The organism is Actinotignum timonense, from assembly GCF_030216305.1.
Classification (GTDB): domain Bacteria; phylum Actinomycetota; class Actinomycetes; order Actinomycetales; family Actinomycetaceae; genus Actinotignum; species Actinotignum timonense_A.
In genome coordinates, this window is record NZ_JASOKT010000001.1 from 1 (window position 1) to 57,382 (window position 57,382).

Genomic DNA, 57,382 nt, shown 5'->3' on the forward strand with positions numbered 1-57,382 from the left:
GTTGGCCACGTTCGGGAGGGATAACCGCTGAAAGCATCTAAGCGGGAAGCCTGCTTCGAGATTAGTTCTCGTTCCACGTTTGTGTGGGTGAGGTCCCCGGTTGATGATCGGGTTGATAGGCCAGGGATGTAAGGCTTGTGAGGGTTTTAGTTGACTGGTACTAATGGACCGATAGCCAAAACAACTTTTGACGGGTTGCTTTTGTTTGTTTTTGCGTGAGATTATGTGTGTTTGCGTTCACTGTGCGATGACTGGCCACCATGGTGGTTGGTGTTTGTTTGGTTGTGGCGGTGGTTATAGCGGCAAGGGTATACGCCCGGTCTCCTTTTCGAACCCGGTAGCTAAGGTTGTTTGCGCTGATGGTACTGCACTCGGTGGGGTGTGGGAGAGTAGGTCACTGCCGCCATGTTTCTTATGTGTGTGGGGTGTGTTTATGTCTTATCTGTTAGGGCATAGAACACACCCCACACCTTTTTAATCTCTGCGCGCCAAAATTTACTGCTCAGCGCGCGGCCGAGCTGGAGTCGGCCTAAAATAAGCACAGCATCGTGATTCTTTACAATCGAACTGCGAGGAATGAAATGTCTGACCACGAAGAATGGAGCGAAGAACGCTCCGAAGACGACCGTCCGAAAGGACAATGGAGGTCCGCACGGCAACGGCGCGAACCCTCGCAGCATGAATCCGGAGAAGGCGGTGAGGGACGCGCTTGGAGCGATCCCCGCGAAGCTTGGAATGACCGCCGCGGAGGCTCACGGCGTCGGGATAACCGTGAAGGAAACTGGAACCGTCATAACATCGACCGGCGTGGGGGCCGTGGCTATGGCCGCGACCGCGACTCGTGGGAATCACGGGAATCTCGCGATGAGCGCAACGGTGGAAACCGGCGTTCTTCGTGGAGTCGGCGTGGTGATTTCCAGGACGGCCGCGACGAACGAGGCCACAAGGGTGGATTCCATAATCGCCGCGACCGCGATGACCACCGCGGGTACCGGCGCGATTGGGACGATAGGGACTTAGGCGATTCACGCCAATCGCGCGGATCCTGGGATCGCGGCGGCGATGGCCGCTACGACCGTCAAGACCGGCGCGGAGGACGCGGTGGCCAGTGGCGCGATAACCGCCGAGGCCAGGACAAGCGATTCGGTGGCCGGCGCGATGATCGTTTCAATGAGCGCGCTGACCGCGAAGATCGTCGTCGTACCGAAGAACACGAGGTACGCGACAACAGCAGCTACGGGCGCCGCGACCACTATGATGACAAGCCGCGCTTTGATCGGGACGAACGCCGGCGTGACGACCATCGGCGTGATGATCGGCGTCGTGATGATCACCGTCGCGATAACTATCGCCGTGAGGACCGGCGGCGCGAAGAGGGTGGTGGATACCGTGAGAACGATAAGCGGCAGCGTGATGATCGGCGCAGCCGCGGCGGTATGAAGGATCCCTTCATTCCCGAAACGGTCAATGCGCAGGATCTCGCGGCGGAATCGCGGCGTAAGCTCAAGGTGCTCGCGCCGGCGGTTTCCGAAAACGTGGCGCGGCACCTCGTTTATGCCGGTTCGATGATGGACCAGAATCCTGAGCTCGCCTACGAACACGCGAAGGCGGCCTACCGGCATGCCGCGCGCATCGATATTGTGCGTGAGGCGCTCGGATTGACCTCCTACCTGACCGGGCGGTACTCCGAAGCTTTGCGTGAGCTGCGTACCTACCGGCGCATGACCGATGATTATTCGCATGTGGCCCTCGAGGCTGATTCGGAACGCGGGTTAGGCCGGCCCGAAAAGGCCCTCGCTTTTATCGCTGAGATTCCGCTCAAGCGGCTCAATACCGCCACCACGCTCGAATTGGCGCTAGTGACGTCCGGGGCTCGCGCGGATGCCGGTGATTCGGAGGCCGGCCTGGCTGTCCTCGAGAAAATCAAGGTCGAGAACCTCGATGAGGAATTGCGGGCCCGCGTCGAGCTCATCAAGGCGGATCGCCTCGAAGAACTCGGGCGCGCGGAAGAAGCCGAAGAGCTGCGCACCCGCTGGAACCCCGTCTACAACGCCGAAGGTGAAGTCGAACTTTTCACCGCGGAGCCAGAAGCGGAGCCAGAAGCGGAGCCAGAAACGGAGCCCGAAGTGGCGCCTGAATCCGAGGCTGAAGCTGAGGCTGAAGCTGAGGCCCGGCCTGCGGGGGAGGCCGCACCGGGAGTCGATGCGGATTTTGAGGCGACGTCGGAGCAGGAGTCCGTGCAGGAGTCGGAAGAAGAGTAATGGCGAGCCTGGTATCCCATTTCGACGGCGCAATTTTCGATCTGGACGGTGTGCTCTACCTTGGCATCGATCCGGCCCCGAACGCCGCCGATGCATACGCGCGCGCCATCGCGGCCGGAATGCGCCCACTCTTCCTCACCAATAACGCCTCGCGCACCCAGGAAGAAGTCGCCGCGCACCTCGCAACCGTCGGAATCTCAGCCCCGGCCTCCACGGTTCTCACCTCCGCGATGGCCAGCACCCGCTTGGCTGCCGCGCAGGTACCAGCCGGAGCAAAAGCCCTCGTCATCGGGGGTAATGGCCTGCATCGCGCGGTGAGTGAGACCGAGCTTGTCCCCGTCGCATCGGCCGACGATAACCCGGACGTGGTCATCATGGGTTTCTACCCGACCATTGACTGGGCGGCGCTCTCGGAAGTCGCTCTGGCCATTCGGCGCGGCGCGCTTTTTGTCGCCACAAACCTGGACGCCACCCTCCCCATGGAACGCGGATTTATGGTCGGCTGCGGCTCGCTCGTGGCGGCGGTCGTCAATGCCACCGGGGTGAGCCCATTGTCCGCGGGCAAACCCGATCCGGCGATTTTCGCCATCGGGATGGAGATGCTCGGTTCCACCCATCCCCTCGCCATCGGCGACCGCCTCAATACCGATATTCGCGGGGCGCGCGCCGCCGGCATTCCCAGCCTCCACGTGCTGACAGGCGTGAGCGCCGCGCGCGATATCATGCTCGCCGCCCCGGAAGAACGCCCCGATTACCTCGGCGATGACCTGCGCGTCCTCAACGAGGACTACCCAGATATTCACCGGGAAGGCGAACGCTGGGTGGCCGGCGGATCCTGGGCGCAGGTTGAAGAAGGGAACGACGGCGCAGCGGCCCGCCTGGTCACCTCCGATGGACGCGGGCCACACCTGGGTCTGGACACCTACCGGGCTGCGGTGCACGCGGTATGGGAGCTACGGGATCGCGGTATGGGGGAGAACCTTGTTCTCGAGGACATCACCGTGGAGCAGCGATGACGGATCAGGATAAAGCCGCAGCGCCCGGGCCGGCGGTTCCCGGGCCGACGGTTGCCCGGCCGGCGGTTCCCGCGCCGGGGGCTGCCGGGCCAGGTGCGCCCGGGCCGGCGGTACCGCTCCCGAGCGCACCGCTCAATATTGAGGCAGCCCTGGATCAGCTCACCGAGCTCGACCTGCCCGAACAGATTGAACAATTGGAGGCGATTCACGCCGAATTGGGCCGGCGCCTCTCCCGGGCGCGGGTTTAAACCAGAAAGGTGCTCGGCTATGGGGCGTTTACGGCGCGTTGACGCGGAACTTGTGCGGCGCGGACTCGCGCGCTCCCGCCAGGATGCCGCGGTGCTCATCCGCGAAGGCCAAGTATTCCTGGACGGGGCCGAAGTCACGAAACCCGCCCGCCAAATGGACCCGGCTCAGGCACTTCTTGTTAAAGAAGCCGCGCGGGATCGTTACGTATCCCGCGGAGCATATAAACTCCTCGGTGCTCTTGATTACCTCGGGGATGCCGGCCCGCGAGTGGAAGGCGTCCGGGCCCTGGATGCGGGTGCGTCCACGGGTGGATTCACCGATGTGCTGCTGCGGCGCGGCGCCGCCCACGTGGTGGCCGTGGATGTTGGCTACGGCCAGCTCGCCTGGAAACTCCGCGAAGACCCCCGCGTCACCGTGCTCGAACGCACGAATGTGCGCACTTTAGATCCCGCGGCGGTTGCCCCCGCGCCCGATCTGGTCGTGGGGGACCTCTCCTTTATTTCTTTGCGACTGCTAGTCGCACCCCTTGCCGCCGCGAGTTCGCCACGGGCCGATTTTTTGCTTATGGTCAAACCGCAATTTGAGGTGGGCCGGGAGAAGATCGGTGCGCACGGCGTGGTTCGTGATCCGGAGTACCACGTGGAGGCCGTATGCGACGTCGCCCTTTCCGCCCGCGCCGCCGGGCTAGCCATCCAAGCAGTCGCGCCCTCGCCCCTTCCCGGGCCGGCCGGTAACGTTGAATATTTCCTTTATATGAAGAAAAATGCCCCAGATCTGCTCGGAGAGAATCTCGAGGAAAGCGTGCGGGCGGCGGTGGCAGCGGGGCCGGCCGGGCAGGGACGGCCCGCGCGGTAGCGGGTAGGATACCTGAAGAGAGGGGAGGCATTCGATGGCACAACCAAAAGTCGCCCTGGTCGTCAATCGCACGTTACCACCGCAGATGGAACGTGCCGCTCACGATGCGATTGTCGCCCTGGAAGAACGCGGAATACGGGTGGATACCAGCGAAACGCTGGCGGGGGCCCGCGATGCGGATCTCATCCTCGTTATGGGCGGGGACGGCACGATTTTGCGCGGCGCGGAGCTGGGGCGCAGCACCGATGTGCCCATCCTCGGCATCAACTACGGGCATATGGGCTTCCTTTCCGAAGCGCAACCCGATGAACTACCCGCGGTGGTGGAACGTATCGCCGCGCGCGATTGGGTTATTTCCGAACGCATGACCATTGATGTGCATGTGCAACGCCCGGATGGCTCGTGCATCGTGCAGTGGGCCCTCAACGAAGTATCAGTAGAAAAAGCTTTTAACTCCCGCCTTATCGAAACGTCCATCGGGGTGGACGGCCGCGAAATTTCCGCTTTCAAAGCTGATGCGGTTCTCCTCTCCACACCCACCGGTTCCACCGCCTATAATTTTTCAGCCGGCGGCCCGGTGGTGTGGCCAAGCGTGGAAGCACTCCTGCTCACCCCGGTGGCAGCCCACGCGCTTTTCACCCGCCCGCTCGTGGTCAGCCCGTACTCCACCTTAGAAGTTCGGGTTTTGCGCGATGAGGCCATGGTGTCCTGCGATTCGCGGCGCCGGCTTGTTGCGCCCGAAGGAACTGTTATTACCGCGGTGCGGGGAGAGCGGCCCGTCAAGCTTGCCCGGCTAAATGAAACACCCTTCTCCGGGCGTCTGGTGGCCCGCTTCCACCTGCCGGTGCGCGGCTGGCGCGAGCGTGAGGTGCGCGAATGATCGACCAGGTACGCATCCGCAATCTCGGCGTGATCGCGGAAGCCGAACTCAATCTGGGGCGCGGGCTGACGGCCCTCACCGGGGAAACCGGGGCCGGAAAAACCATGGCGGTCACCTCCCTCACCCTGCTTTTAGGTGCGAAAGCTAATCCGGCCCGGGTGCGGGCCGGAGCAACCCAGGCGGAAGTGGAAGGAACCTTCCTCGTGGATGCTTCCTCCCCGCTCCTGGACCGTATCACCGAGGCCGGTGGCCGCTACGATGTTGAGGGCGATACCGCCGCCGTTATTATTGCCCGGCACATCCCCGCCAAAGGGCGCTCCCGCGCTTTTGTGGGGGGCCGTTCGGTGCCCACCGCGGTGCTCACCGATATCGCGGCGGAGCTTGTGACCGTGCACGGTCAATCCGATCAGATCCGTTTAGGTAACCCCAGCCAGCAGCGCGCCGCGGTTGATGAATTCGGGGGCGACACCATCACGCGGGCAAAAGCTACCTGGGAGCATGCCTGGAAAAACTACGGTGCAGCACGCGAGGCTCGCGATGTATTTCAGGCCGGGGCGCAGCGCGCCGCCCAGCAACGTTTGGCGTACCGCGCTTTGCTTGACAAAGTCGAGGCGGTCAATCCCCAGCCCGGAGAAGAAGAAGCCCTGCGGGCGCGCGCCCGGATTCTGGAAAACGCGGTGGAAATGTACGGGGCCTACTCGGCTGCCGCCGAAGCCCTCAGCGGGAATGATACCGAGGCCGGTGCCATATCCGCCCTGGGCGTGGCGTTGGCGCAACTCGAGCACGTCCTTGAACTAAGCGGTTCTGATATGCCGAACGCACAGCTCGAGGATCTCCGCGAGCGCCTGGAAAGCGCCGAAGCTGATATCACTGATATTCACGCGGATATTGCGGAACTGGCCCGCGGTACCCAAGCCCAACCCGATGAGCTCTCCACTATTTATTCGCGCCGCTCCGAGCTGGCGGGGTTACGCAAAAACTTAGGGATGAGCGGCGAAGAAATACTGCGGGCCGCGGCAGAAGCCCGCGCCGGCCTGGAACAGCTTGATGACCCGGCCGCCACCTTGGAACGCCTCGAAAAAGAACTCTCTCAGGCCCACGCCACTATGGAAGAGGCGGGTGCGGCCCTGCGGGAGGCCCGCACCGCCGCCGGAAACGAATTGGCCCGCGCGGTTGAAGCGGAACTTCCCGAGCTTTCCCTGCCCGATGCCCATTTCACCGTTCAGGTTGAAGCCGCGGAACCCGGCGCTAACGGTGCGGATTCCGTCACTTTTTTGCTGGCCGCCCACCGCGGCGCGCCCCTCGCCCCGCTTGCCTCCGGTGCTTCGGGCGGGGAACTTTCGCGTGTCATGCTCGCCCTGGAAGTGGGGCTGGCGGCTCGGCGCGCCCAGCAGGGTCACACGTTCCTTTTCGATGAGGTGGATGCCGGGATTGGCGGCCGTGCCGCCAGCGCCGTCGGGAAAAGACTGGCAAAACTGGCCGGAAGCGCCCAGGTTATTGTGGTCACGCACCTGGCCCAAGTCGCGGCCTGCGCCGAGCACCAACTCGTCGTCGTGAAACAACTAGAAGAAAGTGCCGCGCGCACCGAACTGCGTGACGTTAGCGGGCCGGAACGCGAAGCCGAACTGGCGCGCATGCTCTCGGGAAGCGATACCGATGTGGCACGCGCGCACGCAGCTGAGCTACTTAAGGCCGCGAATGTGGCACTATAAAGCTTGTGGCATCGAAGTTATGGCGAAAAAAGAAGGTCGTTGCGGAAGGAACCCTGGCCGGTCCGGCCCGGGTGGACGCGCGCACCAAGAATCTCACTCGTCGCCTCCAAGCCGGCGATGTAGCGATTATTAACCACACGGATCTGGATCGGGTCGCCGCGGAAAACCTGGTGGCCGCGCAACCCGTTGCCGTGCTCAATGCCGCGAAATCCATTTCGGGGCGCTACCCGAACCTCGGCCCCGCGATCCTGGAAGAAGCCGGTATTCCGCTTATCGATGACCTCGGCCCGGAAATTATGGATATATCCGAAGGCCAGTGGGTGGATATTGACGGGGCGCGCGTGGTGGCCGGCGGGCGCGTTATTGCCGAAGGTACTTTGCAAACCGCGCAGAGTATTGCCCGCGATAGCGAGGCGGCCCGCGCCGGCATGACCGTGCAGCTGCGTGCTTTCGCCGCGAATACCCTCGAATATCTCAACGAAGAACAGGGCCTCATCCTGGACGGGGTTGGTATCCCTGATATTCGCACGTCCATGGAGCACCGCCACGTGCTCGTGGTGGTGCGCGGCTACGATTACCGCGAAGACTTGCGCGCCCTGCGCCCCTATATTCGGGAGAACCGGCCCCTCATGATCGGGGTAGACGGCGGGGCGGATGCCCTCCTGGAACTGGGCTACACCCCGGGTATTATCGTCGGCGATATGGATTCGGTATCGGATAAAGCGCTGCGCTGCGGTGCCGAAGTGGTGGTGCATGCCTACCGGGATGGGCGCGCCCCCGGCAAGAAACGCGTGGAAGATCTGGGCGTGGATCACGTGGTCTTCCCGGCCACCGGCACCTCCGAAGATGTTGCTATGCTGCTGGCGGATTCCAAAGGTGCCAAGCTCATTGTGGCGGTGGGCACCCACAATACGATTCTGGAATTCCTCGATAAGGGCCGGGCGGGAATGGCATCGACCTTCCTCACCCGCTTGGTGGTGGGCGGCAAGCTCATTGACGCGAAGGGCGTCTCGCGCCTCTACCGCTCCTCGATTTCGAATTGGATGCTGGTTGCCCTCATTCTCGCGGGAGTTTTTGCGCTCTTCGCGGCCCTGGCCGTTACCGGTGCGGGCCAAACCTTCCTGTCCGTGCTCACCACTCGCCTCGGGGATCTTGCCGAGTGGTTCCGTAATCTCTTCTAGGAAAGTTAGCTGATGGTTGATTTTAGGTATCATCTCGTTTCCCTGGTCTCGGTGTTTTTGGCGCTGGCCATCGGAGTGATTCTCGGGGCGGGTCCGCTGCAAAATTCGATCGCGCACGGGTTGACCGGCCAGGTGGATTCCCTGCGCGAATCGCGCGATAAGATGCGCGTGGAGCTTGATCAACGCGGGGCGCAGCTCGATGCGGCGTCGACGGCGCTCCTCGGTGCCGGCGAACAACTCAATGCTGGAACGCTGACGAATCGGCGCGTTGCTATCGTGGCGGCGGCCGGGGCGGACGGTGCCGTTGTGGAGAAAACCCGGCAGAGTCTGAGCGCTGCCGGGGCGCGTATCACCGGGGAAATCACCCTGGCCCCGGCTTTTACCGACACCGAATACGCCACTTACCGTTCCACGCTTTCCGGTAACCTCGGTTCATACGTCAAGGATCTGCCCGCGGGCGGTTCCGCGGACGCGATTCTCGGTGCGGCCGTGGATACCGTGGTGCGTTCCGCGCCGGAAGATGCGGGGGCGACGACGCTCATCACGCTTCTCACCTCTCCGGAAAATAAGCTCATTGATGTGGCGGTTGCTCCGAGCGAAGCCGCCGAGGTGGTTGTTTTTATCACCGCTGATCCGGCGGAAGCCGCACCGGCGCCCGCAGAGAAGGAAACCACCTCTCCGCATATCACGGATACCTACCAGACGGCCTTCGCGGCCATGGCCGGGCGTGGCCCGGCGGTAGCGGTGGGCGCGGGGACTGATGGAAACTCCGTGCTGGGAGCCGTGCGCTCGGCCAAAGCCGGCTCCACGGTGGATTCGGCACAAACCGCGCTCGGCGATGTCAATATTCCCATGGCGGTGGCCGCTGAACTACATGAACGGCACGTGCACCTCGGGGTAGCACCGGGGGCAGATAGCGCAATTGGGGAACGCCAGAGCGCTTCCGGGCCCGCGCAGCCGGCCCCGGCCCCGCAGCCCGAACAGGCTCCCGCGCCGGCACCCGCACCCGCGGACGGCGGGCAAGCTCCCGAAGGTGGGCAGGCCCCGGCAGGGCAGTAACGGTACCATGGGTGCATGACCCTTTCTGCTTTCTGGAGGAACCAGGTGCGCCTGGGCGCTGCCGCCCCGGCCGGATACGCCGCCGCGCGCGCCGCTGAGAAACTGCTCTCCCGGCAGCCCGCGCCCTCCTGGCAACGTACCGCGAAAGACGGGCGGAGCGTGAGTTTGCGGGAAGGCCCGGTTGCGGTGGCGGGTATTACCGCGGGCTGCGCGGCGGGGGCACTGCTCTCCGGAGGCAGCTGCTCGGCCGGTCCGGTTATCGCGGCGCTCAGCGGCGGGCTGGCCGGATATATTGACGATTTTTACGAGGGTGCATTTTCGCGTACCTCCAAAGGACTGCGCGGCCACCTCGGGGCACTCTCCCGGGGCCACCTAACCTCAGGTGCGCTGAAAATAGTGATTATCGGGGCGGGTGCGGCCCTGGCCGCGCGCTTCCCGGGCGCTGCCAGCGTTTCTTGCACTAAAGCTTCGCGCGCCACGGCCTCTCGCGGCAACGTCTCTCACCGCACTTCCTCTCCGGCCCGGCAGCTCGCGCTCCACGCCGAACGCACCATTCTTATTGCCGCCACCGCGAATCTTATTAATCTCCTCGACCTCGCGCCGGGCCGGGCCTGGAAAGGCACCCTCGTCGCCGCGGCTCCCTTCTCCCTGGTCAGCTACCCGCCCGCGGGGCCCGTTGCCGCAGCTCTGATGGGCACCGGCGCAGCCTGCCTGCCCGAGGACCTCGCCGGCACGGTCATGCTCGGAGATACCGGGGCAAATGCACTGGGCGCAGCCCTGGGCTGGGCACTGGCCAGCCGCGGCCCGTGGGTGCGGCGCGGGGCGCTGGGCGCCGTCGTCGCCCTTAATATCGCAAGCGAAAAAATATCATTTTCGCGGGTTATCGCAATCCACCCGTGGCTGCGTGCCCTCGACCAGGCGGGCCGGGCATGAAAAAAGTTCTCGGAACGGCACTCGGAGCAGCCGGAACCATAGCGATTCTCACCCTGCTTTCGCGTGCCATGGGCTTCGTGCGCGCCTGGGTGCAAAACGGGGCGCTGGGGGACTCACTCGCCGGGGAAGCGTATTCAACGGCGAATACCGTCCCGAATGTACTTTTCGAAATCGCGGCCGGCGGGGCCCTGGCCGCCGCGGTTATCCCGCTGGTCTCCGGGTTCCTGGCGAAAGCCCTCGCCGCGGAAGTCTCCCGCACCGCATCCGCCCTGCTCACCTGGGTGCTCGCCATCGGAATTCCGGTGGCCGGACTAGTGACCCTGGGCGCCCACCCCATTATGGAGGTGCTCCTGGGGGCGGATTCGCCGGCGGCCAGCGTGGATTTCGCCGCCACGCTGCTGCGGATTTTCGCCTGGCAAATACCGCTCTACGGACTCTCGGTGGTGTGCACGGGGCTATTGCAGGCACATAAAAAATTCGTGCTTCCCGCCCTCGCCCCGCTGCTGTCCTCCGTCACGGTTATTATTACGTTCCTTATTTTCACGGAACTAGCCGCCGGTAACCAGCACGATCCGGCCCGCATATCCCGCACCGCCCTCTACGTGCTGGCCTGGGGCACCACGGCGGGAGTGGCGGTTTTTTCGCTGCCCCAGCTCATCCCGGTGCTGCGGCGCATGACGCTGCGGCCCACCTTCCGTTTCCCGCCCGGGGTGGGGCGGCGTGCGCTACGGCTGAGCGGGGCCGGGCTGGCCGGCCTGCTCGCCCAGCAGATTCAAATCATCGCGGTTATGCTTTTCGCCAATGCGCGTGGCGACGTGGGAACCTACCCGGTTTTCACGTTCGCGAACCAGCTCTATATGGTTCCTTACGCGGTGCTGGCCGTCCCCATTGCCACCGCGGTGTTCCCGCGCCTGGCCGAAGCTGCCGCGATTCCCGGACGGCCGGGCCTGGCCCGTATTACCGCCCGTTCCTCTCGACTCGTTTTCGATATTGGCTTGCTGTGCGTGGCACTGCTGGTGGCGGTGGCGGAACCCGCCCAGGCGCTGTTCGCGGTGGCGCGCCCGGTGGCCCATATGGATATTGCCATGCTGGCCATGGCCCCGGCCCTCCTCGGCTACGCCTTTATTTACCACGGTTCGCGGGTGCTTTACGCGGTGGAGGCGGCCCGCGCGGTCATTATCGTCAATTCGGCGGCGTGGTTCAGCGTTGTGATGGTGCTCATCGGCGCGGCCGGCCTGGGGGTGCGCGGGCGCACCGAGGTCCTCATCAGTATTGGTGCGGCGATGTCCGTGGGTATGACGATAGGCGGCATCGGCCATATCTTCGCGATCCGGCGCGCGGTGGGCCCCGGGGCGCTGCGCGGCGTGGGCTATTCCCTACGTATCGTGCTTCCGGCCGCGGTACTTGCGGGCGGAGCCGGATACGCCACCGGGCGCGGGATATTACGCTGGTGGGGCGAAGGTGCCCTGGGCGCGCTGGGAGCAACCGCCGCGGCCGGCGCACTCACCCTCGCCATCGGGGGAGTAGCGCTCTACCTGGTGGACCGGCGCGCGCTACGTTTGGCGCGTGACGCAGAGGCGCCGTCGACCCAAGAAATGCCGGCCATTGCCGTGGCCCTCGACGAAGCGAATGCATAACGGCCCGGCCGCAGCGCGCACGCACCCGCACGCATGGACGCACGCAACCGCCTGCACCCACCCGTCCCGCGAAGGAAAGGAAAGACAATGAACCTCGAGCTCAGCGATGAGTACCGCCCCGAGCATATGCGGCGCCTGGAGCGGCGCAGCATACTCGAATCGCCTTTTATTAACGTCTACGAAGACACGGTGGAACTACCCAGCGTGGGGGCGCGGATGGAGCGCTATTGGGTGGAGCACCGTGACGCGGTTGCGGTACTCGCGGTACGGAATAGCGGCGACGGCGCAGCTGAAGAAGTGCTCCTCATCCGCCAGTATCGGATCCCGGTCCGCTCGCTCCTGTGGGAAATTCCCGCCGGTATTCTTGATATTGAGGGTGAGGATCCCGCGGATGCCGCCCGGCGTGAACTACGCGAAGAAACGGATTATGAGGCCGGGAACCTGGAGTTCCTCACCAGCTTCTACACCTCGCCAGGTTTCACCAATGAACATATGACGGTGTATCTCACCCGCGATCCGGCTCCGGCCGCAAGCACCTTCGCCCGCGAGGATGAAGAGGCAGAAATCGAGGCGCGGTGGGTGCCGCTCGCCCGGGTGCGCGAGGCGATACTGGCTGGGCGGCTCGGCAATCCGCAGCTGGTGGCCGCGGTACTCGCCTACCTGGCGCGCAGCGCTTAGCCACGGGCGTAACCCGCGCGCACGGCGGGCAGGCACCGGCAAGCTTGCGCCTTTTTGCGTCCGGTTAGGCTGTCCAAACTAGATTACGCAACGCCCGTGTTGTTTAATTGGATGGCGAGGTCCTAGATATAGCAGGCCGGCACGTGATAAAGCAGCGGTGGGCAATGCGGGGGAGCCTCGGGCTACGGCCCAGGATTCCGAGCAGCGCTCCCGGATGCTTGGTGAAGGTGGAGAACAGTGGAAGGGGTGGTGATCCAGATGGCAGAGGAAGAAAGCGCAGGGATCCGCCCCCGGGAAGAAACAACCCGCGAAGGAATTCTGCGCCTCATTATGGAACGCGGGCCCATTAGTGCCGCGGAACTGGCCCAGCTGGCTATTCTCACTCCGGCCGGGGTGCGCCGGCATTTAGTGGCGCTCGAAGATGCCGGTGCGATCACCGAATGCGAAAAACCCGGGCAGCGCGAGGCACGAGCCGGGCGCCCGGCCCGCTATTACGTGGCGACCGATACCGGGCAGAACGCCGGGGCAACCTCGTATCACACCATGGCGAATGCCGCCCTTGATTTTCTGCGCGAAAATCTGGGGGAGGCCGGGGTGGAGGAATTTGCGCGGCGGCGGGAACGGTCCCTGGTGGCGCGTTACCGCGATGCGCTCGGGGATACCGAAAATCCCGCGGAGCGGTTGCGCCGCCTGGCGCGAGCCCTCACCCACGATGGCTACGCCGCGTCGGTTCGCGATGTTCCGGGCACGCAGGATGGGCCGCGCCAGATGATTCAGTTGTGCCAGGGACGCTGCCCCCTGCGCGACGTCGCCACACACCATCACTTTTTATGCGCGGCGGAAACCCGCGCTTTTCACGAACTACTCGGGGTTCCCGTGCAACGCCTGGCAACCATTGCATCCGGGAGCCACGTGTGCACGGTGACGCTGCACGCTGACAGCGTTTAAATCGGGAGGAAACACATGGCACAAACACGGCACGAGGCAGCAATTGCGGAGGCCGTGGCGCAGCAGGAACACGTGATCGCGAACCTGTCCGGCGCCTATGAATTTGGGTGGCACGATACCGATACCGCCGGGGCGCACGCGCGCCGCGGTCTGGATGAGGGCGTGGTGCGCGCGATTAGCGCGGCGAAAAAAGAACCGGAATGGATGCTCAAGCGGCGCCTGCGTGCCCTACGTCTCTTCGAGAAACGCCCCATGCCCACCTGGGGAGCCGATCTTTCCGGGATCAACTTCGATGACTTCAAATACTTCGTGCGGGCAACCGACCGCCAGGTCACCGATTGGAATGACCTCCCCCCGGAAATCAAAAACACCTACGACCGGCTCGGCATCCCGGAAGCGGAAAAAGAACGCCTGGTGGCCGGGGTGGCTGCACAGTACGAATCCGAGGTGGTGTACAACTCGATTCGTGCGGACCTGGAAGAACAGGGCGTTATTTTCGTCGATACTGATACCGCACTGCGCGAGCACGAGGACCTGGTGCGCGAATACTTCGGCACCGTAATCCCGGCCGGGGATAATAAATTCGCCTCCCTCAATACCGCGGTGTGGTCGGGTGGTTCCTTCATTTACGTGCCGAAGAATGTGCACGTGGATATCCCCTTGCAGGCGTACTTCCGTATCAATACCCAGGCGATGGGCCAGTTCGAACGCACCCTCATTATTTGTGATGAGGGCTCCTACGTGCATTACGTGGAAGGTTGCACCGCGCCGATCTACTCCGAGGATTCCCTCCACGCCGCTATCGTGGAAATCATCGTGAAGAAGAATGCCCACTGCCGCTACACCACCATCCAGAACTGGTCGAATAACGTGCTCAACCTCGTGACCCAGCGCGCGACCGTGGCCGAAGGCGCCACGATGGAATGGGTGGATGGTAATATTGGCTCGCGCCTGAATATGAAGTACCCGGCCTGTGTGCTCCTGGGCGAACACGCCCACGGGGAAGCGCTCTCCGCGGCCTTCTCCGGCCCGGGCCAGCATCAGGATACCGGCGCGAAAATGCAGCACCTGGCCCCGAATACCACCTCCTCGATTGTGTCGAAGTCAATTTCGCGCGGGGGTGGGCGCTCCTCCTACCGCGGCCTCGTGCAGGTCTCGGAAGATGCCCGCGGCTCGAAATCCAATGTGGTGTGCGACGCTCTGCTCGTGGACGATATCTCCCGCACCGATACCTACCCCTACGTGGATGTGCGTACGGACGACGTCGAAATGGGGCACGAAGCCACCGTGACGAAGGTGAGCGAAGAACAGCTCTTCTACCTCATGCAACGCGGCCTGTCCGAACAAGAAGCCATGGGGATGATCGTGCGCGGCTTCGTGGAGCCCATCGCCCGCGAACTGCCCATGGAATACGCACTTGAACTCAATCGTCTTATTGATCTGCAAATGGAAGGGAGTGTGGGCTAATGGTCAGTACTGATCATTCCCAGGCGGTGCTGGCAGACGAAGGATTCCATACCGCGCACGCCGACCGCTCGGACCGTTTCGCCTCCTTCAACCCGGAGGAGTTCCCGATTCCGCGCGGAACCGGGGAGGAAGAAGACTGGCGTTTCACGCCGATGGACCGGGTCGCCCCGTTCATTCATAACGTGGAGGGCGTGCGCGATGCCACCGTGACCGCCACCGTGGTAGGTGGGGCACGCGTGGAAGAAGTGGACCGCAGCGATCCGCGCCTGGGCACGGTGGGGAAACCCGATGACCGCGCGGCCGCCCTCGCCTGGTCAGCTTTCCAGCGTGCGCATATCGTGACTCTTGACGGAAGCGAGCACGCGGACGTCGTCGCCATTATTAACGGGGAAGGGAAACTGAGCGTTGCTCACACCCTCATCACCGCGGCCCCGGAGGCCAGCGGTACCGTGGTGCTCGAGCACACCGGCAGCGGCGACCTCACGGAAACCGTGGAAATTGAGGTGGGAGCGCACGCGGATCTCACCGTTGTGTCCGTGCAGGAACAAGAACGCTGCGCGTCCCAGCATTCCGCCCAGCGGATCCGGGTGGGTGAAGGCGCGAAATTCCGGCATATCGTGGTGACCATCGGCGGGGATCTCATCCGCATGACCACCGCGTGCGAGCTGGAAGGGGAGCATTCTGATACCGAACTGCTGGGCGCTTATATCACCGAAAGCCACCAGCATCACGAACACCGGATTTTCGTGGATCACGTGGCCCCGCATTGCAAATCGCGAGCCACCTACAAGGGTGCGCTCCAGGGCGATGAGGCGCATTCGGTGTGGATCGGGGATGTGCTGATTCGGGCTCAGGCCGCCCAGACCGATACGTATGAACTCAACCGCAACCTGGTGCTCACCGAAGGCGCCAAGGCCGATTCGGTGCCCAATCTGGAGATCCTCACCGGGGATATTGCCGGAGCCGGGCACGCCTCAGCCACCGGGCGCTTTGATGATGAGCAGCTCTTCTACCTCATGGCCCGCGGCATCCCCGCGGACGTGGCGCGCCGCCTGGTGGTGCGCGGTTTCTTCGCGGAATTGGTGGAACAGATCGAAGTGGATTCGGTGCGCACCAAGCTCATGGACGCTATCGAACGCGAACTCGATTTGGCCGATGCCGGAAGCGGGGAGGAGGCATGAGCTGGCAGCAGGTGTGCACCACCGCGGATCTCGAGCCGGAAAGCGCTCTGAGTGTGGAAGTCCGCGCTGCTAGCGGCGCCGTCGTACCCGTATGTATCGCACGCGACTGCCACGGAACCTGGCACGCCGTGGGCGATATCTGCACCCATGAAGACGTCAACCTCAGCGACGGCGAAGTTTTTGATACCACAATCGAATGCCCCAAACACGGGGCGGAATTCGACCTGTGTTCCGGGCGTGCCCTCACGCTCCCGGCGGTCACCCCCGTGCCCGTCTACCCCTTGACCTGCGATAATGACGGCCGCGTTTTTATTGACGTGGACACAACACCTGAGGAGAAGTAATGGCTACTCTCGATATTATTGATCTGCACGCCTCGGTCATCACCCCCGAAGGCCCCAAACCGATTCTGCACGGCGTCAATTTGCATATTGGCGATAATGAAATCCACGCGATTATGGGCCCGAATGGCTCGGGTAAATCGACCACGGCCTACGCGCTGGCCGGGCATCCCTCCTATGAGATCACCTCCGGGCAGGTGCTGCTCGACGGCGTGGATATTACCGATATGACCGCCGATGAACGCGCCCGCGAGGGGCTTTTCCTCGCCATGCAGTACCCGGTGGAAGTCCCCGGCGTTTCCGTCTCGAATTTCTTGCGCACCGCGAAAACCGCGATTGACGGGGAAGCTCCCAAGCTGCGCGAATGGTCCCAGGCGCTACGCAAAGTCACGGAAAAACTGCGGGTAGACGCCGATTTTATTAAGCGCGATCTCAATGTGGGCTTCTCCGGTGGCGAAAAGAAACGCACCGAAGTGCTCCAGATGGAATTGCTGGAACCCAAGATCGCCGTGCTGGATGAAACGGATTCCGGCCTGGACGTGGACGCGCTGCGTGTGGTCTCCGAAGGCATCGTGGACGTGCATGAACGCACCGGTAATTCGCTGCTGCTCATCACCCACTACAACCGGATTTTGCAGTACGTCAAACCCGATTACGTCCACGTTTTTGCCGGCGGCAAGATTGTGCGCACCGGCGGGCCGGATCTGGCCAGCGAACTGGAAGCCTCCGGGTACGACAGCTACATCGAAGCGGAGGCGAAGTAGGTGAACGCCGTGCGCCCGCTGGTGGCGCGGGAAGATTTCCCGATTCTGGCCCGGCCGATGCGCGGGGATCAGGCCCTCGTGTACCTAGATTCCGGGGCGACGGCGCAGCGCCCGCGCGCCGTTCTGGACGCGATGGTGGATTTTGATACGCGCTCCAACGGGGCGGTCAAGCGCGGGAGCCACCTGCTCGCGGAGGAATCCACCGTGGCCTACGAAGAGGCCCGCGCGAAAGTGGCGGCTTTCATCGGGGCGGCGCCCCAGGAAATTGTATGGACCAGCGGGAGCACCCAATCCCTCAACCTCCTCGCCTACGCGATCTCGAATGCTACGGCGGGGCGCGGCTGGGGGAACGCGGATCGTTTCCTGCTGCGCGCTGGTGACGATATCGTGGTCACCCGCGCCGAGCATCACGCGAATCTGCTGCCCTGGCAGGAATTGTGTGAGCGCACCGGGGCCCGCTTCACGTGGCTTGATCTGGATAGCGAGGGCCGGATTGACCCGGCCACCCTCGCGGTGATCGGGCGGCGCACCCGCATCGTTGCTTTTACCCATGTCTCGAATGTGACCGGGGCGGTTTCGCCGGTGGCGCAGATCGTGGAGGCGGCCCACGCGGTGGGTGCTTTTACGGTGCTCGATGCCTGCCAATCCGCGCCGCATCTGCCCGTGAACGTGCGGGAACTTGACGTAGATTTCGCGGCGTTTTCGGGCCATAAAATGTACGGGCCCACCGGGGTGGGGGTGCTGTACGGGCGTGAAGAACTCCTCGCGGACCTGCCGCCCTACCAATTCGGTGGTTCGATGATCGAACGGGTGACGATGGAAAAAACGCGTTACGCGCGCCCGCCGGCCCGTTTCGAGGCGGGAAGCCAGCCGGTTACCCAGATCGTGGGCCTCGCGCGGGCGGTGGATTACCTCAGTGCCATCGGCATGGAGAACGTGGCGCGCTACGAAGATGAGCTGACTGCCCAGCTGCTTGCCGGGCTCGGGCAGATCCCGGGGATCCGGGTGCTCGGCCCGCGCACAGGCGCCGGACGTACCGGGATCGCGGCTTTTACCGTGGACGGCGTGCACCCGCATGACGTGGGGCAATTCTTGGACGCGCGCGGTATTGCGGTGCGGGTGGGCCACCATTGCGCCCAGCCGATTCATGATTTCTTCGGGGTGCCGGCTTCGGTGCGCGCCTCCGTGGGGATCTATACAACGAGCTCGGATATTGACGCATTCCTTGATGCGTTGAGCCAGGTCCGCGGCTATTTCCGGGTGGAAGGATAAAAAGTTGAGCGAACTTGATGAGCTCTACCAGCAGATTATTCTCGACGCGGCGCGCGAACGCCACGGTGAAGGTGAGCTGGCGCCGGTGGCCGGTAGCGCCGTCGTACCACAAGGGGAGTCCACCCAGGTCAATCCCATGTGCGGGGATGAGGTGACCCTCGAGGTGCGCCTCTCCCCGGATGGAGAGAAGATCGCCGAGCTCGCCTGGCAGGGGCAGGGCTGTTCCATTTCCCAGGCCTCGATTTCCATTATGAATGACCTGGTGGCCGGGCAATCCATCGAGAACCTCACCACCCTCTACGGTTATTTCCGCGAGATGATGGACAGCCGCGGGGCGGAGCTTTCAGATACCGCCGCGGATGCCCTGGAAGACGCCGCCGCTTTCCACGGGGTAGCCCGCTTCCCCATGCGCATTAAATGCGCGCTACTCGGCTGGATGGCAGTCCGCGAAGCAACCGACGAAGCATTGCGCCACCTCAATACACCCGGCACGCCCGCGAGCAATTCAGCAGAAGCTACGAATCCCGTGGGCGCTACGCCGCCCCTAATGAAGGAGACCCCGGAACAATGACGGAGAAGAACGAAGTAACCCCGCCCGCGCCCGAGGCAACTGCTCCCGAGGCCACCCCGCCTGCCGCGGAAACGGCGCCTGCGGCAAGCGTGCCGGAAACTATGGCTGCAGCAAACGCACCGGAGGCACCCGCGCCCGCAGCGGACGAACGTATCGGCGAAGTGGTCTACACCGACGGTGATAGCCCGATAGACGACGTCGATCCCTACCTCGTCCTCGAGGCGATGAAAGACGTTATCGATCCGGAGCTCGGCGTGAATATCGTCGATCTTGGCCTGGTCTACGGCGTGACCACGAACGGCCGCCACCTCCACCTCGATATGACCCTCACCTCGCCGGCCTGCCCGCTCACGGACGCCATCACCGACGGCATTATTATCGCCACGGAAGATCTTGTGGACGACGTGGATATTAACTGGGTGTGGCTACCGCCGTGGGGCCCGGAACGCATTACCGAAGACGGCCGCGATGACCTGCGCGCCCTCGGTTTCAATATTTAGTACGACGACGCCCGTGCGCCCAGAAAATTCTGTGCGCACGCCGCACTTCCGCCAACGCCTCTTTAGCGCCAGGTATTGCAGGCGTTGAAATCGCCTGTTTCGTAGCCGGTTGTCAGTGCATCCATACGCTGAGCGGATGAGCCATGGGAGAACTTTTCCGGATTGACATCCATGCCGGCGCTTTCTTGAATATGGTCATCGCCAATCGCGGCAGCGGCATCAATCGCGCTGGCGAGCTGGTCACGGGTGGGAGCCTGGAGAATCGGGATCCCGCTGGCCGGATCAACCGTGCTGGCGGCGTGATGCAACCAGAGGCCGGCGTAGCAATCAGCCTGCAATTCCGAGCGCACCTGCGAAGAATCCGGGCCGGTATCGCGCGGATTGACGCGCTCGAATACCCCGGTGAGATTCTGGATATGATGCCCGAATTCGTGGGCGACCACATAGGCCTGGACCAGGGTGGTGTTCTCCGCCCCGAAATTAGCTTCCAGTTCATCGAAGAAGGTGGTGTCAAGGTAGACGGTTCCATCGGCGGGGCAGTAGAAGGGACCCACCTGACTGGAGGCATTCCCACACCCGGTGCTCACGCCTTCGGAAAAGAGCGCAAAGCCAGGAAGCTCATAGCGGGTGCGCGCCGCGCGGGGCAGTTCCTTTTCCCAAAATGCATCGAGGGATTGGGCCACCGCCACCATAAAGCATTCGGTGGAGGCATTGGCATCCGCTCCGGTACGGCACTTGTCCGCGAAATCTGAGGTGGTGGATTGCTGGGCGGAGCTGCCCTGAGGGGAGGTGCCCTGGGTGATAGCAGCCGGCGGGGGAGTACCGGTGACCATGTACCAGACCAGGGCAATAATAATTCCGGTGAGCCCCATGCCGCCGCCAATCATGGCACCGCGCCCGCGTCCGCGATTTTGTACTCTCGCCCCGTCGAGGCGCACGCCGTCGTTAACACTCATGGCTTCGAGCCTACCCTCCCGGCCCGGCCCCCGCGGCCCTTTTCCGTTAATACCGCGCGATAGCGTACCCGAGGGGAAGCGCCGCCACGATCACGCAGATGAGGCAGGCGAGGAAGCTCCATCCGGCCACCTTGCGGAAGCGCAGCTGACCGGGAGTGGCACGCTGTTCGCGCGAGAGCGTGACGGCGGTGAGAACCAGGCCCGCCACCGCGCCCAGCCAGGCGAGGAGTTGCACGAGCAGCCGGCCGTGCCCGAGAAATACGCAGGCCGCAGCGCATACGGATATCACCACGGGTAGCACATAAGCGCCGTGGGTTTCCGGATGCTCGCCGGGATCCGGTTCGGGTGCTGAAGATGATATTGTCACCTGTCCATTGTCCCCCGTGCACGCCGCTGGCACCAGTGGCGCGCTGCTGTGAGACCACCTGCAAGCCGAGGCCCATCGGCGGCACAGGCGACCTTGACCAGCGCACGCCAGTAGCGCGCTACCGTGACGGCCAATGCGGCCCGCGCGCGATTTTCTCGGTAAAGTAGGCCCTTGTGATTACGGCTTCTGATCTCACGATTCGCATCGGTACGCGTGAACTTGTCCAGCACGCCAGTTTTCAGGTCCACAAGGGTATGCGCGTGGGCCTGGTGGGGCGCAACGGCGCGGGCAAAACCACGATGACCCGCCTGCTGGCAGGCGAAGGCACCACCTCGGATGCCGTTGATTACGAAGGAACTCTGCACCGCAGCGGCACCATCGCCTACCTCCCGCAAGATACCCACGATGGGGATCCGAACCAGATTGCCCGGGATCGTATCCTGGAGGCCCGCGGAATTGACGCCACGATCCGCCGCATCCGCAAGGCGGAAAAAGATATGGCCGAATGCACCGGCACCCGCCAGCAAAAAGCCATGGAACGCTACGTGCGCCTGGATCAGGAGTTCACCGCGGCCGGGGGCTGGGCCGCCAATGCCCAGGCTTCCCAAATGGCCGCGGCTCTGGGCCTGGATGAGCGCATCCTCAACCAGCCCCTCGGCACCCTTTCGGGTGGGCAGCGCCGCCGCGTCGATCTGGCGCGGGTGCTTTTTTCCCAGGCAGATACGCTACTTTTGGACGAACCGACCAACCACCTCGACCACGATTCCCTCCTGTGGTTGCGCGATTACCTCGCGAATTATTCGGGTGGTTTCGTGGTGATTTCCCACTCGGTGGATCTGCTGGAAGAAACGGTCACGGCGGTCTGGCATTTGGATGCCAACCGGGCGGCCCTCGACCAGTACGCGATGGGTTGGTCAGCCTACCTCAAGCAGCGCGAAACCGATGAGCGCCGGCGCCGGCAGATGCGCGCCAATGCCGAAAAGAAAGCGGATCATTTGCTGGCGCAGGCCAATAAGATGCGCGCGAAGGCCACGAAGGCGGTTGCCGCTCAGAATATGGCGAAACGTGCGGAGAAGCTTCTTGAGGGACTGGAAGAAGAACGCGCGGACGATAAAGTGGCAGCGCTGCGTTTCCCCGAGCCGGCTCCCTGCGGGAAAACACCGTTGCGGGCCCGGGGCCTGTCAAAATCCTACGGTTCCCTGGAGGTGTTCACCGGCGTTGATTTGGCGATTGACCGCGGTTCGCGCGTCGTCGTTCTTGGTCTCAACGGCGCGGGCAAAACCACGCTATTGCGTTTACTGTACGGAACGGAAACCCCGGACACCGGTGAAGTGCTCCCCGGGCACGGCCTCAAGCTGGGCTATTACGCGCAGGAACACGATTTTATCGATACGGATAAAACTGTGGTTGATAATTTGCGTTACGTCGCCCCGGAGTTCGACGAAACAGGCTTACGAACCGTGCTCGGTTCCTTTTTGTTTTCGGGCGACGACGCCGATAAGCCCGCTCGCGTCCTCTCCGGCGGTGAAAAGACCCGCCTGGCCTTGGCCATGCTGGTGGTTTCGCGCGCCAATGTGCTGTTGCTGGACGAACCAACCAATAATCTTGACCCGGCCTCCCGGGAGAAAATCCTTGGCGCCCTGGGCAAGTACGAAGGCGCCGTCGTACTGGTCACGCACGACGAAGGTGCCGTGACCGCGCTCAATCCCGAGCGTGTGCTTCTCCTCCCGGACGGAGACGAAGATTTGTGGAGCGACGACTATCTGGAGTTGGTTTCCCTCGCCTAGCACGGGTGTGCCCGGTACCGGAAACCGATACCGGGCACACATACTAGCCTGAAGCTAGGCAAGCGGTGCAAACACTGAATAACTCAGGCGCGCAACCGCTTAGCGGCGCACCACCGCATTCTTGGGAACCACGACCACGCCGCCTTCAGAGACGTAGAAACCGCGTTCGCGGTCATAATCGTGATTGACACCCAGCTGCGCGCCTTCTTCGATCTGGACATTCTTATCCACGATGGCGCGGATAACGGTGGCATTGCGCCCCACATTCACGCCGTCCAGCAGCACCGATTCACGCACCGAGGACCAGGAATTCACCCGCACCCCGGGGGAGAGCACCGATCCGATCACTTCGCCACCGGAGACGATAACACCGGGGGAAACAATGGAATCCAGGGCGTGCCCGAGGCGTTCGTGATGCCCGTACACGAATTTTGCGGGCGGCAACCCGGTGTAGCCGGTCAGGATCGGCCAGCGCTCGTTGTACAGGTTGAAATCCGGGGTAACGGAAATAAGATCCATATTCGCTGCGTAGTAGGCGTCAATGGTACCCACGTCACGCCAGTAGTCCTTATCCCGTTCACCTTCACCGGGGATACGGTTATAGGTGAAATCGTAGACGCCGCAATTACCGGCTTCCACGAATCGCGGAACAATGCTGCCACCCATATCATGGGCGGAACTGGGATCCGCGGCGTCATTCTGGAGGGCCTCAACCAGGGCGTCAGTGTTGAAAATGTAATTGCCCATGGAAGCCAGGAACTGATCCGGGGCTTCTTCCAGGCCCAAACCGGAGGTATCCTGCGGCTTTTCCAGGAACCGGGAAACCTTCTGGTGGTTCTCCGCATCCACATCAATAACGCCGAAGGAGGGGGCCAGTTCCAGCGGCTGGCGAATACCGGCAATGGTCAGGTCAAAACCGGATTCCACATGCTGGTCCATCATCTGGGAGAAGTCCATGCGGTAGATATTGTCTGCTCCGGTTACGAGCACAACATCAGGCCGTTCATCATCGATGACGTTCATGGACTGGTAAATGGCATCCGCACTACCGGAGAACCACCCCTTGCCGCGCCGCTGCTGGGCGGGAACCGGGGCCACATAATTGCCCAAGAGGTTGGACATACGCCAGGTTCTCGTAATATGGCGGTCCAGCGAATGCGACTTGTACTGGGTAAGCACGATGATCTGGAGGTATCCAGAATTCACGATGTTACTCAGCGCGAAGTCAATCAGCCGGTAAATGCCACCGAAAGGAACCGCGGGTTTCGCTCGATCTTCAGTGAGCGGCATCAAACGCTTGCCTTCGCCTCCCGCAAGGACGATGGCCAGAACGCGTAAATCTCTCCTCATGACTACAGCGTACCGTAAAACGTGAAGTTGAACACCCGCGTCCAGAGGGGAAGTGGACAAGTCGGGCGCCGGTCCACGCTGTGGATAAATGGGGCCCGCGGCTGTGTTTCCGGGGGTGGTGGGTTACCCTTGAGGTAGTACGCTCGCATGATCCGCTTCGTGGGGAAGCGGACGGCGGCGAAGAAGCCGGAGGCAACCATGCGCATTGATTTACTTACTCGCGAATACCCCCCGCATGTGTACGGAGGCGCGGGAGTTCACGTGACCGAGCTTTCCCGTGTGCTCGCCCAGCATGCTGATATTCACGTGCGTGCTTTTGATGGCCCGCGCGCTCCCTCGGAGAACAAAGATGTTCCCGCGGGTGTAGCACTGGAGGGCTATGACTACCTCAAAGAACTTGAGGGCGCGAACGCGGCCGTGCGCACCATGGGTGTTGATCTTAATATGGTCACGGATGTGGAAGGTGCGGATCTGGTGCACTCCCACACCTGGTACGCGAATTTCGCCGGGCATATCGCTTCGATTCTTTACGGTATTCCTCATGTGATTTCCGCGCATTCTCTGGAACCGCTGCGCCCGTGGAAACGCGAACAGCTCGGGGGCGGCTACCAGCTGAGCTCCTGGGTGGAAAAAACCGCCTACGAATCCGCGGCCGGAATCGTGGCGGTATCGCACGCGATGCGCTCCGATATTTTGCGCTGCTACCCGAATATTGCACCCGAACGGGTGCGGGTGATTCATAACGGTATCGATTTGAATACCTGGAAAGCTCCGGAAACCAGCGCGGAAAAAGAAGATGCCCGCCGGTATTTCGCCAGCTACGGCCTGGATCCGGATCGGCCCACCATTATGTTCGTTGGGCGTATTACCCGCCAGAAGGGCGTGCCGGGGCTGCTGCGCGCGCTGCGCCAGGTCGATAAGGGCGTCCAGGTGGTGCTGTGCGCCGGGGCTCCCGATACTCCCGAAATCTTGGAGGAAACAAAGGCGCTCGTGGCGAAGCTGCAGGCCGAACGCGAAGGCGTGGTCTGGATTGACGATATGCTCAGCCAGGATCGCATTGTCGCCCTGGAATCGTGCTGCACCACTTTTGTTACCCCCTCCATTTATGAGCCGCTCGGCATTGTTAATCTGGAGGCGATGGCGGTGGGGCTTCCGGTGGTCGGCACCGAAACAGGGGGAATTCCCGATTGCATCGTGCACGGAACCACCGGGCTGCTTGTTCCTATCGAACAGGCACAGGACGGCACCGGCACCCCGCTCAACCCCGAGCAATTCGAGGCAGATCTGGCCGCGGCTCTCAACGAGGTGTGCTCCGATCAGGAGCGGGCCGCGCAGATGGGCCTGGCTGGCCGCCGCCGGGTGGAGGACCATTTCTCCTGGGAAGCTATCGGCGAAAAAACCATGGAGTTCTACCGCGAACTCGTGGATAACTATCCGCGGCGCTAACCGGTTATGTCGTAGCGGCACGCTATTCTAGAACCATGGGTGACGTGCTGTCTTTGAAAGATGTAACGCTGCGCCGCGGGGCTACAGAAATCCTCCGCTCGGTATCCTGGGATGTTAATTCCGGGGAACGCTGGGTGATTTTCGGGCCCAACGGCGCCGGGAAAACCACGCTCATACAGGTGGCCGCCGCGCGGCTCTTCCCCAGCTCGGGAAGCGTGGAGCTCATGGGCGAACGCCTCGGCACGGTGGATGTGCGGGAGCTGCGCAGCGCCGTGGGGGTAACCTCGGCCGGGATTGATGCCCGCATCCCCGGGGGTGAAACCGTTTTCCAAGCGGTGCGCACCGCCGCCTACGGGCACCTGGCCGCCTGGAATGAGGAGTACGACGCCGCAGATGACGCCCGCGCCCGCGCCATGTTGCGCAGGCTCGGTTTACGGGACCTCGAGGATCGTAAAGTTGCGCACCTATCGTCCGGGGAACGTAAACGCTTGGGGATCGCGCGGGCCCTCATGCCCAATCCGGAAGTCCTTATTCTGGATGAACCCACCTCGGGCCTGGATCTGGGTGGGCGCGAACGCCTGCTAGCCACCCTCTCGCGGCTGGCCGGAGCAGCATACGCCCCGGCCATGCTGCTGGTCACCCACCACGTGGAGGAAATCCCGGTCGGCTTTACCCATATGCTGCTCCTCAAAGCGGGCAGTGTTGTGGCAGCCGGGCCGCTAGCGGAAGTTCTGACTTCCGCGCAGCTCTCGGAGGCATTTGATTACCCGCTCCGGGTGGAAGAAAACGCGGGCCGGTATACCGCGCGCGCTGCCCGCTAGGGGGATCTGGTGCTCGGTATATCTGTAGCCCGGGCTATTTCGCGGGCGGAAATCCCGATATTCCGCGCTCAGTAGATTTTCCGCTCGGTATATCCGAGGCGCAGGGTGTCCGGTAGCATGGCACCAGAGGACGAAGAGGCCCGGAGCCGGAGAACCGGCTGGGTGGAACTCTCAGGAAAGGGAGAACAATGACGTGGCAAATTTGGGTCATCGCCGGGTTAGTACTCGCAATTGTTGAGATGTTTACCCTCGATTTCACTTTCCTTATGCTGGGGCTAGCTGCCCTGGCCACCGCGGGAGTGGCCCTGGGAACAGATGTCCTGTGGATCCAGATCATCGCCTACGGAATTTTCGCCCTTATCCTCTTGTTTTTCGCCCGTCCCTGGGCGCGCCGTCACATCAACCCGCGCGGCGCCGCCGTCGGCAATGTGGAGGCGCAGGTGGGCCGGCGTGCCTACGCGCTCACGGAGATTACCGAACGCGGCGGGCGCGTGAAAATTGGCGGAGATGAATGGAGTGCCCGCACCGCTGCGGGGCGTATCCCGGAGGGCGGCGTCGTACTTGTGCAAGCAATTGACGGTGCCACCGCAATCGTGACCCCGGAATCATAAGTTTTATCTGCTTCACGTACCACCGACAAGTCACCGAGGCCGCCTAGCGGCACAAAGGAAAAATCATGGATGCTGATATCAACGCGAGCACGGTTATTGGCGTGCTCCTCCTCTTACTCCTTCTCCTTGTGGTGGTGGCGGTGTTCCGTTCCGTCATCAAGGTGCAGCAAGGCTACCAGGTGGTTGTGGAACGCCTGGGCCGCTACCACTCCGTGCTGCAACCGGGGCTGCATTTCCTGGTGCCGTTCTTCGACGCGGTACGCCAGCGCATCGATATGCGTGAGCAAGTGGTGCCTTTCCCGCCCCAGCCGGTTATTACCTCCGATAACATTAACGTGTCCATTGACACGGTTATCTACTACCAGGTGACGAACGCGTATTCCGCAACTTACGAAATTGCCGACCCGATGACGGGTATCGAGCAGCTGGCCGTCACCACCTTGCGTAACATCATCGGCACCATGGATATGGAACAGGCCCTGACCGGCCGCGACCGTATTAACGACCAGCTCCGCAGCGTGCTGGACGATGCCACCGGGCGCTGGGGTATCCGCGTTTCTCGCGTGGAACTCAAGGCGATTGATCCGCCCGCTACCGTTCAGGGCGCAATGGAACAGCAGATGAAGGCCGAACGTGACCGCCGCGCCGCGATTCTCACCGCGGAAGGTATTAAGCAGTCCCAGATTTTGACCGCCGAAGGCGAAAAGCAATCGGCTATTCTCAAGGCTGAAGGTCAAGCTCAGGCAACCGTCCTCAAGGCCCAGGGTGAATCCCGCGCTATTCTTCAGGTCTTCGACGCGATCCACAAGGGCAATGCCGATCCGAAGCTGCTCTCCTACGAATACATTAAGACGCTGCCGCAGATCGCCAATTCGCAGTCCTCGAAGCTGTGGATTGTTCCTACCGAGCTCACCGCCGCGCTCGACGCAGTACAGAAGGGCTTCGGCGGAGGCCGCAGCGGCGGGGGAGATGACCCCAACCCGGCCGGGCCCACCGGGGTCGATTTTGAGAACGCGGCCGATGTGGCTGATGTTCTCAAGGAAACCACCCTCCCCGATATTGATTCGGCGCTGGCCGATGCACGCGGGGAAGCTAATCGCGCTGTTGATGATGCGCGCGGTTCCGTTTCCGATCCCAACCAGATCCCGAAGAACTAAGCGAAAAAACAAGCTCATCGGCGTGTCGAATCACCGAGCTTGATATCGATAATTGGCCGGGGCCGCCCACTGCGCACAACGCGCGGAGCGGCCCCGGCCATTTGTATCCGATACCGGCGTGGTGGCACGCTTGCTATGTGTTGATTTACCTCGATAACGTTGCCGCGCCCGAACTTGATGATTATTTCCGGCTCACCGATGTGCACCTGCGCCGCTTACTCGAACCCGAGCGCGGGGTGTATATGGCCGAATCAACGAAAGTTATCGAGCGGGCTTTGCAGGCCGGCCACCAGCCGCGTTCCTTTCTCACCTCTCCGCGCTGGCTCCCGGATTTGCAAGCCTGCTTGGAGCGTTGCGGTTGGGCGGCGGACGGAGCGGCGGTGCCTATCTACGTGGGTACCGATGAGATGCTCCAGGCAGTAACCGGTTTCAAAGTCCATCGGGGTGCCCTGGCCGCGATGCACCGCCCGGAATTGGCCGATGTGGCAACGTTGCTAGCGGAGGCACGCGAAGGGCGCGGGGCGCGGCGCGTCGTCGTTCTAGAAGGGCTGGTGGACCACACAAATGTGGGCGCGATTTTCCGTTCCTGCGCGGGGCTCGGGGTCGATGCGGTGCTGGTGACCGATACGTGCGCCGATCCGCTGTATCGCCGCTCGGTGCGAGTATCTATGGGGACCGTGTTTCAGGTGCCGTGGACGCGGATCCACGAGTGGCCGCGCAGTATCGAAAAATTGCACGGTCTCGGTTTCCTCACGGCAGCTTTAGCGTTGGAGGACGACGCCGAAACTCTGGATGATTTTGCGAACCGCGCTGATGTGCTGGCTCCGGATTCGCGGGTCGCACTTATTCTCGGAACGGAAGGGGACGGTCTGAGCGCGCGTACCGTCGCGAGTGCGGATACCCGGGTCATTATTCCCATGGCGGGGCACGTGGATTCCCTCAATGTGGCCGCCGCGAGCGCGGTGGCCTGCTGGGCGCTGCGCACCCGCGACTGAGGTGAAAGCGGAGCGCAACAAAACGGCAGGTAGAGCAGGCCCTTGAGAAAATAATTACTGTTAATGCCGGGTATACCCGGTGGAAAGAAGGTGCTACGCACGACGAAAGTGGAAGGGTGCAGGACAGTTCCCAAATCGATTCGCTCGTCGCGTGGCGCTTGGCGAAAACAGTACGTGACCGGCGTGAAAGCCTGGGAATGTCGCAAGAAGACCTCGCTTTGCGCGCCAATCTCAATCGCACCACGTTGCAATCGCTAGAAAGTGGGCGTTCCGATCATAAAACCGGAAAGCCGTCTAATCCGCAGCTACGCACGCTGCTCCAATTGGCGCGGGCGCTGGAAATGTCCGCCGGGGAACTCCTTGGCGAAGCCGAACGTCTCTACGATCAGGCGCTTCGCGAAGAAGGCTTATAGCTAGTCCTATGGTGCTGTAGCGCGGCGGGCCGTGTATCTCCCGGATGCGGGCAGCCGCTAGCTTGGGGCCGTGTGCGGCGCGCGCTTAAGGTGCGCGCGGGCGTCGGGTTGAGGCGTGCCCGGAAATGTTTTAGGAAAATTGGGCGGTACCGGGGTATCCGAGCTGGCGCCAGGCTTCGTACACGGCAATGGATGCCGCATTGGCAAGATTAAGAGACCGCAGGTGTGGGAGCATCGGTATGCGCACCGCCGCGGTGATACGTTCGTGGGCGACGACGCGCGCGGGCAAGCCGGTTGGTTCAGGCCCGAAAAGGAGATAGTCGTCGGGCTGGTAGGAGACTTCGGCGAAGTTATTTTGGGTATGCCCGGTAAAAGCAAAGATGCGAGCATCGGGTGCACTGGTGAGAAATTCCTCAAAATTCGGGTGAATAACGAGGTTGGCAAGGTCGTGGTAATCCAAGCCGGCGCGTTTGAGATGGGCATCGGAAAAATCGAAACCGAGGGGCTCAATCAGGTGCAAGGTGGCGCCGGTGCACGCCGCTAGGCGAATGGCCGCGCCGGTATTACCGGGAATGCGCGGCTCGAAGAAAACAATATGAAGCACCCATCCAGGGTACTCGCCCAAGAATTTCGCGCGCGATTTTTGTGTCGTATCCCTTCGGTAGAGTAAAGCCGTACCGTAAAATCGAACATGCGTTCTAATCTGTTGTGGGGGTGCTATGGGTGCGCAGAAATTAGCTGCCGCGCGGGCCGCGCTTGCCCGTGCGGAATCCGCGGTGGGATTAGCCGGCTCACAACCGCAGGTACAACCACAGTCGGGCGGGAGCGGCTGGGATCTCCCACCGGAACTTTCTCCACTTTTCCCGCGGGGCCTAGCCCCGGGGATGACTCTCGGAGTTAGCGGTTCGCGCATTGCGCTGGCCCTGGTGGCCTCCCTGGTAAGTGCGCAAGGTGCGTGGTGCATCTACCTCGGTGTGCCTGATATGGGCTGGGAAGCCTGCGCCGGGTTAGGAAGCGATCTCAATCGGATTGTTACTATTCCCTACCTCCCGCCGGCCCGGAGCGGGGCGGCGCTTTCGGCCGCTATTGATCTTTTTGACGTGGTGATTGTGGGGAGCGCGCTGCGCCTAGATACGCGGGAACAGCGCCGGCTCGCGCAGCGGGCACGTAACCGGGAAACCCTGCTTATTGCGGAAAACTGGCAGGTGCGGGATCGGGTGCAGGCGCGCTATGAATCGGTGACGGGCCCGGCCAGCGGAAGCGGGTATATCGCACATATCACCGTGGAGCTCCGCTCCGCGCACGGTGCACGCCTGCGTATTGTGTGGGATGCTACCGGCTGGCATCCGGCCGCGGGCCTGCGGGCGGTGCCATCTGCACACGAGGCCGCTAGGGCTTTGAATGAGGTTGCCCCGGTTTTGAATGAGGTCGCTCCGGCTATGCGCGGTGTCGCTTCGCGCCGCGCGGTGCCCGAGCGCCGGATCCCGGGTGACCAGACTCCTGGAACCGAGCTTCGTTTGGTACCGGTTACCGATGCGCGGGGGAGGGGTGGAGAATAATGCGCCAGGCAACAGTCTGGGTTCCTCACTGGCCCATTATCGCAGCGGAAATGGCGGGAATTGTGAGCAGAGAAAATCCCGTCGCGGTCGTGGAACACCACCGGGTAGCCAGCCTCAATATCTGGGCCTGGCAGAAAGGCGCCCGGGTGGATATGCCCACCCGGCAACTGCAATCTCTCGTCCCGCAATGCACCGTTATTCAACGGGATGGGGCGCGTGAGCTACGTTTCTTCGACCCGATACTACGCGCTATCTCCAATCGAGTGGCGCGCTTCTCGATGCTAGAACCGGGAGTGGTTATCTTTTCAGCCGCGGGCCCGGCACGCACCGCAGGCGGAGAAGAACGCCTATGCGAAAGCATCGTGGGGGATATCGTTGATGCCGCCGGGTGTGAAGCCCGGGTTGGAATCGCGGAAGGAACCCTTCCTAGCCTATGGGCGGCGCGCACCTCGCGCATTATCGCTCCGGGTGCTTCCGAACAAGCATTGGCCAGCCAACCGATCTCGCTTTTCCTTCTTACCGCAACGTCAGCAACCCGCCCCGCGCTCCGTGACTGCGTGGAACTACTTCATGACTTGGGGATCGCCACTATCGCGGATGTTATCGGGCTGGGGCAGCGCTCCCTCGTCACGCGTTTCGGGAATATCGGGCAATACCTGTGGGATCTTGCCACAGCGCGCACCCTACCCGCACACGAAGCAACCCCGGATACCCGTGATATATCAGTGGTAGCCACTTTTGATCCGCCCCTGAGCCACGCGGAACACGCGGCTTTTGCCGCGCGTAATCTCGCCGGGCAACTCGAAACAAAAATGCGGGCCGGTGCGGCTGGCTCCGCCCGCCTGGATATTCGGGCGAGCTCCGCCTCCGGAGAAGTAATGACACGCAGCTGGCACCTCGAACTTCTCACCCAAGAAGATGTGGTGGATCGGGTGCGGTGGCAAATCTCCGCCTGGATAGCACAACCCCGTGAGGCCAGCGAAGCGCCAGCGGAAACCCGCGGAGGTATTACCCAATTAGAGTTGATCGCCCGGGATATTACCCCCGCGGGCAACCATCCGGCGCCCCTCTGGGGTGCGCGCACCACCAGCGATGCGGCAGCAGCGCGCGGGGCTCACCGCCTCCAAAGCCTCCTCGGTGAAGAATACGTGCGGGTACCCCGCCGGGTGGGTGGGCGCCTCCCCGAAGAAGATATACAAGAAATCCCCTGGGGCCAGGCGGTAGATACCTCCCGGGCTGGGCTTCCCTGGCCGGGCCGGCTGCCCGAACCCGCCCCGGTACAGTTCCTGCGCACGCCCTATCCGGTGGCTGTGCTGTGTACCTGCAGGCAGCCACTTGCTATTGCCGCAACCACCGCATTGCACTGCCCGGGGGAGTGCCAGCGGCCCTTTCCGGCTACCATCCGCACGGCTTCCCGCACCGGCGCGGCTTTGCCCGCAAGGCACGATGCCTCGCCCGCGGGCCCTGCCTTATCATCGGGCTATGCTGCCTCACCCGCGGGCCCTGCTGCCTCACCCGCGGGCCCTGCTGCCTCACCCGCGGGCCCTGCTGCCTCACCCGCGGGCCATGCTGCCTCACCCGCGGGCCCTGCCTTATCATCGGGTAGCGCCGGGCCTCCTACCGCATCGCTCCGCGCGCTTTTCGGCGTGGAAGGCTCCCTCACGGTACTCGACTACGCCGGCCCCTGGGTGAGCGAACAACGCTGGTGGGCGCGCCCCACGCGGCGCGCCTATATCCAGGCAGTCACCACCACCGGGGCGGTACTTCTCTATAGAGAACAGGAGCGCTGGTACCTTGCAGCCAGCTACATCTAGCCATGACCACTCTTATCACTAGCTCTCCCTATATTCCGTATGCGGAACTGCATGCCCACTCGGCTTTCAGTTTTCTTGACGGAGCCAGCCTGCCCGAAGACCTCGTGCAAGGCTGCCTGGACCTGCGTATCGAAGCCCTCGCTCTCACCGATCACGATGGTTTTCCCGGCGTCATGCAGCTCGCACAAGCCGGGCGAGATACCGGCCTCCCCACCATCACCGGCACCGAAATAACGCTGGATAGCACCCAGCCGCGCGAAGGCCCGGATCCGGAAGGTGAGCATCTTGTGTTCCTTGCCCGCACCCCGGCCGGATACCAGCACCTCTCCCGCGCTATCGGAACAGCCATGCTCGCCAGCGGTGCAAAAGGAATCGCGCACCATACGCTGGCTCAGCTTGCCCGCAATAATGGCGATATTCTCGTCCTCACCGGCGGCTGCCGCAAAAGCGCCCTCCGCCGCATTCTTGACACCCAACGCGGCAGTGAGGCCCGCCGCGCAGCCCGGCAAGAACTTGACCTCCTTATCGGCACCTTTGGGAAAGATAACGTCGTCGTGGAACTCACCTCCCACGCCGGACCGCTTGACGCACAGCGATGCGATCTTCTCGAAGAACTGGCCCGGGAAACCGGAGTTCGCGCGGCAGTAACAGGAAACGTCCACTGCGCGCATCCCGCCGACCGCCCGATTGCCGATATATTCGCTGCCACCCGGGCCCGCCGTACCCTCGATGAGATAGACCCCTACCTTCCCGCCGCCGGAGCCTATCTGCGCTCCGGCCACGACTGGCGCATCCTGCACCGTGGGCGCGAACGCTACCTAGAAGCCGCAGCCCGCATCGCCGAAGAATGCGCCTTTGATCTCTCCCTCGTCGCGCCGAATCTTCCCCCGTTCCCGGTCCCGGAAGGCTATACCGAAGCCACCTGGCTGAGGGAACTGGTGCTGCGCAAAGCCCGCGAGCGCTACGGAACACCGGCGGACTACCCGCGTGCCTGGGAAGTGATCGAGCACGAACTCGAGGTCATTACCAACCTGGGTTTCCCCGGATATTTCCTCATCGTGGAAGAAATAGTGGACTTTTGCCACTCGCGCAATATTTGGTGCCAGGGGCGCGGCTCGGCAGCGAACTCCGCCGTGTGCTTCGCCCTGGGAATCACCGCGGTCGATGCCGTGAAACATGCCATGCTTTTTGAACGGTTTTTATCCCCGGGGCGCTCGGGGCCACCCGATATCGATATCGATATCGAATCCTCACGCCGCGAAGAAGTCATCCAGCATGTGTACGAACGGTACGGGCGCTCCTGCGCTGCCCAGGTCGCCAATGTCATCTCTTATCGGCCCCGCTCTGCTATCAGAGATGTGGCACGGGCCTTCGGATACCCGGAAGGCCATATCGACCAGTGGGCATCAGCATTTCACCACCGTAGTATCAGCCCGGGCAGCAGCGCCCAGCCCCAGCCCGCCGGGCTACCCGAACGCGTCGCCGCGCTGGCTACCCGGATACAGCAGCTCCCGCGGCATCTGGGAATCCATTCCTCCGGAATGGTGCTGTGTGATCGCCCGGTTATTGACGTATGCCCGGTGGGGTGGGCATCCAAACCGGGAAGAACAGTACTGCAATGGGATAAAGACGATTGCGCTACCGCCGGGCTCGTGAAATTCGATCTTCTCGGGCTCGGAATGCTCACCGCTCTGCGTATCAGCTTCACAGAACTCACCCGCCGCGGGATTCTCGCGCCCAATGGCCAGCCCCTCAGTTTGCATAATGTGCCCTCGGAGGACCCGGAGGTATATACCCTCCTTCAAGCAGCCGATACCGTCGGAGTGTTCCAGGTGGAATCCCGCGCGCAAATCGCCACCCTGCCACGCCTGAAACCCGAATGCTTCTACGATCTAGTTATCGAGGTGGCTCTTATCCGCCCCGGCCCCATTCAAGGCGGATCTGTCAATCCCTATCTGCGGCGCAAACAGGGGAAAGAAAAAGTGACCTATCCGCACCCGCTCCTGAAAAATGCGCTGGAAAAAACCCTGGGGGTGCCGCTCTTCCAAGAACAGCTCATGCATATTGCCATTGACGCCGCGGGATTCACACCTGCACAAGCCGACCAGCTCCGCAAGGCCATGGGCTCGAAACGCTCCGCCGCCCGCATGGAACGCCTACGCGGCCAACTCATGGAAGGCATGGAAAAACAGGGGATAACTGATCCGGAGGTGCGCGCAGAGATCTATGAGAAACTCGCCGCTTTCGCCGAGTTCGGTTTCCCCGAATCCCACGCCTTTTCCTTCGCCTACCTCGTTTACGCTTCCGCCTGGCTGAAAGTTCACCACCCGGAAGAGTTCTATATGGGTTTACTCAATGCGCAACCAATGGGCTTTTACTCCCCGCAATCCCTTGTTGCCGATGCGAGGCGGCATCACCTCGTGGTGCGGCGGGCAGATGTCACGCGTTCGCACGAACACGTCAGCGTGGAAGAACTACCCGATACGCAAGATCGTCCGAAACGGGAACACCCGCGTATCCACGTGGATAGCCACCGCTACCTCCAGCTCGGACTCAGCAGCATTAAAGGCCTCGGGAACGCGGCCACGCGGCGAATCCTCACGGCCCGCGCCCGGGCGCCCTTCCGTGACCTCGCTGACCTAGCGCAGCGTGCCCGGTTGAAAACAGCAGATATCGAGATTCTTTCCCGCGCCGGAGCCACAGACAGTTTGGGAGTGAGCCGGCGGGAAGGCGTCTGGATAGCCCAAGCGGTGAGCAATGCTGAGGTAGCACACGGCACCATGTATCAGCCCGCGATCCCCGGAACGGAACCTTTCGGTGCGGTGCCCGAGCTCCCGGAACTCACCGCAGTGGAACAGGCCCATACGGACCTGCGCACCACCGGAATTTCTCCCGATTCCTACCCGACGCAATTCATTCGCCCAGCCCTCACCGCGCGCGGAATTCTCACGGTTGCCGCGGTATCCACCCATCCGGAAAAAAGCAGGTGCAAAGTGGCCGGACTGGTTACCCACCGCCAGCGGCCCCATACCGCGAAAGGAATCACCTTCCTCAACCTCGAAGATGAAACCGGGATGCTCAACGTCCTCATCACCCCGCAGCTATGGGAACGCTATCGGGAGATTGCGCGCACCTCGAACGCCTTGGTGATCCGCGGGATGGTCGAACGCGATGGCGGAGCCGCCGTTTTCCACGCCGATGGAATCGAAGCTATCCCGCTCGGGATCAACCTGCCCTCCCGGGATTTCCGATAGCCGCGCGATAAAGCTGGTGGCTAGGGAGTAGCGGCGTCGTCGCTTAAAACCTCTTAGCGAAAAGAACGCAACCGGCCGCGAACAATCGATACGATAACGGAAGTTGCTCTCGACCTGGAGCATCCCCCGCACAGAATCTGGAGGCACAAGGTTATGGGTAAATATAGGGCACTGTTGCGGCTTGCGCGTCGGATCGGCCCCGCCATCGTTTTCGTGATCACACGTTACGGACCGCAATTGCGCGCCCTCATCCGCGAAAACCCGCAGATCGCTTCCAAACTCCAGGACCGCATGCATCAACTTGCCGGGAAAAAGCCGAATGAGCGGGACGCTCACAGCCTCAGCGGCCGCATCGAGATCCTCAAAGAACACGTCACCTATCTCTACGCCTCGGCCAACACCGCTGATATTGCCGAAAAAGCCGCGGCGTGGCGCGCCGAACTCGACTCCATCGAACGGGCCATCCCCGTCCTCGACGCCATGGCCCGCGCGCAGCGGCTCACGGAACGGCGCAAGCTCTCCAAACGGATCGACGTGCTATCCCAACAGATCCTCTCCGCCAGCCTCAGCGATTACATTGAAGACGCCATTATTGACGACGACGGGAGTGCGCGCTAATCGCGCGAGGAGAGCCCCAAAGCCCGCGGGATATCAGGATTGAAGAAATTCGGGCCCTTGAGAACCTTGCCGTCCTCCCGGTAAATCGGCCGCCCGTCCGCCCCGAGCTTCGATAAATTCGAGGCCTGCACCTCGGCAAGCACGTCGGCCATAGGAATGCCCAGTTCTAAGGCCATCCCGTAAATTACGTACACCAAATCCGCGAGCGCATCCGAAATCTCAATAATATCCCGGGTTTCGTCATCAAGATCAACAGCCCGCGCGAAAGCCGCGCTCACCTGTTCACCGGCGGTCTTCCCGTAGGCGGCCGTCACCAATTCGGTAAATTCCTCCGCAATAAGAGACATACGCATCGGCAGGCGCGGCCGATCCGCATTCGGCCCATCGGTGACAATAGGAAGCGCGTACGTTTCGTGGAATTGGCGCACCAGATCCTCCGGGCGGCGCGGATCGGGAAAAGCCGGATGCTTCTCACCGGGGCCAAACCAGGCGTGCGCGGGCTCCATGGCATCCCCGCGCTGGAGAGTGGCCTGGAACAGGCCATAAACCTCGCCCTTATTCACCGTGACAGCCGGGCGGATACCGATGAAAGAAAACCCGAGCTTCCAGGCGACCTTCGCCGAAGCCCAATTGATATCCGAACCCTGCACTTCGCAATCCCAGTGCATTGCCGCCAGATCGGTCTTATCGAAGAAATACTCCAGGACGGTGCGAACTGCCTCCGTCACCATCCCGGTATTGCGAGCCTCTTTGGCGGCCCAAAACCCTAGCCGGCCGATGCGCCCGTTTCCCGTCACATCCACCTGCACGCAGCCCAGCGGCGCGGATTCAGGACCGCGGCGAATCAACCATACCGGCGAACCTTCTGCCCACTTCTGCGGCGCGAACTCCGTGATAAACGCTTGGGCATCCGAGCGTGAATAGCCGGCCGGAATCGTGGTCCAGCGTTGAATATCAGGGTCCGCGCAGATGGTGGCCAGCGCGGCTTCATCCGCGGGGCGCGGAGCGCTAAGAAAGTACGACGGCGTGGTTAGTGTGAACTCCTGCATGGCTTTAGTGTACGCAGGCCAGCAAGCCTACAAAAACGCGAGGCCCGAACCGCCACACAGTTCGGGCCTCGCGCCATTCCCCAGCGCTCCTCGCGCAATCCTAGAAACTCCGCAAGAAGCAGCCGATCTCAGAGCTAACGCAGTACTTAGCTCTCCAGCAGCCCGTGCCGCTTGAGCAGCGCGGTAGCATCCACATCCCGCCCGAGCAACGCCGCGAAGGATTCCTTCGGATCACGCGAATTACCCCGCGCGAGCACCTCGCGGCGCAACTTCTCGCCAGCCTGACGATTCAAGCCAAGGTCGCCCTCGTGTGCGGCGTCGTTCTGGAACCACGCCACCGTATCGGCATCCAGGGCCTCGCACCAGGTGTAGGAGTAGTACCCGGCAGAATACCCACCGGAGAAAACGTGGTTGAAGTAGGCGCTACGGTACCGCGGGGGCACCAGGTCATGCTGGACGCCCGTGGCCCGCAAAGCCTTCTCCTCGAAAGCTTCGAAGTCCGCGGGGCTGGCCGGCACGTCGGCTTCACCGAGGCGATGCCAGGCCTGATCTAGGAGCACTGCCTGCTCGATTTCGCACATGCGGAAGCCGGCCCCGTATCCGCGCGAAGCAACGAGCGCCTCGGTTTGGGCGGCGGGCAGCACCTCACCGGTCTGGTAGTGGCGCGCGTACCGCGAGAGCACCTGCGGGTGCCGGGCCCAAATCTCATTGACCTGGGAGGGGTACTCCACAAAATCACGCGGAACATTCGTTCCGGCCACCGAGGGCCAGCGCACATCGGAGAGGAAACCGTGCAGCGCGTGCCCGAATTCATGGAAAGCAGTTTCCACTTCGTCCCAGCTCAGCAAAGTGGGCTCGCCGGGAGCCGGCTTGGTGATATTGAGGTTATTGCAAATAACCGAAGCGGGGGAGCCCTCCGCGGATTTCTGCACGATAGCGTGCATCCACGCACCCCCGCGCTTACCGGGCCGCGCGTAGTAATCACCCAGGAAGTAGCCGAGGAAAGTGCCGTCCTCTTCGGCAACCTTCCACACGATCACGTCATCGGTGTACCCGTGTTCTTCGGTGCGGGTGAAAGTCAGGCCGTAGAGCCTATTAGCCGCGTAGAAAACACCTTTCTCCAGCACGTTATCGAGTTCGAGATACGGGGTGAGGGCCTCGTCATCAATGCTGAACTTTTCAGCGCGCGCCTGATTCTGCGCCCGCACCCAATCGCTGGCGGTGAAGCTCTCCTTCCCCCAGCGTTCCTTGACGAAAGCGGCCAGCTCCTCAGCTTCGGCAGCAACATTGCGGGCAATGGGCGTCATCATGGGGGAGAGGAGCGCATCGATATTTTCCAGCGTCCCGGCCGAAGAATTCGCGGCCACGTAGGCGGCATGATTCGGGTAGCCGAGCAGCTTGGCGGCCCGGGCCCGCAACCGCACCAGCTCCAGAATTGACTCGCGGGTATCGGTGGTCGCGTCATGACCATCGCAACGCCGCAGGGACGCATCCAGGAGGCGGGCGCGGGCTGCGGCGTCGTCCAAATTATCCAGCAACGGTTGCTGGGTAGGAAGGCGCAGCGTGGCGAGATAAGCGGCCGAGCTATCCGCGGCGGCGGCCTCCCCGGCCAGGCCTTCGCGCTGCGAAGCGGACAGCCCGCTCAGTTCCGCCTCGGTGAACTCCACCGCGTCATCCAGACCGGCCTGCACGATACGCTGGCCGATCTCGGTTGAAAGCTCAGCCATGCGGTTATTGATAGCGGCCAGTTCGCCGCGCGCGGCTTCGTCGAGCCCGGCACCGGATTGTTGGCAGCGCTTGAGGTGCTCGCGGGCGGTATACGCGGTTTCCGGATCCAGATCCGCCTGGCACAGCTGCTCAAAACGCCGGTACAACCGCGGATCCATGTACAGCGCGTCCTCGTGCGCGGTCATCTTCGGGCTGAGCTCGGCCTCAACCCGATCCCACTCCGCCCCGCCAATCGAGGAACAATAGGTGTAGAAAATCGAAGCTTCTACCTCAAGCTTTGCGCCGGAGAGTTCAAAGGGGCGCAAGGAATTTTCAACGGTGGGCGCCTCGGTAACCTCGAGAAGAGAGGCGACGACGCCGCGCTGGTGCTCCATCAAATCAAGGACCGTGGCAAGTTGGGATGCCGGGGTCACATGCGAAAAATCAGGTAAGAGAGTACTCATAGGCTTAACGGTAGCTGCCCGGGCCGAATATGTACCAGCACGGCCCGCGCTAGAGGCACCCGCACAGCCCGCGCCAGAGCCCGGGCCAAGACCCACACCAGGGGCGTAAGGCGTAAGTGGAATCACACCTGCTCCCGGCCGCATGATTTGAAAAAGTAGGCGCGGGCCTGGTAGATTCTTCTCTGTTGCTCAGCACGGCGTGCTGAAGAACAATCACCGCGCGGGTGGCGGAATAGGCAGACGCGCTAGCTTGAGGTGCTAGTCCTCGTATAGAGGGTGGGGGTTCAAGTCCCCCTCCGCGCACGGTGAGAAAGCCCTGGAAATCTATATTCCGGGGCTTTTCGCATGCCCGGGTGCACGCGTGGCTGCATGCCCGGGTGCATGCGTGGCCGGCATTCCAGCCTGATCGCGGGAATTCCGGCGCCGCTAAGGTTAGCGAATCACCTGCGTTTCGGGGTATTCTAGGGCCATGGCTACGAATCCGCGCGCTGCGCTTGACCGTCTCATTGGTGCTTTCGAGGATTTCCACCAGGCGGCTACTACCGCTGATGACCCGGAAGCTCCGGCGGTGCTGGAAGCCGCCGATAAGCTGGCGGATGCTTACACCATTTACGATGACGTCATCTTCACGAATTTCGATGTCGAAACGCCGCTGGATGTTTTCGATAGCGATAGTGACGATTTCTACGACGATGATGACGATTCTGAGGACTACCTCTACGACACCGATGATTATGACGATCTGGACGACGATGATGACGATTCAGACGATGATTACGATGACGATGAGGATGATGAGGACGATTACCCCGGCCTCGATGACGAAGGCGACGACGAAGACGACGACGCGGATGAGGCCGACGCCGCCGCTTCCCGCTCCTAAGAAATATCGTTGAGCGCCTCGATCACCAGATCAGGCAGCTCTTCGCCACCCGCGAGGTTTCCCCCGAGCAGGCTGGTTAATTGGCTGGCGGTGCGCGCACCCACCAGGGCGGAGCTCACCGGCGTGGCCAGGAGCCAGCCCAGGGCAACCTCAGCGGGATTCCAGTTCAGGCCTTCGGCGGCTTTCGCCACCGCCTCCACAATCCGGCGCGGTCCCTCATCCAAATAGGGCGCCACAAAGGCGGCCAAATGATCGGAGGCCGCCCGCGAAGTTGCCGGGATGGCATGCCGATATTTCCCGGTAAGCACCCCCCGCCCGAGGGCCGAGGTGGCAAGCAGCCCGATCCCCATGGCCTCGCACATCGGCAGCATGGCTGTTTCAACACTCCGCTCCACCAGGGAATACTCTTCTTCCACCACGGTGAGCGCAGGTAGGTGGCGTTCGCGCAGCAGGGTCTGCATTGCCGCAACCCGCCAGGGCGCATATCCCGATACCCCGATATAGCGTGCCTTGCCCCGCATCACCAGCCCGGCCAGGGCGAGCGCAGTTTCCTCATCCGGGGTGATGCCATCGGGGCCACCGGCCACCGCAATATCCACGGTGTCGATACCGAGCCGAGCGAGGGACGCATCGAGGGAACGTGCAATTCCGGCTCGCGACACGCTATAGCTGGGACCGCTCGGATTATCGAGGAAACCTACGCGGGTGCAGATGGTGAGCTGCGAGCGGGCGGCGTCGTCGCCGAAAAAAGAGCTGAGCAAGGAGCCGAGCAGTGCCTCTGCCGCACCGTCTCCGAAAGCCGGCGAGGTGTCCACAAGGGTGCCGCCGGCGTCCAGAAAGGCGCGCAACTGCCCGCGGGCCTCCTCCTCATCGGTATCGCGACCCCACGTGAGCGTTCCCAAGCCGAGCGTGGATACAAGAAGCCCGCTGGCACCAACCGCACGATAATCCATGACTCCACTCTAAACCACCGCGCCGAACCAGAGCCGGACCAGGGCCGAACCAGAGCCGAACTAGCACCGCAGCACTTCGCCGCACTTTGCCGGGGTGCGCTGCTAGTTCCGCCCGGACACCTCACCGCGCCGCCGCGCCGCGCCCGCTATGCTTAGTCCCCGTGGGTTATCTAGAAGCAGCCATTCTTGGCCTCGTGCAAGCACTAACGGAATTCTTGCCGATTTCTTCTTCGGCGCATATCCGCATTGTCGGTGGTCTTTTCGGGTGGGGCGATCCGGGCGCGGCTTTCACCGCGATTATTCAACTGGGCACCGAAGCCGCGGTGCTGTGCTACTTCTGGAAAGACATCGTGCGCATTATCCGAAAGTGGTTGTGCTCGTGGACCGGGCGGGTGGCGCGCACGGACGCGGATGTGCGCATGGGCTGGGTCGTTATTATCGGCACGCTTCCTATCGGCCTCCTCGGCCTGCTTTTCGCGGACACCATCGAAACGTCACTGCGTAATCTCTACATCACCGCGGCCGTGCTGGCACTATTCGCGATTTTCCTCGGGTTGGCCGACCGCTGGGCGAGCCAGCGCAAAGACCTGCGCGATATGAGCTACCGCGACGGTTTGCTCCTCGGTTTCGGGCAGGCTCTCGCGCTGATTCCGGGAGTGTCGCGTTCGGGCGGCACGATTACCACCGGCCTGCTCCTCGGCTATACCCGCGAGGCGGCGGCGCGGGTGTCCTTCCTCATGGCGGTGCCGGCGGTGCTGCTCTCGGGCTTCTACCAGCTGGTCAAATACGCCGGTGACGCCTCGATTCCCGCCGGGCCCACGATTCTTGCCACGGCGATTTCTTTCGTTTTGGGGTACGCGGTGATCGTGTGGTTCTTGCGTTTGGTGTCCACGCGTTCGTACCTGCCTTTCGTGATCTATCGCTTGGTGCTGGCCGCGCTTGTGGTGGTGTTGCTCGGCACCGGCGTGCTTTCTGTTTTTTAACGACGACGCCGCAACGGCTCGCCCCGCTGCTGCTGTTCCCTGAGGGGGAGCGGCGTACTGGGTAGACTGTGCGTGGGTTCCTCACGTGGAGGACTCGCGAAGTAGGAGACTAACGGATAACCAGATGGAGACTTGGACACGCCCGGAGGTACCACCGCTGGGGTTCACCCCGGACCTCAACCTGTACGATTCCGATAATGAGGAAATTTGCCGGGTAGAAACGCGGCAACCTACCCTCTACACCTGCGGTATCACACCCTACGATGCCACTCACCTGGGGCATGCTTTTACTTACGTGAGTGCCGATACCCTGGTGCGGTACTGGCTGGCCGCGGGCCTTCCGGTTCGCTACGCCCAGAACATCACGGATATTGACGATCCGCTTTTTGAACGCGCGGAGCAAACCCGGGTGGATTGGCGTGAACTGGCGGATTCTCAAGTAGCGCTTTTCCGTTCCGATATGGATGCTCTGCGGGTTGTTCCGCCCGGGAACTGGATTGCGGTCTCCGAGATTTTGGATGAGGCGGAGGCGGTGGTTCGCGATTTTGAGGCGCGTGGCCTGGCGTACCGCTTGCCCAATGGGGACGGTTCGGAAGATATCTATGTTGATCTCACCCGCGATCCGAGTTTCGCCGCCGCGCCTGTTTTCGAGTACTTGGATCTGGAGCGGATGTTCGATGAGCACGGTGGGGATTCCACCCGTCCGGGTAAGCGCCGCACCCTTGACCCGCTGGTGTGGAAGGGCGTGCGCGGGAATGATTTCCGGCCCGCGGGGGAGAAGCCCGGGTTCTGGCGGCCCGGCTGGCACGTGGAATGTGCGCTGATAGCCCGCACCTACCTGGGTGAACATATCACCGTGCAGGCCGGCGGGCGTGATCTACTCTTCCCGCACCATGAGATGAGCGAAAGCCATTTGCGGGAGATGACGGGTGACCGCGGCCGGGTGGATATTCATTTCCACGTGGGGATGGTGGCCTACCAGGGTGAAAAAATGTCCAAATCGCTGGGCAATCTGGTTCGGGTTTCGGAGCTGACCGCCGCTGGTGCGCATCCGAGCGCGATTCGCCTGGTGCTCCTGGCCAATCATTACCGTTCCGATTGGGAATACCAGGCGAGTGCGCTCAAGCGGGCCGAAGCCCGCCTGGAAGCCTGGCAGCAGGCAGCCCGCCGCGCGCTCGGAAAGCCGTCCGCAGCAGCTGGGCCGGGCGAAAATACAGCCGCGGAGCCTGAGCTGGCTCCCACCTGCCGGGCGCTCATCGAGGCTATTTCGGATGACCTGGACACCCCGCAAGCCCTGCACATCCTGGATGAGTGGGCGGCATCCGGAGCACCCGATGCGGTGCAAGTGGTGCGTGCGGTGGATGCCCTCCTGGGCATTCAGTTGCTTGCCGAATAATCCGGGGTTCAGAGAGCTGAGGTAGGTGCGTCAGGCAGGCGCGGGCGGCCTCCAATGTGCGTTCGCTGTGCCAACGCGCCCCGGGCGCATGCGCTAACTATGTGCCGTGCGCATCTGCTCCACCCCCTCCGTGCTAAGCGGCGGGGGAGTCCCGCCGTAGGCCGGGCAAATCTGCTGGAAATAGCACCAATCGCACAGGCGGGAGGTGCGCGGTTCGAATTCCCCGGAATCCAGGCGCGCGGCAATATCCCGCCAGGTTTCCTCCAGATCCATGGCGATACGCCGGGTATCTTCCGGGAGGGGATCATAGGTGAGAGTGCGCCCATCCTTGAGATAAACAAGCTGGGTGCGGGCCGGGCGCTGCCCTTCCGTCAATTCCAAAAGCAGCGCATAAAAACGCATCTGGTAGAGAGCTTCGTTCTGGTAGCGCGGATGCGGGGACTTCCCGGTTTTATAATCCACCACCCGCAAGGCTCCATCGGGAGCCGCATCGATACGATCCACGATTCCGCGCAGGGCCAAACCAGACGGCAGGCGGGCATTAATGAATTTTTCCCGATCCCGCGGTGCCAAAAACCGCGGATTCTCCATGTGGAAATAGTTGCGAATAAGCGCACGGGCCTGTTCCAGCCATTCCGAGAGCGCATCCGCGGACTCAAAAAGATCAGCATCCTGCGGGGACTTTTCCAGGTGCGCCTCCCAACGCGGCAGCAGGAGGGACTGGGCGTATTCTTCGGTGCGGGCTTGCTGCGGTGCGGCGTACAGGTACTCCAGAACCGAATGCACTAGGGTGCCGCGCAGCGCGGCGAGGGAGGGCGCTTCGGGGAGGCGATCCACGCTCCGGAAACGGAAGAGCAGCGGGCACTGCTTGAAATCTTTGGCACGTGATGGTGATAGTGCGGCGTGACGAGTCATGCTTCCACTTTAACAACTCGCTACGACAGAAAAATCTGCGGTAAGGACAAACTACACTGGAGGAATGACACTACGACGAGGCCCCTTCCGCCCCGGTGAGCGCGTTCAACTCACCGATCCTAAAGGGCGGCATTACACCATCAATCTCACGGTTGATGGCTATTTCCAGTCCACGCGCGGCTCTTTCCGCCACAGCGAGCTCATCGGGAAAGAGGAAGGCAGCCTCATCACCACCGAAGAAGGCCGTGAATTCCTCGCGCTGCGCCCGCTCCTGAGCGATTACGTGCTTTCCATGCCGCGCGGCGCCACCATTGTCTACCCGAAAGATGCGGCGCAAATCACCCACACTGCGGATATTTATCCGGGGGCACGGGTTTTTGAGGCCGGGGTCGGCTCCGGGGCTCTCTCCATTTCCCTGCTCCAAGCGGTAGGCCCTCAAGGTTTTCTTCTCAGCGCGGAACGCCGCCCGGAATTCGCGGAGATCGCGCAGGCCAATCTGGTGTCCTGGTGGGGGAGCCACCCGGAAAACTGGCAGGTGGAATGCGGGGAAGCGGCTGATATTTTGGCTGCGCACCCGGCCGGTTTTGATCGCGTTATCCTCGATATGCTCGCTCCCTGGGAAATCATTCCGGCAGCCGCGCAGGCTTTGGTACCCGGTGGAGTTTTCCTCGCTTACGTTGCAACGACGACGCAGCTCTCCCGCTGCGCCGAAGATCTCAAAGCAACGGGACTTTTCACCGGCCCTGAAGCCAGTGAAACACTGGTGCGCACCTGGCATTTAGAAGGGCTCGCAGTGCGCCCCGATCACCGGATGGTCGCGCATACCGGCTTCCTCATTGTGGCGCGCCGCCTAGCCGGGACCACCCGGCTCACTCCGGCATCCCGCCCGGCCAAGGGCGCCTACGCCGAACCTATGCCCTGGGAAAACCCGGAGGCTGAACCACTCCAGGAACGCCCGATTGCGGAAAAGAAACTTCGTAAGGTCCGCCGTGATGTAGCGCACCGGGCTGATGTGGAAGAAAGCGGGGTATCCACCCCGGGAGAACATTCCCGCCAGATAGCTGAGAAAATCGCGGCGGAAATCGCCCACCGTGAAGCCGAAAAGCGGCGGCAGGGCGAAGAGCCTCGGTACGCCGAAAAACAGCGGCAAGGAGCGGAAGCGGGGTACGCGGAAAAGCAGCGGGCAGCGGAGCAAGCACAGCGCTTTGAGGACTAGTGGCCTAAACGTGAGGGCGCCCGGGATGCTATATCCCGGGGTGGGCGGTAAGGTAGGCCTGTCCTAGAATAAGGGGACGATCAGAAAGGAAGCCATGAGCACATCGGAGTCGAGCGCGGCTCTTGCCGAAATCGCGTCCTTGCGTGAGAAAAATGAACGGCTCTCCACCTCGCTGGTCGCCGCCCGGAAACGCATCCAGGAATTGGGGGAGAAACTCGATTCCCTCTCCCGGCCTCCGGCTACTTTCGCCACCTTTATTCGCGGGCATTCTTCCGATCATTCCATTGATGCCCTCGTGGGTGGCCGGAAAATGAACGTGGCCGTTTCCCCGTATGTTGCTTTGGAACAATTGCGCCCTGGCCAAGAAGTACGCCTCAATGAAGAACTCGTGGTTGTCGGCATTGGCGGCTACGAAAATACCGGGCAGCTCGTCGCTGTCGAACTCGTGCTGGATCCCCAGCGGGTACTCGTGCGGGTACACGCGGACGAAACAAAAGTGCTGCGCATCGGCGGTAAACTCTCGGCCGGGAAACTGCGGGTGGGGGATACCTGCATGGCGGACCTGAAAACCGGGTTCCTAGTAGAAAAGGTAGAGCGCCCGGATGTCGAGCACCTGCTGCTTGAAGAAGTCCCGGATGTTTCCTATGCGGATATTGGCGGCTTGGATACTCAGATTGAGGAAATCCGCGACAGTATCGAATTGCCCTTCCAGCAACCCGACCTCTATCGGGAGCATGGCCTGCGCCCGCCCAAGGGCATTTTGCTGTACGGGCCTCCGGGAACCGGAAAAACCATGATCGCGAAAGCGGTGGCCACCTCCCTCGCGGAGAATGCCGCGCGTGCCCAAGGGGTAGCCAAAGCTTCCTCGTACTTCCTCAATATCAAGGGGCCGCAGCTCCTTGATAAATACGTGGGGGAAACAGAACGCCAGATTCGTGAAATCTTTTCCCGGGCTCGGGACCGGGCCTCCTCGGGTATTCCCGTTGTGATTTTCTTCGACGAAATGGAAGCCCTCTTCCGCACCCGCGGCTCCGGTGTTTCTTCCGATGTGGAAACAACCGTGGTCCCGCAGCTCCTCGCTGAAATTGACGGGGTGGAACAACTCTCCAATGTCATCGTTATTGGCGCTTCCAACAGGGAAGATATGATCGACCCGGCCATTTTGCGGCCCGGCCGGCTCGATGTGAAAATCAGGGTTGAACGCCCCGATTACGCGGGGAGTGTGGATATTCTTTCCAAGTACCTCACTCCCGAGCTGCCCTACGCGCCGGCTGATATTGCAGCTTACGGTGGCGGGGCGGGAGCCGCGGCCCATCTGGCCCGCCTCATCGCGGATAAGGTTTTCGAGGCATCCCCGGAGAACCGCTTCGTTGATGTCACCTATGCTTCGGGGCGGAAAGAAACTCTCTATCTTGCCGATTTCGTTTCCGGGGCTCTCCTGGCCGGCATTGTTGATCGCGCGAAAAAAGCAGCTATCAAAACGTATTTGACCACCGGGACGCGCGGGATTACCGCGCAGCACGCTATCGCCGCCGTGCATGCCGAAGCCCGCGATAGCTCGGAACTGGACCAGATCTCCAATCCGGATGAATGGGCCAAAGTCAATGGTAAAAACCGCGGGGAGCGGATCGTGGCGGTGCGTCCGCGCCAGAGTGATTCGAGCGCGCAGAACACAAGGGGAGAGGAACCACGATGACAGCACGTCGAGTCATCGGCCTGGAAACAGAATTCGGGATTATGGAACCCGCCGACCTGCGGGCCAATCCCGTGGTACTTTCGGCCGATTTCGTAGAAACCTACGGGCACGCCGGGGCAGGGGCCGGCACGCACGGCCCGGTGGCCTGGGATTACACAGGGGAAGATCCCCTCAATGACGCCCGCGGTTTCCGGATGAGCCGGGAGGAGGCGGACCCTTCTCAACTCACCGATGATCCGGAGAATCCCGCCCCGCCAGCTGGCGTCGTCGTCGCACCTATAACGGACGACGACGCAGAGCTGCGCCGCCCGCGCGCCGCGAACGCGGTTCTCACCAACGGCGGGCGCCTCTACGTGGATCATGCCCACCCGGAATATTCCTCGCCGGAAACCGCGACCCCGCGGGAAGCCGTGCTCTGGGACCGCGCCGGTGAACTCATCGCGCGGCGCGGAATAGAACTGCTGCGCGAAAACGGGCGTGAATTCGCGATCTACAAAAACAATGTGGACGGAAAAGGCGCGGCCTACGGCTCGCACGAAAACTACCTGGTTGACCGGGCGCTGCCCTTCACGGAAATCATCCGCTACCTCACGCCTTTCTTCGTGACCCGGCCGATCCTATGCGGTACCGGGCGCGTGGGGCTCGGTCCGCGTTCCGAACAACCTGGATTCCAGATTTCGCAACGCGCCGACTACGTTGAAAACGATGTCGGGCTGGAAACTACCTTCAACCGGCCCATTATCAATACCCGCGATGAACCGCATGCGGCCGCGGAACGCTTCCGGCGCCTGCACGTCATCGGGGGAGACGCCAACCAATTCGATGTCTCTATCCTGCTCAAAGTGGGAACCACCTCGCTGGTGCTGTGGATGCTCGAACAGGACGCGGTTCCCCTCGGGCTGGAATCCGTGATCATGGATAGTCCCGTGCCCCTCACGTGGACGGTCTCCCAGGACCCGAGCCTCAGCACCAAACTTGAGGTGCACGAAGGCGAACCGCGTACCGCCCTGGAGATCCAGCAGATCTACCTCGACGCGGTCCGCGATGCGCTAGCCGAACGCGGTGAGGTGGACGGCGATACCGCGGAAATCCTCGAGCAGTGGCAAAGCGTGCTGGACCTGCTTTCGCGTGATATTTTCTCCGCCGCATCCCAGGTGGAATGGGTGGCGAAATACCAGATCTTGAACGAATTACGCGAACGCGGCGGGGGCAGCTGGGATTCGGATAAACTGCGCGCCCTCGATGTCCAGTGGCATGATCTGCGCCCCGAGCGCTCCGTCGTGGCGAAACTGCGGGGAGCCGGGCGGGTGGAGGAACTCTTCTCCGAAGCTGAGATCGCCAACGCTGCGCTGCACGCACCGGGTTCCACGCGCGCATATCTGCGCGGCCAGCTCATCTCCCGTTTCTCCGAACACGTGGCCGCGGCCAGTTGGTCGAGCGCGGTGCTGCGCGATAGCGCCGGCCAGCTCCACCGCCTCAGCCTGCCCGATCCTAGCGGTGCGAACGAAGCGGCCCTGGGGGCAACCCTGGCCGGTGCCCACACGATTGACGAAGTTATTGCCGCACTCACCGCGGCGGGTTAGTGGCGGGCCGGGGCCGGTAACGCAGCCGGCACCATCCGCACCAGTACCAGAAAAGAGGAAGGAAGAAATGTCCAGTCAAGAATTCCTGCAGCCCCAGCGCCGCCAGGAAGAAAACACCGAAGTGGAAGCCCCGCAGGCCCAAAACCAAGATTTTGGTATCGACGCGCTGCTCGACGATATCGACGCCGTGCTGGAAAGCAATGCGTCCTCCTTCGTGCAGGGCTTCGTGCAGAAAGGCGGACAGTGATACCCCGTCGCGTTATGGGCATCGAGACCGAATACGGAATCACCTGCGCGGCCCGGCGCGGAACACGCCCACCGCTGGATGCCGAAGAATCCGCCCAGCGGCTTTTCGCGCCGGTGCTCGCCGCGCATCGGTCCACAAACACGTTCCTCGAAAACGGCTCACGCCTCTACCTGGACGTGGGTGCCCACCCGGAATACGCCACCGCCGAATGCGATAATATCGACGACCTCCTCGCCCACGACCGCGCCGGCGAACTCATTTTCGCGCGGCTCGCCAAGCGCGCCAATGAGAAATTAAACAACGACGGCGTCCCCGGGGCCATCCACCTCCTGAAAAACAATGTTGATTCCGAAGGGCATTCCTTCGGGTGTCACGAAAACTACATGGTGCACCGGCGCCCGGACTACCGCCAGCGCATCGCCCGGCTCATCCCCTTCTTTGTGACCAGGCAAATCGTGGCGGGAGCCGGAAGCCTGCACCGCGGGGAAGACGGGCAGGTCCGCTACGAATTCTCTCAGCGCTCCCACCAGATGTGGGAGGCGATCTCCTCAGCGTCCACGCGGTCGCGGCCCATGATCAATACCCGCGATGAACCCCACGCCGATGCGGAACTCTACCGGCGCATGCACGTCATCGTGGGGGATTCCAATATTTCCCAGGCAACAACCGGTCTCAAGGTCGCGGCCACCGAAGCTCTCCTCACCCTCGTGGAAGAAGGCGCGATTCTTCCGGACCGGGAACTCGCCGATCCCATGCACGCCATCCGGATCACCGGCGCGGACCTATCGGGGCGTGCCAATCTGGAACTGGCCAGCGGCGGACTCACCGACCCGATTTCGGTCCAGCAGCGGATGTATGAAGCCGCGATAAACCACCTGGATCGGAAAGGCTACCTGGCGGAACTTGACCCCACCCGGCGCTACCTCCTCGAGCTGTGGGAGCGCGCTATTACAGCGGTGGAGCGCCGCGATCCCAGCCCTATTGCCACCGAAATTGACTGGGCCGCTAAACTCGCCCTCCTCACTCGGTACCGGGAACGCACCGGGGCGAAACTCTGCGACGCCCGGGTGGCACGCCTCGATTTGGCGTATCACGATATCACCGAAGGTGGGCTGCGCGACCGCATGGAAGAATCCGGGCTTCTGCGCCGGGTTATCGCGCCGGAACGCGCTACTGAGGCAATCACGACCCCGCCGCGCAGCACCCGGGCCGTGCTGCGCGGGCGTTTCCTGAGTGCGGCGCGGCAGGCCCGGCGCGATGTGGCGGTGGACTGGTCCACCCTGCGCCTCATGGAGGCCAATGGCAATTCCAGTGTGGTCCTCAATGACCCACTCGCCACTGAAAACACCGAGGTTGAGGCGCTTATCGAGGAGATCACCGCGTGACATCCCACCTGAGATACCGAGTGCTGCTGGCTGGCGTGGCGGTGGCCGCTACCGCGCTAGCGGGCTGTAGCGGCCACCGCGAGCCCGGCACCCCCGGAAGCGTGGATGTTACAGGCGCTTTCGGGGCACCCGTGACCATATCCGTGGAAGGGAACCTCCACGTGGACGGGGTCCGCCAGGAGGTCCTCAGCCCGGGGGACGGGGTAGAACTGGCGGAAGGAAGCCCGGTGCTCGCCCGCATTACCTCCTTTGACTCGCGTACCGAAGCCCCCGTGGAAGGTTTCGCCACCGGCGGGATTACCCTGGCCACCGTGAGCAAGGCGGGGGTGGGGGAGCTGGCTCCCTACCTGGCCGGGCAGCGGGAAGGAAGCCGTCTGCTTATTCAGCGGGAAGAATTGGTGGCCGGAGACCCGGGAGCGGTAGAAATCGTCGTCGTCGATATTCTCTACACAAATGCGCGCGGGGACGCGGCGCCGCCGCCTGCCACACCACCGGCTGGAATGCCGGGCCTGGCAAGCGGAGAAGGCGTGGCGCCCGTGCTCACCGGGGGCGGCGGTCCCATCCCGGAATTCGCGGTGGTGCCGCTTGTGCTCGGGCGCGGGGAGCAGGTAGCCGCATCGGATGAGCTTGTGCTCAACTATTTCCTGGTGGATCCGAATGGCCAAACGGTCGATTCCAGCTGGACCTCCGGGCCGGTGCGTGCCGCCATGGGCGATCTGATGGACGGGATGCGCAAGGGTCTGGTCGATCAGCGGGTAGGTTCGCGTGTCATGATTCTGATTCCGGCCAGCCAAGCTCGCGGGGATAGCGACCTCGTCGCCATCGTTGATATTTTGGCGACGGGCCGGGCGCTCACCCAGGTTCGCGCCGGCGCAGCTTAAAGCTCGCTTCGCCGTACGCGCTCAAGCTTGCTTCGCCGCGCGCAGCTCCTAGCGCCTCACCAGAAGCGTGCCATGCGCGCAGCCTAAAAACCGCGTATCTCCACGTGGAGCTGCCCCGCCTCCCAGCGCGCCACCGCGTCCGCCAGGGCCGGGGCATCTCTTTCGCCCACGAGCGCGGCTTCCTGGGCAGCCCACCTATCCCACCAGTCACTCGGATCGCCCTCGCGTTCCCGCACCCGCTCGCGCCGGAGAGAATCCTCACATTCCATCCAGATCGTGGCCGTGCACAGCGGCGCGCAGGCCGCGGAAGCTGCCCCGCACCCCTCCAGCAGCAGCACCTCGCAGCGTGGATCCTCCGGCACCGCAACCGGTGCATCGTAGCAGCTCAGATACCAATTCCAGGGAGCCACCCGGGCGCTCTCCCCGCGTAGAAAAGGCTCCAGAATATCCCGCGCCACCCGCTGCGTGCCCCGGGCCAAGCCATCCCAGCCGGGTACGAAACGCTCCACCTCGAGAATCTCCACCGCCAGCCCGCCCTCTCGCAGCCGCGCCGCAAGCGCCCGCGATAGCTGGGTTTTCCCGGACCCGCTCCGCCCGTCGATGCCGTAAACTCGCCGGCCTTTCCCGCGAAGTACCAGGCCCGCGAGGAGGTCCAGGCCCTCTTTGTTCTCTTTCATGGGTGCCACCCGTTCTTGCGTCATTTTTTGTCACACCGTGCGGGTACTCTATGTCATAACCAGCACGCGGAGCGAAGCTCACCGACACCGGGAGGCACAGTGGCGTGGTTTATTGATGAGGTAGCACAGCGGGTGCGGGCCGCCGCCAGGCAGGTCCCGGACCTCGAGCGTGATGCGCTGCGGCGCGCCGCCCAGGCGGCCCCGGCCCCGCGCGAGTTCTACCGTGCCCTCGTGCCCAGCCCGCAGCGCCCCATCGGGGTGATCGGGGAAATCCGCAGCCTCGGCGGCAGCCCCGCACCAGCTCCGGCGCAGCTGGAGGCCTTCGCGCAGGCATTGAGCAGCGGGGGAGCGGCCGCCATTTCGGTAACCGCCCCGGTGATTCCCGGTGGGCTCGGTTTGCCGGCGCTGCGCCTGGCCCGCGCCCTCGAGGTGGGCCCGCTGCTCTACCGCGATGTCACCGTTTCGGCGGTGCAACTCCTGCGGGCCCGCGCGGCGGGAGCGGATGCCGTTTCCCTCACCCCGCGGATTCTCGCCGATGTGGAGCTTGAGGCCCTGGTGGAACGGGCGCGCTCCCTCGGGATGGAGCCCTGCCTGGAAGTGGAATCCGAACGTGACATAGCGCGCGCGATGGCCTGCGCGGCGCGCGTCGTGATCGCAGATTCGCGCTCCGCCACCGATTATCCGCAGCTTTTCGAGGCGCTGCCCTACACCTGCGTGCGGGTGGTGCGGCGCGGGGTGCGCAATCCCTGCGATGTTTTCACCGCGGCACGGCACGGCGCCGGCTGCGTTATTGTAGGGCGGGCCCTGCTTGAAACAGCAGACCCGGCCGGTTTGCTGGCTAGCATGGCTACCGCGGGCCGGCACCCGGCCGCGCTACTCATGGCCAAGCGGACCGCACACGTGGCCGAACGTACGGCTAGCACGGCCGAAGGCACGGCTACCGCAACCGAAGGTAGTGCTCAGGCACCCGGGCTCGGGCACCCGCCCCACGCCCCCGGACAGGAAGGGACACGATGATTCCAACAGCTATTCCAGCTCCCGAGCATTCCGAATGGGTGCTTTTTGAGACCTCCGCATTTTCCCTCTCCATTAAGTTCTACGCGATCGCCATCGTCATCGGCATCATCGTTGCGTACGCCCTCACGGAACGGCGCTACGTGGCCAAAGGCGCCACCCGCGATGTCACGCTCTCCATCGCGCTGTGGGCCGTAATTTTCGGGATTATCGGCGGGCGGCTCTACCACGTCATCACCGACTACCAGCTCTATTTCGGTCCGGGTCGTGACCCGTGGCGCGTCTTCGACCTGCGCGGCGGTGGCCTGGGCATCTGGGGTGCGGTGGCCCTGGGAGGTGTGGGTGCCTGGATCGGGTGCCGCCGCAACGGGGTGCGCCTGCTACCCTTCGCCGACGCCCTCGCCCCGGGCCTCCTCATCGCCCAGGCCATTGGTCGCCTGGGTAACTACTTCAACCAAGAACTCTTCGGCGGGCCCACCTCATTGCCCTGGGGCTTGCAGGTGGATGCCGCGTACCGCCCCGCCGGCTTTCCACCCGAGCAGCTCTTCCACCCCACCTTCCTCTACGAATCGCTGTGGTGCCTGGGTGGCGCCGTCGTACTTCTTCTCCTCGAAAAACGCTTCCACCTGGTGGCCGGGCAACTGTTCGCCACGTATGTGATCGTGTACACGCTCGGCAGGGTATGGATCGAAAACTTGCGGATTGACCCGGCGCATCTCGTGGCTGGTTTGCGTCTCAATGTATGGACATCGCTGCTCGTTTTGCTCGGCGGAATCATCGCCCTCGTTATCTTGCGGCGCGCCTACCTGCGTGATTCTTCTCGCGATCACGTGTGGTTGCGGGCCCGCCCGGAACCGGAAACTGAAGGAACTGACGTTTCACAGCACGACGACGCCGCAGCCGGCCGGGCCGCCGTCGTACCCGAAAAAACGGAAACTTCCGGGGCCGCAAGCACGGGCGATCCGGTCGCATCTAGCGAATCCGAACCGGAGGTGGGTAACCGCTCAGTGAACGGGTGAAGCCGCCGGGCGAGCCGTGCGCTAGCGTAAAGATGAGCTCCGCGAGCGGGGCTTATAACGGTGCATATTTACCAGGACGAGTGCCTTGAGTCCCGATGGGGAAACAGGGCCCTCGGGTAAGATAGGAAACATGCGTAGAGCTAGAATTGTGTGTACGTTGGGTCCGGCTACGGATACCTACGATCAAATCCTTGAACTTGTTAAAGCCGGCATGAACGTGGCGCGTATTAACGCTTCCCATGGTTCGCATGAAGAACACGAAAAGCGCATTGATAATGTGCGTGCCGCCGCGAAGGAACTGGGTACCCCGGTTGCGGTGCTCGTCGATTTGCAGGGCCCGAAGATCCGCCTCGGTCGTTTCGCCGACGGCCCGGTCCAGCTGAATGTGGGCGATACCTTCACCATTACCACCCGCGATATCCCCGGCACGAAGGATATCTGCTCCACCACCTTTAAGGGTCTGGCCGGCGATTGCAATCCCGGCGATGTGCTCCTGATTGACGACGGTAAGGTCTCCGTGCGCGTTGTGGAAGTTGTGGACGGCACTGACGTGGTTACCCGCGTGGAAGTCCCCGGCCCCGTTTCCAATAACAAGGGTATTAACCTTCCCGGCGTGGCTGTGTCCGTTCCCGCTATGTCCGATAAGGACGAAGAGGATCTGCGCTGGGGCCTCAACTACGGTGCGGATCTCATCGCGCTGTCTTTCGTGCGTGACGCCAAGGATATTGATGACGTCCACCGCATTATGGACGAAGAGGGTATTCACCTCCCCGTTATCGCCAAGATCGAAAAGCCGCAGGCCGTGGCCAACCTGGACGACATCGTCCAGGCCTTCGACGGCATTATGGTCGCCCGCGGTGACCTCGGCGTGGAACTGCCCCTCGAGCAGGTTCCGCTGGTGCAGAAGGAAGCCATCTCCTTGGCCCGCAAGCGCGCCAAGCCGGTTATTCTCGCCACCCAGGTTCTCGAATCCATGATCCAGAACCCGCGGCCCACCCGCGCTGAGGCCTCTGACTGCGCCAACGCCATCCTGGACGGTGCAGATGCCGTTATGCTTTCCGGGGAAACCTCGGTGGGTCTCTACCCGATTGAGTGCGTGAAGACTATGGCCTCCATCGTTTCCTACACGGAGGAACACGGCCTGGAGCAGATCCCGCAGCTCTCCTCCCTGCATCGCACCCGCAACGGTGTTCTCACCCGCTCCGCTCTGGACATCGGTGAGGCCCTGGGCGTCAAGGCAGTTGTGGTCTTCACGGAAACCGGGCACACCGCCCGCCGCGTGGCACGCAACCGCTCCCGCCTGCCGATCATCAACTTCACTCCCTCGGAGAAGGTGCGCAATCAGCTCGCCGTTCTGTGGGGTAGCGAAACCTACACGGTGGATCACTCCGCCGCTACCACGGACGAAATGGTGCAGCAGGTGGAGGATCGCCTCCTCGAACTGGGCCGCGCCCAGGTTGGTGACCGCGTGGTGATCGTGGCCGGTATGCCTTCGGGTGTGGCTGGTTCCACCAACACCCTGCGTGTTCACAAGATCGGTGAAGAAACGGGCGTTGCCTAAACACCGCAGGCTCGTGTTCTCCTAAGTGTTGCCGTGTCCATGGGCACAGCAGCACGGCATTGAACAGTGGATAGGCGGGCGGGTGCCCGCTCGGAATCATCCGGGTGGGCACCCGCTGCCGTTCCTCTCACCTCCGCGGCATCTCATTTGAAATTTGGTGGCGGGTATGGTGAAATATTCTCTGCGTTTGCACAGTTACTCGCGGTGATCGGGCGATCCGGGCTCTCCCGCTGGTAGTATCGGCAGATGCACAAGCTCCTGTGGTGGAATTGGTAGACACACTGCACTCAAAATGCAGCGCCGCAAGGCGTGAGGGTTCGAGTCCCTCCGGGAGCACCGCGGCGATAAGCTTGGAGGCCATAACCTTGAAGTTAGCTGGGAATCTCTGGCCCGGTGTTTGCTCTGCACCGCGTGGTCTGACAGCATGGTAAGGGGCGCGTGAATTCCCGTTGCCGGTCATCAATCTCTCAAAGGTCAGAGAACACTTCGGTGTGGATGCAGGTGCAACATCGCACGCAGTAAATTTGGTTCAATCTATCCGGCATGCCGGTCGAAGGGGTCATGATGGCCAAGGGCACAGCGGCGCAATCCGCGGACAACAAAGAAGCCATTCGGGTTCTTGTCGTTGAAGACGAAACTCTCATTCGCCTCGATATCGTTGAAACACTGGAAGATGCCGGGTATGAGGTCGTCGGGGAAGCTGGCGATGGCGAATCCGCTATCGAACTGGCCGGCGAACTCGAACCGGATCTTATTGTCATGGATGTGAAGATGCCCGGTATGGACGGCATCACCGCCGCGGACCGCATCCTGGAAGAACACCGCGTCGCCATTGTGATGCTCACCGCTTATTCCCAGCGTGACCTGGTGGAACGTGCCCGTGATGCCGGCGCCATGGCCTATGTGGTCAAGCCCTTCACGCCCGCTGATCTCATCCCGGCGGTGGAAATCGCGGTTTCGCGCAACCAGGAAATCGAAGCCCTGGAAAACGAAGTCTCTACCATGGCCGAACAATTTGAAACCCGCAAGCGGGTGGATCGGGCGAAGGGGCTGCTGGAATCGCAGATGGGCCTAACCGAACCGGAGGCTTTCCGCTGGAT

Annotated in this window: 54 protein-coding genes, 2 tRNA genes and 2 rRNA genes (1 of these 58 cut by a window edge); 49 read left to right on the forward strand and 9 right to left on the reverse strand. The window is 62.5% G+C overall.

Annotation, left to right across the window (positions count from 1 at the left end; all coding sequences use genetic code 11):
* The 23 genes from QP305_RS00005 to QP305_RS00115 form a co-directional block, all read left to right on the forward strand.
* Positions 1–185 (forward strand): 23S ribosomal RNA (locus tag QP305_RS00005); the annotation flags it as partial.
* A 101-nt stretch (positions 186–286) separates the two neighbouring features.
* Positions 287–406: ribosomal RNA gene (gene rrf / locus QP305_RS00010) — 5S ribosomal RNA — on the forward strand.
* A 272-nt stretch (positions 407–678) separates the two neighbouring features.
* The gene (locus tag QP305_RS00015) at positions 679–1,020 is read left to right on the forward strand and encodes a hypothetical protein (protein ID WP_284903165.1); all 342 of its coding nucleotides are present in this window, start codon (positions 679–681) and stop codon (positions 1,018–1,020) included.
* A 42-nt stretch (positions 1,021–1,062) separates the two neighbouring features.
* On the forward strand, positions 1,063–1,440 hold the full coding sequence (locus QP305_RS00020; protein WP_284903167.1) for a hypothetical protein: 378 nt from the start codon (positions 1,063–1,065) through the stop codon (positions 1,438–1,440).
* Positions 1,437–2,261 (forward strand): hypothetical protein, encoded by an 825-nt coding sequence (locus QP305_RS00025; RefSeq protein ID WP_284903169.1) that lies wholly within the window; start codon positions 1,437–1,439, stop codon positions 2,259–2,261. The genes QP305_RS00020 and QP305_RS00025 overlap by 4 nt, the downstream gene beginning before the upstream one ends.
* Entirely contained in the window at positions 2,261–3,277 is a 1,017-nt protein-coding gene (locus QP305_RS00030; RefSeq protein ID WP_284903170.1) for an HAD-IIA family hydrolase, read from the forward strand. The genes QP305_RS00025 and QP305_RS00030 overlap by 1 nt, the downstream gene beginning before the upstream one ends.
* Positions 3,274–3,525 carry a hypothetical protein gene (locus QP305_RS00035; protein ID WP_284903171.1) on the forward strand — a complete coding sequence of 84 codons (252 nt, stop codon included), beginning with the start codon at positions 3,274–3,276 and terminating at the stop codon, positions 3,523–3,525. Before QP305_RS00030 ends, QP305_RS00035 begins: the two co-directional genes overlap by 4 nt.
* Positions 3,526–3,544: 19 nt before the next feature.
* Positions 3,545–4,381, forward strand: coding sequence for a TlyA family RNA methyltransferase (locus tag QP305_RS00040; RefSeq protein WP_284903173.1), 837 nt, complete (start codon positions 3,545–3,547; stop codon positions 4,379–4,381).
* Between the two features lie 34 nt (positions 4,382–4,415).
* On the forward strand, positions 4,416–5,261 hold the full coding sequence (locus QP305_RS00045; RefSeq protein ID WP_284903174.1) for an NAD kinase: 846 nt from the start codon (positions 4,416–4,418) through the stop codon (positions 5,259–5,261).
* Positions 5,258–6,973 carry a DNA repair protein RecN gene (recN, locus tag QP305_RS00050; protein ID WP_284903175.1) on the forward strand — a complete coding sequence of 572 codons (1,716 nt, stop codon included), beginning with the start codon at positions 5,258–5,260 and terminating at the stop codon, positions 6,971–6,973. Before QP305_RS00045 ends, recN begins: the two co-directional genes overlap by 4 nt.
* 5 nt (positions 6,974–6,978) lie before the next feature.
* Positions 6,979–8,154, forward strand: a complete 1,176-nt coding sequence (steA, locus tag QP305_RS00055; RefSeq protein WP_284903176.1) for a putative cytokinetic ring protein SteA — start codon at positions 6,979–6,981, stop codon at positions 8,152–8,154.
* Between the two features lie 12 nt (positions 8,155–8,166).
* Positions 8,167–9,213, forward strand: coding sequence for a copper transporter (locus QP305_RS00060; protein WP_284903177.1), 1,047 nt, complete (start codon positions 8,167–8,169; stop codon positions 9,211–9,213).
* Positions 9,214–9,228: 15 nt separating this feature from the next.
* Entirely contained in the window at positions 9,229–10,146 is a 918-nt protein-coding gene (locus QP305_RS00065) for a hypothetical protein (protein ID WP_284903179.1), read from the forward strand.
* Entirely contained in the window at positions 10,143–11,783 is a 1,641-nt protein-coding gene (gene murJ, locus QP305_RS00070) for a murein biosynthesis integral membrane protein MurJ (RefSeq protein WP_284903182.1), read from the forward strand. The genes QP305_RS00065 and murJ overlap by 4 nt, the downstream gene beginning before the upstream one ends.
* An 87-nt stretch (positions 11,784–11,870) precedes the next feature.
* Positions 11,871–12,461 (forward strand): NUDIX domain-containing protein, encoded by a 591-nt coding sequence (locus QP305_RS00075; RefSeq protein WP_284903183.1) that lies wholly within the window; start codon positions 11,871–11,873, stop codon positions 12,459–12,461.
* Positions 12,462–12,719: 258 nt separating this feature from the next.
* Complete coding sequence (locus QP305_RS00080; protein WP_284903560.1) at positions 12,720–13,409, forward strand: helix-turn-helix transcriptional regulator; 690 nt, start codon at positions 12,720–12,722, stop codon at positions 13,407–13,409.
* Positions 13,410–13,424: 15 nt separating this feature from the next.
* A complete protein-coding gene (gene sufB, locus QP305_RS00085; protein WP_200807184.1) occupies positions 13,425–14,876 on the forward strand; it encodes a Fe-S cluster assembly protein SufB in 1,452 nt (483 codons plus the stop codon).
* Positions 14,876–16,057 carry a Fe-S cluster assembly protein SufD gene (gene sufD / locus QP305_RS00090; RefSeq protein ID WP_284903184.1) on the forward strand — a complete coding sequence of 394 codons (1,182 nt, stop codon included), beginning with the start codon at positions 14,876–14,878 and terminating at the stop codon, positions 16,055–16,057. Before sufB ends, sufD begins: the two co-directional genes overlap by 1 nt.
* Complete coding sequence (locus tag QP305_RS00095) at positions 16,054–16,401, forward strand: Rieske (2Fe-2S) protein (protein WP_026429292.1); 348 nt, start codon at positions 16,054–16,056, stop codon at positions 16,399–16,401. The genes sufD and QP305_RS00095 overlap by 4 nt, the downstream gene beginning before the upstream one ends.
* The gene (gene sufC, locus QP305_RS00100; protein ID WP_016442707.1) at positions 16,401–17,162 is read left to right on the forward strand and encodes a Fe-S cluster assembly ATPase SufC; all 762 of its coding nucleotides are present in this window, start codon (positions 16,401–16,403) and stop codon (positions 17,160–17,162) included. The genes QP305_RS00095 and sufC overlap by 1 nt, the downstream gene beginning before the upstream one ends.
* Positions 17,163–18,434: a cysteine desulfurase gene (locus QP305_RS00105; protein WP_284903186.1), complete on the forward strand. Its 1,272-nt coding sequence runs from the start codon at positions 17,163–17,165 to the stop codon at positions 18,432–18,434.
* A 4-nt stretch (positions 18,435–18,438) separates the two neighbouring features.
* Complete coding sequence (gene sufU, locus QP305_RS00110) at positions 18,439–19,005, forward strand: Fe-S cluster assembly sulfur transfer protein SufU (protein WP_284903189.1); 567 nt, start codon at positions 18,439–18,441, stop codon at positions 19,003–19,005.
* A gap of 101 nt (positions 19,006–19,106) precedes the next feature.
* Complete coding sequence (locus tag QP305_RS00115; RefSeq protein ID WP_434736379.1) at positions 19,107–19,505, forward strand: metal-sulfur cluster assembly factor; 399 nt, start codon at positions 19,107–19,109, stop codon at positions 19,503–19,505.
* Positions 19,506–19,567: 62 nt separating this feature from the next.
* Here the strand turns inward: QP305_RS00115 and ypfJ are convergent, their stop codons facing one another.
* Together ypfJ and QP305_RS00125 are read right to left on the reverse strand one after the other, a co-directional pair.
* Entirely contained in the window at positions 19,568–20,461 is an 894-nt protein-coding gene (gene ypfJ / locus QP305_RS00120; protein ID WP_284903193.1) for a KPN_02809 family neutral zinc metallopeptidase, read from the reverse strand.
* Positions 20,462–20,507: 46 nt separating this feature from the next.
* On the reverse strand, positions 20,508–20,828 hold the full coding sequence (locus QP305_RS00125) for a hypothetical protein (RefSeq protein WP_284903195.1): 321 nt from the start codon (positions 20,826–20,828) through the stop codon (positions 20,508–20,510).
* A 173-nt stretch (positions 20,829–21,001) separates the two neighbouring features.
* On the opposite strand from QP305_RS00125, the gene QP305_RS00130 reads away from it, so the two are divergent.
* Positions 21,002–22,615 (forward strand): ABC-F family ATP-binding cassette domain-containing protein, encoded by a 1,614-nt coding sequence (locus QP305_RS00130; protein WP_087070740.1) that lies wholly within the window; start codon positions 21,002–21,004, stop codon positions 22,613–22,615.
* 99 nt (positions 22,616–22,714) lie between these two features.
* On the opposite strand, the gene glgC is transcribed toward QP305_RS00130, so the two are convergent.
* Positions 22,715–23,965 carry a glucose-1-phosphate adenylyltransferase gene (gene glgC / locus QP305_RS00135; protein WP_035277237.1) on the reverse strand — a complete coding sequence of 417 codons (1,251 nt, stop codon included), beginning with the start codon at positions 23,963–23,965 and terminating at the stop codon, positions 22,715–22,717.
* Between the two features lie 198 nt (positions 23,966–24,163).
* Here glgC and glgA point away from each other — a divergent pair, with 198 nt between their 5' ends.
* The 6 genes from glgA to QP305_RS00165 all read left to right on the forward strand — a co-directional run bounded on the left by glgA (position 24,164) and on the right by QP305_RS00165 (position 29,408).
* Entirely contained in the window at positions 24,164–25,411 is a 1,248-nt protein-coding gene (gene glgA, locus QP305_RS00140; RefSeq protein WP_087071193.1) for a glycogen synthase, read from the forward strand.
* A gap of 35 nt (positions 25,412–25,446) precedes the next feature.
* Positions 25,447–26,232 (forward strand): ABC transporter ATP-binding protein, encoded by a 786-nt coding sequence (locus QP305_RS00145; protein ID WP_284903198.1) that lies wholly within the window; start codon positions 25,447–25,449, stop codon positions 26,230–26,232.
* A 188-nt stretch (positions 26,233–26,420) separates the two neighbouring features.
* Positions 26,421–26,843 carry an NfeD family protein gene (locus tag QP305_RS00150; RefSeq protein ID WP_284903200.1) on the forward strand — a complete coding sequence of 141 codons (423 nt, stop codon included), beginning with the start codon at positions 26,421–26,423 and terminating at the stop codon, positions 26,841–26,843.
* Positions 26,844–26,908: 65 nt separating this feature from the next.
* The gene (locus QP305_RS00155; RefSeq protein WP_284903201.1) at positions 26,909–28,000 is read left to right on the forward strand and encodes an SPFH domain-containing protein; all 1,092 of its coding nucleotides are present in this window, start codon (positions 26,909–26,911) and stop codon (positions 27,998–28,000) included.
* Between the two features lie 137 nt (positions 28,001–28,137).
* The gene (locus QP305_RS00160; protein WP_284903203.1) at positions 28,138–28,995 is read left to right on the forward strand and encodes a TrmH family RNA methyltransferase; all 858 of its coding nucleotides are present in this window, start codon (positions 28,138–28,140) and stop codon (positions 28,993–28,995) included.
* A 116-nt stretch (positions 28,996–29,111) separates the two neighbouring features.
* Complete coding sequence (locus tag QP305_RS00165) at positions 29,112–29,408, forward strand: helix-turn-helix transcriptional regulator (RefSeq protein WP_051278575.1); 297 nt, start codon at positions 29,112–29,114, stop codon at positions 29,406–29,408.
* Positions 29,409–29,538: 130 nt separating this feature from the next.
* On the opposite strand, the gene QP305_RS00170 is transcribed toward QP305_RS00165, so the two are convergent.
* Entirely contained in the window at positions 29,539–30,012 is a 474-nt protein-coding gene (locus QP305_RS00170) for a tRNA (cytidine(34)-2'-O)-methyltransferase (RefSeq protein ID WP_284903205.1), read from the reverse strand.
* A gap of 280 nt (positions 30,013–30,292) precedes the next feature.
* Between QP305_RS00170 and QP305_RS00175 the strand changes: the two genes are divergently transcribed.
* From QP305_RS00175 to QP305_RS00190, 4 genes are all read left to right on the forward strand, one after another.
* Complete coding sequence (locus QP305_RS00175; RefSeq protein ID WP_284903206.1) at positions 30,293–30,967, forward strand: hypothetical protein; 675 nt, start codon at positions 30,293–30,295, stop codon at positions 30,965–30,967.
* On the forward strand, positions 30,967–32,781 hold the full coding sequence (locus QP305_RS00180) for a hypothetical protein (RefSeq protein WP_284903208.1): 1,815 nt from the start codon (positions 30,967–30,969) through the stop codon (positions 32,779–32,781). Before QP305_RS00175 ends, QP305_RS00180 begins: the two co-directional genes overlap by 1 nt.
* A gap of 2 nt (positions 32,782–32,783) precedes the next feature.
* On the forward strand, positions 32,784–36,035 hold the full coding sequence (locus tag QP305_RS00185; protein WP_284903209.1) for an error-prone DNA polymerase: 3,252 nt from the start codon (positions 32,784–32,786) through the stop codon (positions 36,033–36,035).
* A 153-nt stretch (positions 36,036–36,188) separates the two neighbouring features.
* Positions 36,189–36,653 (forward strand): hypothetical protein, encoded by a 465-nt coding sequence (locus QP305_RS00190; protein WP_284903211.1) that lies wholly within the window; start codon positions 36,189–36,191, stop codon positions 36,651–36,653.
* Here QP305_RS00190 and QP305_RS00195 read toward each other — a convergent pair.
* Both QP305_RS00195 and QP305_RS00200 read right to left on the reverse strand, forming a co-directional pair.
* Positions 36,650–37,702, reverse strand: coding sequence for a GNAT family N-acetyltransferase (locus tag QP305_RS00195; RefSeq protein ID WP_284903213.1), 1,053 nt, complete (start codon positions 37,700–37,702; stop codon positions 36,650–36,652). The genes QP305_RS00190 and QP305_RS00195 overlap by 4 nt on opposite strands.
* A gap of 146 nt (positions 37,703–37,848) precedes the next feature.
* Positions 37,849–39,873, reverse strand: coding sequence for a M3 family metallopeptidase (locus QP305_RS00200; protein ID WP_284903214.1), 2,025 nt, complete (start codon positions 39,871–39,873; stop codon positions 37,849–37,851).
* 218 nt (positions 39,874–40,091) lie between these two features.
* Here QP305_RS00200 and QP305_RS00205 point away from each other — a divergent pair.
* Positions 40,092–40,176: transfer RNA gene (locus tag QP305_RS00205), tRNA-Leu, on the forward strand.
* Between the two features lie 166 nt (positions 40,177–40,342).
* Entirely contained in the window at positions 40,343–40,756 is a 414-nt protein-coding gene (locus QP305_RS00210) for a hypothetical protein (RefSeq protein ID WP_284903215.1), read from the forward strand.
* Here the strand turns inward: QP305_RS00210 and QP305_RS00215 are convergent.
* Positions 40,753–41,709 carry an aldo/keto reductase gene (locus QP305_RS00215; protein ID WP_284903216.1) on the reverse strand — a complete coding sequence of 319 codons (957 nt, stop codon included), beginning with the start codon at positions 41,707–41,709 and terminating at the stop codon, positions 40,753–40,755. The two genes, QP305_RS00210 and QP305_RS00215, sit on opposite strands and share 4 nt — an antisense overlap.
* 161 nt (positions 41,710–41,870) lie before the next feature.
* Between QP305_RS00215 and QP305_RS00220 the strand changes: the two genes are divergently transcribed.
* Positions 41,871–42,692, forward strand: a complete 822-nt coding sequence (locus QP305_RS00220) for an undecaprenyl-diphosphate phosphatase (RefSeq protein ID WP_284903217.1) — start codon at positions 41,871–41,873, stop codon at positions 42,690–42,692.
* A gap of 124 nt (positions 42,693–42,816) precedes the next feature.
* Positions 42,817–44,088: a hypothetical protein gene (locus QP305_RS00225; protein WP_284903219.1), complete on the forward strand. Its 1,272-nt coding sequence runs from the start codon at positions 42,817–42,819 to the stop codon at positions 44,086–44,088.
* 93 nt (positions 44,089–44,181) lie between these two features.
* Here the strand turns inward: QP305_RS00225 and QP305_RS00230 are convergent, their stop codons facing one another.
* Complete coding sequence (locus QP305_RS00230; protein ID WP_284903220.1) at positions 44,182–45,003, reverse strand: RecB family exonuclease; 822 nt, start codon at positions 45,001–45,003, stop codon at positions 44,182–44,184.
* A gap of 64 nt (positions 45,004–45,067) precedes the next feature.
* On the opposite strand from QP305_RS00230, the gene QP305_RS00235 reads away from it, so the two are divergent.
* The 6 genes from QP305_RS00235 to QP305_RS00260 all read left to right on the forward strand — a co-directional run bounded on the left by QP305_RS00235 (position 45,068) and on the right by QP305_RS00260 (position 52,011).
* A complete protein-coding gene (locus QP305_RS00235) occupies positions 45,068–46,219 on the forward strand; it encodes a tRNA (adenine-N1)-methyltransferase (protein ID WP_284903221.1) in 1,152 nt (383 codons plus the stop codon).
* Positions 46,220–46,313: 94 nt separating this feature from the next.
* On the forward strand, positions 46,314–47,915 hold the full coding sequence (gene arc, locus QP305_RS00240) for a proteasome ATPase (protein WP_284903223.1): 1,602 nt from the start codon (positions 46,314–46,316) through the stop codon (positions 47,913–47,915).
* Positions 47,912–49,498: a depupylase/deamidase Dop gene (gene dop, locus QP305_RS00245; RefSeq protein ID WP_284903225.1), complete on the forward strand. Its 1,587-nt coding sequence runs from the start codon at positions 47,912–47,914 to the stop codon at positions 49,496–49,498. Before arc ends, dop begins: the two co-directional genes overlap by 4 nt.
* 67 nt (positions 49,499–49,565) lie before the next feature.
* On the forward strand, positions 49,566–49,745 hold the full coding sequence (locus QP305_RS00250) for a ubiquitin-like protein Pup (RefSeq protein ID WP_026429315.1): 180 nt from the start codon (positions 49,566–49,568) through the stop codon (positions 49,743–49,745).
* A gap of 14 nt (positions 49,746–49,759) precedes the next feature.
* Positions 49,760–51,130, forward strand: coding sequence for a Pup--protein ligase (pafA, locus tag QP305_RS00255; RefSeq protein ID WP_284903562.1), 1,371 nt, complete (start codon positions 49,760–49,762; stop codon positions 51,128–51,130).
* Positions 51,127–52,011, forward strand: coding sequence for an FKBP-type peptidyl-prolyl cis-trans isomerase (locus QP305_RS00260; RefSeq protein ID WP_284903228.1), 885 nt, complete (start codon positions 51,127–51,129; stop codon positions 52,009–52,011). Before pafA ends, QP305_RS00260 begins: the two co-directional genes overlap by 4 nt.
* Before the next feature lie 83 nt (positions 52,012–52,094).
* On the opposite strand, the gene QP305_RS00265 is transcribed toward QP305_RS00260, so the two are convergent.
* The gene (locus tag QP305_RS00265; RefSeq protein ID WP_284903230.1) at positions 52,095–52,688 is read right to left on the reverse strand and encodes an AAA family ATPase; all 594 of its coding nucleotides are present in this window, start codon (positions 52,686–52,688) and stop codon (positions 52,095–52,097) included.
* Between the two features lie 99 nt (positions 52,689–52,787).
* Between QP305_RS00265 and QP305_RS00270 the strand changes: the two genes are divergently transcribed.
* The 5 genes from QP305_RS00270 to QP305_RS00290 form a co-directional block, all read left to right on the forward strand.
* Positions 52,788–53,705, forward strand: coding sequence for a hypothetical protein (locus QP305_RS00270; protein ID WP_284903232.1), 918 nt, complete (start codon positions 52,788–52,790; stop codon positions 53,703–53,705).
* Entirely contained in the window at positions 53,702–54,721 is a 1,020-nt protein-coding gene (lgt, locus tag QP305_RS00275; protein ID WP_284903233.1) for a prolipoprotein diacylglyceryl transferase, read from the forward strand. The genes QP305_RS00270 and lgt overlap by 4 nt, the downstream gene beginning before the upstream one ends.
* A 130-nt stretch (positions 54,722–54,851) precedes the next feature.
* A complete protein-coding gene (gene pyk / locus QP305_RS00280) occupies positions 54,852–56,282 on the forward strand; it encodes a pyruvate kinase (protein ID WP_284903234.1) in 1,431 nt (476 codons plus the stop codon).
* A 254-nt stretch (positions 56,283–56,536) separates the two neighbouring features.
* Positions 56,537–56,618, forward strand: a tRNA-Leu gene (locus QP305_RS00285).
* Between the two features lie 228 nt (positions 56,619–56,846).
* Positions 56,847–57,382, forward strand: the 5' portion of a protein-coding gene (locus QP305_RS00290; RefSeq protein WP_284903564.1) for an ANTAR domain-containing response regulator. It continues 82 nt past the right edge of the window; only the first 536 of its 618 coding nucleotides appear in the window; its start codon is at positions 56,847–56,849; its stop codon lies off the right edge, out of view.

Bases quoted from the DNA above. Each gene is read 5' to 3' on its own strand.
- sufD (WP_284903184.1), top strand. From the start codon at position 14,876: ATGGTCAGTACTGATCATTCCCAGGCGGTGCTGGCAGACGAAGGATTC.
- QP305_RS00235 (WP_284903221.1), top strand. From the start codon at position 45,068: ATGACACTACGACGAGGCCCCTTCCGCCCCGGTGAGCGCGTTCAACTC.
- dop (WP_284903225.1), top strand. From the start codon at position 47,912: ATGACAGCACGTCGAGTCATCGGCCTGGAAACAGAATTCGGGATTATG.
- recN (WP_284903175.1), top strand. From the start codon at position 5,258: ATGATCGACCAGGTACGCATCCGCAATCTCGGCGTGATCGCGGAAGCC.
- QP305_RS00190 (WP_284903211.1), top strand. From the start codon at position 36,189: ATGGGTAAATATAGGGCACTGTTGCGGCTTGCGCGTCGGATCGGCCCC.
- lgt (WP_284903233.1), top strand. From the start codon at position 53,702: ATGATTCCAACAGCTATTCCAGCTCCCGAGCATTCCGAATGGGTGCTT.
- QP305_RS00040 (WP_284903173.1), top strand. From the start codon at position 3,545: ATGGGGCGTTTACGGCGCGTTGACGCGGAACTTGTGCGGCGCGGACTC.
- QP305_RS00045 (WP_284903174.1), top strand. From the start codon at position 4,416: ATGGCACAACCAAAAGTCGCCCTGGTCGTCAATCGCACGTTACCACCG.
- QP305_RS00155 (WP_284903201.1), top strand. From the start codon at position 26,909: ATGGATGCTGATATCAACGCGAGCACGGTTATTGGCGTGCTCCTCCTC.
- QP305_RS00075 (WP_284903183.1), top strand. From the start codon at position 11,871: ATGAACCTCGAGCTCAGCGATGAGTACCGCCCCGAGCATATGCGGCGC.
- QP305_RS00210 (WP_284903215.1), top strand. From the start codon at position 40,343: ATGGCTACGAATCCGCGCGCTGCGCTTGACCGTCTCATTGGTGCTTTC.
- murJ (WP_284903182.1), top strand. From the start codon at position 10,143: ATGAAAAAAGTTCTCGGAACGGCACTCGGAGCAGCCGGAACCATAGCG.
- QP305_RS00225 (WP_284903219.1), top strand. From the start codon at position 42,817: ATGGAGACTTGGACACGCCCGGAGGTACCACCGCTGGGGTTCACCCCG.
- QP305_RS00265 (WP_284903230.1), bottom strand. From the start codon at position 52,688: ATGAAAGAGAACAAAGAGGGCCTGGACCTCCTCGCGGGCCTGGTACTT.
- pafA (WP_284903562.1), top strand. From the start codon at position 49,760: ATGGGCATCGAGACCGAATACGGAATCACCTGCGCGGCCCGGCGCGGA.
- QP305_RS00230 (WP_284903220.1), bottom strand. From the start codon at position 45,003: ATGACTCGTCACGCCGCACTATCACCATCACGTGCCAAAGATTTCAAG.
- QP305_RS00115 (WP_434736379.1), top strand. From the start codon at position 19,107: ATGGCTGCAGCAAACGCACCGGAGGCACCCGCGCCCGCAGCGGACGAA.
- arc (WP_284903223.1), top strand. From the start codon at position 46,314: ATGAGCACATCGGAGTCGAGCGCGGCTCTTGCCGAAATCGCGTCCTTG.
- QP305_RS00080 (WP_284903560.1), top strand. From the start codon at position 12,720: ATGGCAGAGGAAGAAAGCGCAGGGATCCGCCCCCGGGAAGAAACAACC.
- QP305_RS00025 (WP_284903169.1), top strand. From the start codon at position 1,437: ATGAAGGATCCCTTCATTCCCGAAACGGTCAATGCGCAGGATCTCGCG.
- QP305_RS00035 (WP_284903171.1), top strand. From the start codon at position 3,274: ATGACGGATCAGGATAAAGCCGCAGCGCCCGGGCCGGCGGTTCCCGGG.
- sufB (WP_200807184.1), top strand. From the start codon at position 13,425: ATGGCACAAACACGGCACGAGGCAGCAATTGCGGAGGCCGTGGCGCAG.
- QP305_RS00015 (WP_284903165.1), top strand. From the start codon at position 679: ATGAATCCGGAGAAGGCGGTGAGGGACGCGCTTGGAGCGATCCCCGCG.
- QP305_RS00020 (WP_284903167.1), top strand. From the start codon at position 1,063: ATGGCCGCTACGACCGTCAAGACCGGCGCGGAGGACGCGGTGGCCAGT.
- QP305_RS00250 (WP_026429315.1), top strand. From the start codon at position 49,566: ATGTCCAGTCAAGAATTCCTGCAGCCCCAGCGCCGCCAGGAAGAAAAC.
- QP305_RS00175 (WP_284903206.1), top strand. From the start codon at position 30,293: ATGACTCTCGGAGTTAGCGGTTCGCGCATTGCGCTGGCCCTGGTGGCC.
- pyk (WP_284903234.1), top strand. From the start codon at position 54,852: ATGCGTAGAGCTAGAATTGTGTGTACGTTGGGTCCGGCTACGGATACC.
- QP305_RS00180 (WP_284903208.1), top strand. From the start codon at position 30,967: ATGCGCCAGGCAACAGTCTGGGTTCCTCACTGGCCCATTATCGCAGCG.
- sufC (WP_016442707.1), top strand. From the start codon at position 16,401: ATGGCTACTCTCGATATTATTGATCTGCACGCCTCGGTCATCACCCCC.
- QP305_RS00030 (WP_284903170.1), top strand. From the start codon at position 2,261: ATGGCGAGCCTGGTATCCCATTTCGACGGCGCAATTTTCGATCTGGAC.
- QP305_RS00145 (WP_284903198.1), top strand. From the start codon at position 25,447: ATGGGTGACGTGCTGTCTTTGAAAGATGTAACGCTGCGCCGCGGGGCT.
- QP305_RS00185 (WP_284903209.1), top strand. From the start codon at position 32,784: ATGACCACTCTTATCACTAGCTCTCCCTATATTCCGTATGCGGAACTG.
- QP305_RS00195 (WP_284903213.1), bottom strand. From the start codon at position 37,702: ATGCAGGAGTTCACACTAACCACGCCGTCGTACTTTCTTAGCGCTCCG.
- QP305_RS00215 (WP_284903216.1), bottom strand. From the start codon at position 41,709: ATGGATTATCGTGCGGTTGGTGCCAGCGGGCTTCTTGTATCCACGCTC.
- QP305_RS00200 (WP_284903214.1), bottom strand. From the start codon at position 39,873: ATGAGTACTCTCTTACCTGATTTTTCGCATGTGACCCCGGCATCCCAA.
- ypfJ (WP_284903193.1), bottom strand. From the start codon at position 20,461: ATGAGTGTTAACGACGGCGTGCGCCTCGACGGGGCGAGAGTACAAAAT.
- glgC (WP_035277237.1), bottom strand. From the start codon at position 23,965: ATGAGGAGAGATTTACGCGTTCTGGCCATCGTCCTTGCGGGAGGCGAA.
- QP305_RS00060 (WP_284903177.1), top strand. From the start codon at position 8,167: ATGGTTGATTTTAGGTATCATCTCGTTTCCCTGGTCTCGGTGTTTTTG.
- QP305_RS00095 (WP_026429292.1), top strand. From the start codon at position 16,054: ATGAGCTGGCAGCAGGTGTGCACCACCGCGGATCTCGAGCCGGAAAGC.
- glgA (WP_087071193.1), top strand. From the start codon at position 24,164: ATGCGCATTGATTTACTTACTCGCGAATACCCCCCGCATGTGTACGGA.
- QP305_RS00065 (WP_284903179.1), top strand. From the start codon at position 9,229: ATGACCCTTTCTGCTTTCTGGAGGAACCAGGTGCGCCTGGGCGCTGCC.
- QP305_RS00150 (WP_284903200.1), top strand. From the start codon at position 26,421: ATGACGTGGCAAATTTGGGTCATCGCCGGGTTAGTACTCGCAATTGTT.